We start from the raw sequence: 57,671 nt of genomic DNA on the forward strand, positions 1-57,671 counted from the left end.
CGAACCCGGAAGCTAAGCCTCTCAGCGCCGATGGTACTGCAGGGGGGACCCTGTGGGAGAGTAGGACACCGCCGGACTTCCATTACCGAAATGGCCACCCAACGACGGGTGGCCATTTCGCGTTAACACCCACACACGCGGGGGCGACGAGCCCTCGGCATCCCTCGGTAGACTCGAGGGATGCCGGCGCTCGACCTCACCGCGACATCCGCGGACCTGACTCGGACCATCTGCGACATCTCGAGCGTGTCCGACGACGAGACGCGGCTCGCCGACCTCATCCATGAAGCCGTGTCGGCGCTGCCGCATCTCGAGGTCTTCCGCGACGGTGACACGATCGTCGCCCGCACCAACGGCGGCCGCGCGCAACGCGTGGCGATCGCGGGTCACATCGACACCGTGCCGATCAACGGGAACGTGCCCACGCGCGACATCGAGATCGAGGGCGAGCCGTACATCTGGGGCCGCGGCACCGTCGACATGAAGGCGGGCGTCGCGGTGCAGCTGAAGCTGGCCGCCGAGCTCACCGACCCTCGCGTCGACATCACGTGGATGTGGTACGACCATGAAGAGGTCGACGCCGACCTCAACGGTCTGACACGTCTCACCGCCACGCGTCCCGATCTGTTCGCCGCGGACTTCGCCATCCTGGGGGAACCCTCCAACGGGGAGGTCGAAGGCGGGTGCAACGGAAACATGCGCGTGATCGTGCGAACGCACGGCGTGCGATCGCACTCCGCCCGTGCATGGATCGGCGAGAACGCGATCCACAAGGCCGCTCCCGTTCTGACCCGCCTCGCCGAGTACCGTCCGCGAGACATCGCCGTCGAAGGCCTCGTCTATCGCGAGGGCCTCAACGCCGTGCGTATCGGCGGCGGGGTCGCGGGCAACGTCATCCCGGATCTCTGCGAGGTCGAGGTCAACTACCGCTTCGCTCCGAGCAGGGACGCGGACGAAGCCGAGCGTCACGTGCGCGACGTGTTCTCGGGGTTCGAGGTCGACATCATCGACATCGCCGTCGGTGCGCGTCCCGGGCTCGATGCGCCACTCGCGCAGGAATTCGTCGCGGCCGTGGGAGCCGAGCCGCGACCCAAGTACGGGTGGACGGATGTCGCGCGCTTCAGCGCTCTCGGCGTTCCGGCCGTCAACTACGGGCCCGGCGATCCGCACCTCGCGCATCATGACGAGGAGCGTGTTCCCATCGCTCAGATCGATGCGGTCGAGCGGGGCCTGCGCGCGTGGCTCAGCAGCAGCCGCTGACGGACGCGCCCGCGCGGGAGCGCTTCGCCACCGTCGCTCTCCGCATCGCGCTGATCTACATCGCAGCCCGGGTCCTCACGACGATCTTCCTCGTCGTCGCTGCGGAACTCTCCGGCGTCGACTCCCGCTTCGGCCCGGACGCGAGCCTCGCTGATCTCGTTCTCGGCTGGGACTCGCGCTGGTACTGGATCGTGGCCGAGACGGGCTACCCGTCGGAGCTCCCTCGCACCGAATCCGGTGCTGTGGGGGAGAACCAGTGGGCGTTCATGCCGATCTACGCATACCTGGCGAAGCTCGTCGCGATCCCCTTCGGTCAATGGGTGGTCGGGGCCTTCATCGTCTCGATCGTCGCCGGGTACGGAGCATCCGTCGCCCTCTACTATCTGCTGCGTGAGCGGATCGATGCGGTCGCGGCGATGTGGGCGGTCGCGTTCTTCGCCGCCGGGCCGCTCGCCGCTCTGTTCCAGGTGGGGTACGCGGAGTCGCTGTTCCTGCTCTGGCTGTTCCTCGCGCTGTGGTGCGTCGTGCGCCGACGCTATCCGTGGCTGTACCTGCTCATCCCACTCATGGGCTTCACGCGCCCTGGGATCCTCGCGTTCGCCCTGTTCCTCGCGCTGTTCGGCGTGCGGCGATTCTTCACGAGGGCGCGTGAGCCGCTGCACGTGCGGGAAGTGGTGCACATCGTCGCGCTCGGAGTCCTCGCCGTGGTCGTCGGCTTCTCTTGGCAGCTTCTCGCGGGATGGGTGACGGGCGACAGCGGCGCGTACCTCGCCACGGAGCTCGCGTGGCGCCGCAACTGGATCCCCGGCGACGCGGTCTTCCTGCCGTTCGACGGGTTCCTCAGTGCGAGCGCGTTCTGGTTCGGATCGGTGTGGGGGCTGGGTGCAGAGCTCGGCTACGTCGTGCTCGCGGCATCCGTCTTCGCCGTCGCAGCGATCCTGCTCTTCGTTCCGCAGGTGAAGCGGCTGAGCGTCGAGGTGCGCCTGTGGAGCGCCAGCTATCTTGTCTACCTGCTCCTCGTGTTCTTCCCGCAGTCGAGCATCTTCCGTCTCCTCGTGCCCCTGTCGCCGCTGTGGGGCGCCGTCGCCGCACCACGTTCCGCCGTGTGGCGCGTCTCGGTTCTGGCTCTGTGTCTCGCGGGGCAGTGGTGGTGGATCTACAACATGTACGCGCTCGGGAATGCGATCTGGCAGATCCCGTGACGAATCGCCCGGATGACGTAATCCCCAGGATGGGACGCGGCGTCCCAGCCTCACGATAAACTTGTCTTCGCAGACCATCGATGAAAGGGAGCCGCAATGGCAGCCATGAAGCCGCGAACCGGAGACGGGCCGATGGAGGCCGTGAAGGAGGGTCGACTCATCATCGTGCGCGTGCCGCTCGAAGGTGGCGGTCGTCTCGTCGTCTCCGTCAACGACGCAGAGGCGAAGGAGCTGTACGACGTTCTGGGTGGGGTCGTCGCAGCCGCCTGAGGCACATTCGTTCCGCTGAACGGCCGGTCGCGAGACCGGCCGTTCGACGTTCTCCGCGTGGGTCCGCTAGTCCTGGTTGACGGTCGTGAGCTGCAGCAGCCCCTCGGCGACGATGGACAGCGCCCCGATGACGGCGGGCGATGCCTGCGTCTCCTGGATCAGTGAGCGGTAGGCCGAGGTGACGCTGTCGCGTCGCACCGGGTCGGCGACCGCGCCACCCGCCATCACCCGTGGCACGAGCACCGTGCCGCCCGCGCGCACGAGCCGCAGTCCGTGCTCGACGTACTCGATGACGCCCTCGGGATCGGCATCCACGAGCACGATGTCGTACGAGGCTTCGTTCATGCGCGGGAGCACCTCGGCCGCGCGTCCGGTGATGAAGCGCGCACGAGCGGGCGGGATCCGTGCGTCCGCGAAGGCCTGGCGTGCCGCCCCGAGGTGCTCGGGCTCTTTGTCGATCGTGGTGAGCGTCGCCCGAGGCGACCCGTGGAGGAGCCACAATCCGGAGACGCCGGCGCCGGTGCCGATCTCGACGATGTTGAGAGCCTGCGAGGCTGCGGCTATCACCGCGCACTGCGCTCCGACGGCGGCGCTGATCGGCGCCGCACCGAGCTCCAGGGCGTGTGCGCGCGCGCGACCGATGTGGTCCGGTTCGATCGTCACCTCAGCTGCGAACCGCTGATTCGCGCTCTGCTCACCCATGCCGTGCCTCCAGGCCAAAGCCTACGCGGGCGGCGTGCGCGCACTGCTCAGGCGCGGCGGTAATCTGATCTCATGTTCTTCGGCCTCACGATCGAGAAGCTGCTGCTGATCGGTGTGATCGCAGCGCTGATCGTCGGTCCCGAACGGCTCCCTCGATACGCGGAGGCGCTCGCGACCTTCACGCGTCGCGCCCGCGACTGGGTGTCGAACGCGCGAACCCGCGTGCGCGATGAGATGGGCGAGGATTTCGATGACGTCGACTGGCGCACCCTCGACCCGCGCCAGTACGACCCGCGGCGCATTATCCGCGAGGCGCTCCTCGACGACGCGCCGGTGCCGACCGTTCGCGCCGCGCAGGCCGGCGCGGCGGTCGCCTCTACCGGCGGACCGCCCGCGCCGCCGGTGAAGTCGCCGTTCCGCGGACCCGAGGACCTGCCGACTCCGTTCGACTCCGAGGCGACCTGATTCAGCGGGGTCGAAGGGGCAGCGAACGTCCCGAGAGCCCGCGTGGTTCAGAGGCGATCGCCGCCGCGACGCCGGTGATGGCGACGGATGCCGGATCGTCAGGATGTGCCACGACGGCCGGGATGCCGGCATCCGCATCGGCGCGCAGCGTGGGGCTGAGGGGCACGGAGGCCAGGAGCGGCACCGGAGCGTCCTCGCCCGTGAGCGCGGCCGCCACGGCCGCGCCTCCGCCCGAGCCGAACAGTTCGAACGAGGTGCCGTCGGGCAGGATCATCGCGCCCATGTTCTCGACGACGCCGATCACGCGCTGGCCGGTCTGGCGTGCGACGAGGCCGCTCCGCACGGCGACGTCCGACGCGGCGGACTGCGGTGTCGTGACCACGAGCACGTCGGAGTGGGGGAGCAGCTGCCCCACCGAGATCGCGACGTCTCCGGTGCCGGGAGGCATATCGAGCAGCAGGACGTCGAGGTCGCCGAAGTACACGTCGGTGAGGAACTGCTGCACGGTGCGATGGAGCATGGGACCGCGCCACGCCACGGCGCCGAGCGGTGCGTCGTCGGCACCGCGGCGCAGGAACATCCCGATCGAGATGACCTTCACGCCGTAGGCGACCGGCGGAAGCATGAGATCGTCGATCCGCGTCGGCTGAGGCACCGTGCCGTCCGGTCCGACCAGCCCGAGCAGAGGCGGGATCGAGAATCCGTGGACGTCGGCGTCGACGAGTCCGACCGCGAGTCCGCGAGCCGCGAGGGCGACCGCGAGATTGGCGGTGATGCTCGACTTCCCGACGCCGCCCTTCCCGCTCGTGACCGCGATCACGCGCGTGAGGGTCTCGGGACCGAACGGCATCTCGCGCGCGGCGCGGCCGCCGCGCAGGCGCTCGGTCAGCGCCTCGCGCTCGAGCGGCGACATGACGCCGACGTCGAGCGCGACATCCGTGATGCCCGCAACGGATGCCGCAGCAGACCGGACGTCGGAGGAGATGCGGTCGGCGGCGGGACATCCGACGATCGTCAGCGCGATGCCGACGTGGGCGACGCCGGCGTCGACGGTGATCTCCCGCACCATGTCGAGCTCACCGATCGGACGCCGCAGCTCGGGATCGACCACCGCGGAGACCGCACGCCGAACCGCCTCGGCGGTCGCGTCGCTCATCGAGACGCGCCCTCCTGCGGGTCGCGCGGTTCGAGCTTCTCGAGCAGCACGCGGAGCTCGGCGCGGAGAACCTCACGCGTCACGACCTCTTCGGAGAAGTCGTTGACCGCCATCCGCAGCGCCACGACCTCGCGCGCCAGGTACTCGGTGTCCGCCAGATTGCGCTCGGCGCGCTGGCGGTCCTGCTCGATCTGGACCCGGTCACGGTCATCCTGGCGATTCTGTGCGAGCAGGATCAGGGGGGCGGCGTAGGAGGCCTGCAGCGACAGGATCAGCGTCAACAGGGTGAAGTTCGTCGCTGCCGGATCGAACTGGAGCTGGGGCGGCGCCCAGATGTTCCAGCTGAGCCACACGAGCACGAAGATCGTCATGCCGACGAGGAAGGTCGAGGTGCCCATTCCGCGGGCGAAGGACTCCGAGAACCGGCCGAAGCGATCGCGCGAGGGCTGCGGGGTTCGCTGGAGCATCCCTCCGCGCCCGCGGGGCGCGTCGAGCGGCGTCGTGCGTGTCTGCCGGGCCATCAGCGCCTCCGCGGGATTCCGGCGGTGGCGGTGGAGACCGATGCCGCGCGCGCGGCATCCGATCCTTCATCGCTGTCGTGCGAGCGCCAGTCGTCGGGGAGCAGGTAGTCGAGGACGTCGTCGATGCTGACCGCGCCGACCAGTCGGTGGGCCTGGTCGACGACCGGGACCGACACCAGGTTGTAGCTGGCGAGTAGACGGGCGACCTCCGCGGCCGACGCCGATGCGGGCATGGGGTCGAGTGTGTCGTCGATGATGGCGCCGAGCCGTTCGTGCGGCGGATAGCGCAGCATCCGCTGGAAGTGCACGGTGCCGAGGAGCCGCCCCGTCGGGGTCTCGTACGGCGGGAGTGTGATGAACACCGCCGCGGCCAGTGCCGGATGCAGCTCGTGGCGCCGGATCAGCGCGAGCGCCTCGGCGACGGTCGCGTCGGCCGAGAGCACGATCGGCTCGCTCGTCATGAGCCCGCCGGCGGTGTCGGGACCGTACTGCAAGAGAGCGCGGACGTCCTCGGCCTCTTCGGGCTCCATGAGATCGAGCAGCTCCTCGGAGCGCTCTTCGGGCATCTGGCCCAGGAGGTCGGCCGCGTCGTCGGGCTCCATCGCGTCGAGGATGTCTGCCGCCCGCTCGTCGCCGAGCGCCTCGAGGATGTGCACCTGCTCCTCTTCCGGCATCTCTTCGAGCGCGTCGGCGAGTCGGTCGTCGGGGAGTTCCTCGGCGACTTCGATCAGGCGGTCCTCGGGTAGATCGAGGAGCGTGTTGGCGAGGTCTGCGGGCTTCAGGTCGGAGTACGTGGCGACGAGCTGCTCGGCGGACTGGGCCTCGCCGGGGTTCTGCTGCTCGCGCACCTCGGGCCAGCTCGCGAACGTCGTCGGCCCCTTCGCGAACGGCGAGGCGCTCGTGCGCGGACGACGAAGGAAGAGCTGCCCGACATCCCACTCGCCGAGACGGTTGCGCTCGATCGCGACGTCCTCGATGACCGCCGTGCCGGACCCGTCGTTGAGGTAGACCTTGCGGCCGAGCAGCTCGGCCATGACGCGCACCTCGCCGCCGCGCGGCTGGAAGCGGCGGACGTTGATGAGTCCGGTCGTGATGACCTGTCCGGTGGCGATCGAGGTGACTCGGCCGATCGACACGAACACATGCCGGCGTCCGGGGATCTCCACGACGAGTCCGATCACGCGCGGGGGATCATCTTTTCGGTAGATGACGACGACGTCTCGTACCTTGCCGAGACGGTCGCCGGCGGGGTCGAAGACGAAGCACCCGGACAGGCGCGCGACGAATACCCTCTGCGTGCTCACGCGTCCCAGCGTAGCCCGGACACCATGGGAGGATGGGGAGATGACCATGATGGGCGGACGCTTTCCGCAGGGTTCGGACGACGTCGGTCAGACGGTCGCGAGCTTCCCCACCTACGAGGCTGCCCAGAAGGCGGTCTCGTCGCTGATCGCCGGCGAGGTCCCAGCGCGCGACATCGCGATCGTGGGTCAGGGGCTCCGCTCCGTCGAGCGGATCACCGGCCGACTCGGGTATGCGTCTGCGGCCAGGTCGGGTGCCATCAACGGCGTGCTGCTGGGGCTGCTGTTCTCGGCGATCCTCGTGATCGGATCGCCCTCGGTGCCGATGCAGGCGTTCGTGGGCGTGCTGTTCGTGGGCATCGCGATCGGCATGCTGCTGAGCATCATCACGTACTCGTTCGTTCGTCGTCGCCGCGACTACGCGTCGGTCATGCAGGTCGTCGCCGATCACTACGAGGTGACCGTCACCGCCGCCGGCGTGCACCGCGCGCGACAGATCCTCGGACCGCAGGCAGCGCCGGAACCTCCGACCGCGGGTCCGGTCGCCGAGGAGCGGGTCGCGCCCGACGAGCCGCCGCGGTACGGCGAGCGCGTGTCCGCGGATCAGTCAGCGTCCGCTGCGCCCGCACCTGAGGCCTCCGCGGCCGCTGCGTCCGCGCCTGAGGCGTCCGCATCCGAGGCCGACGGCGATTCCGAGCCCGAGTCCGTCGAGCAGCCTCCCGCGGAACGCTGACCCGTGCGCGAGACCGACCTTCGCATCCCGGTGCACCTTCCGGCCGGCGAGGTCGAGGTGTCTGCGGCGTGTGCGATCCCCGACGGCGCGTGGGCGCTCGTCGCGGTGGCGCACGGCGCCGGGGCCGGCATGCGGCATCCGTTCCTCTCCGGATTCGTCGGCGCGCTTCACGAGGAGGGCGTCGCCGCCCTGCGGTTCACCTTCCCGTATCTCGAGGCAGGGCGACGGATGCCGGGGCCGGCGGCTCACGCGATCGCGACGTGGTCCGCGGTCGAGGCTGTGGCAGAGGCGCAGGCGGCAGCACTGCCCTTCTGGGCGGCGGGCAAGTCCTACGGCGGGCGCATGGCCTCGATGGCGGCAGCGGAGTCGGCGATCTCGCCTGCCGGCCTCGTCTACCTCGGCTATCCGCTGCATCCGCCCGGAAACCCGGACAAGGCCCGCACCGCCCACCTTCCCGACATCGCTCAGCCGCAGCTGTTCGTCGAGGGATCGAACGACCCGTTCATCGATCCGCACGATCAGTTCGCGCGCGCCGTCGCGTCGTGTCGAGATGCCGAGATCGCGTGGATCGAGGGCGGCGGCCACTCGTTCGAGGTGAAGGGCCGCAAACGCTCCGCCGACGAGGTCGGCGCGAGCATCGCCGCACCCGTCGTCGAATGGATCCGCCGCCGGAGTCAGCGCCCGGCCGCGTAGCCCTGCATTCCGCGCGGATTCGCCGCGGCCCACAGCGTGCCGTCGGACGTGCGTCGTCCGACCGCGGACACCCTCCCGAGCGACCAGTCGCCGGCACGGGTGACACGGTGGCCGCGTCGCTCGAGACCGCCGATGACGGCGTCGCCGAGGCGGTCCTCGACGACCGCGCCTGCGGGTGTCCACGTGCGCGGCCAGAACGACTCGGGCATAGCGGTCGTGTGCAGAGTGGGGGAGTCGATCGCCTCCTGCGCGCTGTAGCCGCCCACGATCATGCGCAGCAGGACGGGAAGCTGCCACTGGTCCTGCTGATCCCCGCCCGGCGTGCCGATCGCGAACTCGGGCTCGTCGCCGCGGAGCACCAGCGTCGGGGTGAGTGTCGTACGTGGACGCCTGCCCGGGGTGAGGGACGACGGCGTACCCGGCTCGAGCCATGTCATCTGCAGGCGCGTCCCCAGGCAGAAGCCCAGTGCGGGGATGGTCGGCGAGGACTGCAGCCAGCCGCCCGAGGGCGTCGCCGACACGATGTTGCCCCACCGATCGACCACATCCAGATGGCACGTGTCGCCGCGCGTCCGGCCGGAGGGTGAGACGGTGGGTTCGCCCGTGGATGCTTCGTCGGCTCCGGAATCCGTGCGCAGCGGGGGCACGAACGGCTCACGGCCGCGAAGCCGGCCCGGCCGGAAGTCGGCGGACGCGCTGTCGCCGATGAGCTCGCGGCGCTCAGCCAGGTAGTCGTCGGCGAGGAGCGCCTCGAGGTCGACGTCGTCGTCGCCGAACCACGCATCGCGATCGGCCAGCGCCAGCTTCTGGACCTCGAGGAGCGTGTGCGCGCCCGCCTCCGTCGACGGGTCGAGGAGGTCGTCGTCGAGCGGCTCGAGCAGCGCCAGCGCCTGCAGAAGCGCCGGGCCCTGTGTCCACGCGCCCGCCTTGGCGATCGTGCGCCCGCGGAACGTGCGCGTGGTCGCGGGCTCGTAGCCGGCTTCGAAGCCCGCGAAATCCTCGACCGTGATGACGCCCGCGTGGCGCCCGCCCGCGGAGTGCCGGTGCGGCTGCGCGGCGAAGGCCGCCGCCTCCTGCGCCACCTGGCCCATGCGCCACTCGCGGCGCGCGGCGTCGACGCGCGCGGCGCGCCCGACCGGTCCGTCGTCGCGGACGGTGCACGAGGCGTGGACCAGTCCGTCCAGCACGGCGGCGTAGGCGGGATTGCGTACGACGTCGCCCGCCGCGGGAGGCACGCCACCCGGCATCCACAGATCACCCGAGGTGGTCCACTCGTCGCGGAACAGGCCCGCCACACGGGCGATGGTGGCGGCGGCCTGCGGGATCAGCGGGTGCCCGTCGCGCGCGTACCCGATCGCGTACGCGAGGACGTCGGTCAACTCCCACGTCCCGTGGTCCCGCAGGAGCAGCAGCCAGGCGTCGACCGCGCCGGGCACGGCGGCCGCGAGGGCTCCCGAGCCCGGAACAAGATCGAGGCCCTCGGCGCGGTAGTGCGCGATCGTCGCCCCGTCCGGAGCCGGCCCCTGGCCCATGAGCACCGTCGGGGAGGAGGCATCCGCCGTTTGGAAGATGCCCACCAGATCGCCGCCCGGCCCGTTCAGGTGGGGCTCGACGACATGGAGCACGAACGCCGCCGCCACCGACGCGTCGAACGCGTTGCCGCCGCGCTCGAGCACCGACTGCGCCGTCGCGGTGGCGAGCCAGTGCGTCGACGCCGACATGCCGAACGTGCCCGACAGCGTCGGTCGGGTGGTGAAGTCCGGTGGCGGCGTGTAGGTCACGCGGAGTGCCGGGCGATCCAGGCCTCGACCTCGTCTGCCGTGCGCGGAATGCCGGCCGACAGGTTGACCGGGCCGTCAGCGGTCATGAGGATGTCGTCCTCGATGCGCACGCCGATGCCGCGGTATTCCTCGGGGACCGTCACGTCGTCGATCTGGAAGTACAGCCCCGGCTCGATCGTGAAGACCATGCCCGCCTCGAGCAGACCGTCGTAGTACATGTCGCGGCGCGCCTGCGCGCAGTCGTGCACGTCGATGCCGAGGTGGTGACTCGTGCCGTGGACCATGTACCGACGGTGGTGACCGCCCGTGTCGGCGTCGAGCGCCTCTTGCGCTGTGACCGGGAGGAGCCCCCACTCGGCGACGCGCGTCGCGATCACCTTCATGGCCGCTTCGTGGACCGATCGGAACTTCACGCCGGGCTTCGCGGCCTCGAACGCGGCGTCTGCCGCCTCGCGGACGGTCTCGTAGATGCGCCGCTGGATATCGGTGAAGCGGCCGCTCACGGGAAGGGTGCGTGTGATGTCTGCGGTGTACAGGCTGTCGACCTCGGCGCCCGCGTCGATGAGGATGAGGTCGCCGGGCACGACGGTGCCGTCGTTGCGCGTCCAGTGCAGGTAGCAGGCGTGAGGACCGGATGCCGCGATCGTGTCGTAGCCGACGGCGTTGCCGTCGCTGCGCGCCCGCTGGTGGAACACGCCTTCGACGATGCGCTCGCCTCGAGGGTGCGCCACGATCTCGGGAAGGTGCGCGACAATGTCGTCGAACCCGGCGGCCGTGACATCGACCGCCAGCTTCATCTGCCCGATCTCGTAGTCGTCCTTGATCAGACGGAGCTCCGACACGAAGCGCGTGAGTTCGTCGTCCTCGTCGAGCACCAGATCGTCGTCGTGACGCTCGAGGCCGTCGATGTGCGCAGTCGTCAGGCCCAGGTCGGCGGCGACGCCAGAAAGCGCCGGACGCGGGCCGATCCAGAACTCGCCGATCGAGGCGTCGGAGTAGAACTCCGCCGTCGTGCGGTCGGCGCGCTCACGGAAGTAGAGCAGCACATCGTGGCCCTCGTCGGCGCGAGGCTCGAACACGAGCACCGAGCCGGGCTCGGCATCCGACGCCCAGCCGGTCAGGTGCGAGAAGGCCGAGTGCGCGCGGAACGGATAGTCGGTGTCGTTGCTGCGCTGCTTGAGGTCACCGGCGGGGATCACCAGTCGCTTGCCCGGGAACGCCGCGGACACCGCGTCGCGGCGTGCGACCGCGTACGCGGACTGGGCCCGGGCGGGAGGAGACGTGTCAGGCCGCTCGGCCCAGCCCTGGGAGATGGTGTCGAGGAACCCCTGGCCGTACGGCTGACGACGGTTGGTGCTCGTGGTTGCGGGGGCCTCGGAGTCGGAGGTTGCGATCGTGTCGCTCTCGCCTGTGGTGCTCATGCATCCAGTCTGGCACGGGCCGCGGACGTACGCCCGGTCAGTCGACCGGCTCGAGCTGAACGATGAAAGGGCGGTGATCCGAGCCCGAGTCGTCCATCGATCGAAGCACGAGAGACCCCGTCGCCTCCCAGTGAGGGGAGGTCATCACGTGGTCGATCGGCGTGCCCAGCAGGGCCGGCATCGCGGCCGACCACGTGCCCACCGCGCCGTTGCCCGTCGCCACCGCGGTGTCGCGGCACAGGCCGAGATCTCCGCCGTCGATCCCGAGCTCGGCCATGTGGTCGACGGTCGCGTTGAAGTCGCCGGCCATGATCACGTTCGCGGTGCCGCACTGGTCGGCCAGCCACTGGAGATCGTCGCGCCATTCCTGCATGTAGCTCGGGCGGGGGGCGACGGCGTGAGCGGCGACGACGATCGGCCCGTCACCGCTGGTCGGCATGGCCACGGCGCTCGGCACGGTGGAGGTGTTGCTCGTCCCGTCGCGCGACGACTCGATGACGGCGTAGTCGCCGAGATCGGGGGAGATCAGCAGCGTGGTCGATCCGGCGTCCCACTCCGTCGACGGATCTTCGGCGTGGTGCGCCCACATGCGGTGTCCGAGCTCTCGCATCGCGATCGCGACCTGCTCGCCGGTCTCGATCGTCGTCTCGGGAAGCGCGACGATGTCGGCGTCCATCGCGACCGCGATCTTGGCGATGGTGGCGGGCGGCGTCGCGGGACCTGCGGTGTTCCACGTCATGACGCGGATCGCCGTCTCCGTCTTCGCGGGGAGGGCGTCCGTCCCGGTGCCGCCGCGACCCGCGAGGATCACGCCGCTCGCGATCGCCGCCGCCCCCGTGACGCACGCGAGTGCGAGCGCCAGCCCCCGGATGGGGCGTGCGATCGACAGGAGGAGGCACACGACGGCGGCCGCCGCGAAGGCGAGCGCGAGCAGTCCGCGGAAGGACACGATCTGCGCCACCGGGTAGAGGCGCTCGACATGGAAGAACGACGGCCACGTGAGGACCGCGGCCGCAATCGCGCAGAGCACGGTCACGAGAATCCCCAGAAGGCGCAGCACGACGGCGACTCTATGCGAGCAGTCTGGGAGATCCGTCAGCGCAGTCCCGCATGTCGCCGCGGTAATCTCGAAGGATGCCGGCTTCGCAACGCTTCGAGGGGCCGAGCGATCTGCACCTGCATTCGGTCCTCTCCGACGGCACGGAGTCGCCGGCGCAGGTGATGGCCGCCGCCCACCGTCACGGGCTGCGCACCGCCGCGCTCACCGACCACGACACGACCTCGGGGTGGGCGGAGGCCGCCGAGGCGACCGCCTCCCTGGGCATGACGTTCATCCCCGGAATGGAGCTGTCCGCCCGTCACGAATGGCGCAGCGTGCACGTGCTGGCATATCTCGTAGACCCGGACGACCCCGGCCTCCGTGCGATGACGGAGCGCATCCGCTCGTCGCGGCTGGACCGCGCCCGCCTGATGGCGGATCGCATCTCTCGCGACTACGACTTGGTGTGGGACGACATCGTCGCCCAGACGTCCGAGGGAGCGACGATCGGCCGCCCGCACATCGCCGACGCCCTCGTCGCGCGCGGACTCGTGCGCGACCGCACCGAGGCGTTCTCGAGCATCCTGAGCCCGGGAGGCGACTACTACGTCGCACTGTACGCACCCGATCCGGTGACGGCGGTCGAACTCGTCGTCGCGGCGGGGGGAGTCCCTGTGATCGCTCACCCCGCGGGACGTGCGGGGCTCCTGCCGATGCCGTTGATGGAGCGGATGCTGCGTGCCGGCCTCGCCGGGTTCGAGCTGGGTCACCGCGAGAACCTCGGGTCCGGCATCCGCACGCTTCGTACCCTGTGCGAGGAGCGCGACCTCATCGTGACCGGGTCGAGCGACTACCACGGACTGGGAAAGCCGAATCAGCCCGGCGAGAACACGACGTCGGACGCGATGCTCGCGCGCATCATCGAGCGCGCAACGGGAAGCGCCCCCGTCTACCCGTAGGCGGACGAGGGCGCTTCACGCGTGGAGCGGATGCCTCAGCTGAGAGCCTTCGCCTTAATGGCGTCGTACTCGGCCTGGCTGATGGTCCCGGCGTCCAGCAGCGTCTTGGCCTTGGCGATCTCGTCCGACGGGCTCGAGGCGCTGGCGACCTGCTTGATGTAGGCGTCCTGCGCCGACTGCAGCTGACGTGCCTCGGCCGCGCCGCGCTTGGCCATGCCGTTGCCCCGGGCGATCAGGTAGACCAGCAGCGTGAGGAAGGGGACGAAGATCAGGAAGATGATCCACACGGCCTTCCACCAGCCGCTGAGCTCGTGGTCGCGGAACAGGTCGCCGATCACGGCGAACAGCGCGAAGAGGTAGGCGACGAAGACGAAGGCCCACAGGAACCACCAGATGATGTCTCCGAGGGAACCCCAGAAGCCCTGGTACTCGTAACTCGTGGTGACGGCGTCGATGAATCGCACGATGCGTGCCTTTCTTATGCGAGGGGGCGACGCGACGTGCACCGCCTGCGATCAAGATAGCGCTCGCTCGGGCGGGAATCGCGGGATTTCGCCCGTATGTCGCCGTGCGACGCCTCGCGGGGTCAGGCCCCGATCGTCGGCGCGCCCGCGGAGCCGCCCGAGCCACCGCGACGGCGGCGCCGGCGACGAGGCGCGGGCTTGCCGTCGTGGTGCTCCTTGCCTCCGCCGTCGTGCGTGCCACCGCCGCCGGCCGTGCGCTCTGCGGATCCTGTCGCCGGACGCTCCACGGCACCGCTCTCGCCCGCGGCGCTGCCGCCCGAACGGCGCCGGCGCCGGCGCTGAGCATCGTCGGAGGAGCCGCCGTCGCGGGTGGCGGCATCCGTCGTCCGCACCGTCTGCGTCTTCGGCGCCGTCGCGATGCGGCCCTTGGTGCCGGCGGGGATGTCGAGGTCGGTGTAGAGGTGCGGGCTCGAGGAGTACGTCTCGACGGGCTCGGGCTGACCGAACTCGAGCGCCCGGTTGATGAGCGCCCACTTGTGCAGGTCGTCCCAGTCCACGAACGTCACGGCGATGCCGGTCTTGCCCGCGCGGCCGGTGCGGCCCGCGCGGTGCAGGTAGGTCTTCTCATCATCGGGGATGGTGTGATTGATGACGTGGGTGACGTCGTCGACGTCGATGCCGCGCGCCGCGACGTCGGTCGCGATCAGCACGTCGCGCTTGCCGGCCTTGAACGCGGCCATCGAACGCTCGCGGGCCTCCTGGCTCATGTCGCCGTGCACGGCGGCGGCGTTGAAACCGCGGTCGCCGAGCTCGTCCACGAGCTTCTGCGCGGCGCGCTTGGTGCGCGTGAAGATGACGCTCTTGCCACGACCCTCCGCCTGCAGGATGCGGGCGATGACCTCGTCCTTGTCGAGCGAGTGCGCGCGGTACACCAGGTGCTTGATGTTGGCCTGCGTGAGCCCCTCGTCCGGGTCGGTGGCGCGGATGTGGATGGGGTTGGTCATGAACCGACGCGCGAGCGCGACGATCGGGCCGGGCATCGTCGCCGAGAAGAGCTGAGTGTGCCGCACCGGGGGGACCTTGGAGAAGATCTTCTCGATGTCGGCGAGGAAGCCCAGGTCCAGCATCTTGTCGGCCTCGTCGAGCACGACCTGCGTCGCGTTAGACAGGTCGAGCAGACGCTGGTTGTTGAGGTCGATGAGGCGACCGGGGGTGCCCACGACGATCTGCGCGCCCGCCTTGAGCTGGTCGATCTGGCCCTCGTACGCCTTGCCGCCGTAGATGGCGACGACGCTGGTCGAGCGATTGGACGTCAGCATGTCCATGTCCTCGTAGACCTGAACGCAGAGTTCGCGCGTCGGCACGACGATGAGCGCTTTCACACCCGGTGCCGGGTCGAGCCCGAGCCGCTGAACGACGGGGATGCCGAAGCCGAAGGTCTTGCCGGTGCCCGTCTTGGCCTGTCCGATGATGTCCTGGCCGGGAAGGCCGAGGGGGATGGTCTGCTCCTGGATCGGGAAGGCGTCGACGATCCCCTTGGCGGAGAGCGCGTCGACGATGTCCTGGTCCACGCCGAGTTCGGCGAAGGTCGTCACGATGAGTGCCTGTCCGGCAGTGAGATGCTGCCTGGTCCGTGCCCTGGCGCGATGCCGACGATGTCGTTGCGCGGGCGGAAGTGCGATCCACGCCCTCTCTCAGCCACAGGCGCGGGAGCCCCGATCCGACGCCGGGGACGCGTCCACGATACCGGAGGGAGCGTCGCGCGCCGCATTTCGAGAGCGGATGCCGCGCCGCACCTCGCGCGACTCTAGGCTGTAGCCCGTGGTCAAGTGGTTCTGGCAGCGACGTGAACCCGGGCGGAAGCTGCAACTGCGCTCACGGGAAGACCTCGGCGACGCCACGCGCGTCGACTTCGAGGAGCTCGCGCCCGCGATCGACACGTATCTCGGCCAGGCTGCCTATCTGCAGCTCGGGTACTTCGAGACGCTCAGCGAACTCATCGCCCTCACTCCGGGGCTGTCCGACAAAGAGGCGCTCTCCCGCGCGGCGGGAGCCGCGCTCACCAAGCACGAGGCGCTGGTCGCGCTCATCCGCGAACGCGGGGACGACCCCACCGACCTGATGCTGCCCTTCCGCGAGCCCCTCGACTCGTTCCGAGCGGCGACGCACGGCGTGCGCCCGCAGGAGACGCTGCTCTCGGTGCACATCACCGCGGGGATGCTCGACGACTTCTACCTCGCGCTGTCGGCCAGCTACGGCGAGACCGGTCGGCGCGTCGCGCTGATCCTGCAGGCGGACGACGACCGCGCCGGGATCGTCGAGATCATCCTCCGCACGATCGACGGCGACCCCGAATGGGCCTCGCTGCTGGCGTTGTGGGGCCGAAGGCTCGTCGGCGACACGCTGCTCATCGCACGCGCGGCGCTGCGCCCCGCCACGCTCGGCGCCGTGGACGAGGCGAAGGTCGAGCCGGTGTTCACCGAGCTGATGTCCGCTCACTCGAAGCGGATGGACGCGATGGCCCTCGCGGCCTGAACCGTGCTGACGAACGCGGCGGCCGGTCAGCCGATCTTGAGGCGCGCGCGCTCGGCGGCGTCATGTGCGACGCGAGCGCGGGTCAGCAGGATCACGACCGGGTAGGTGACGACCAGCGGCGCCACGAACATCGAGAGCCACAGCCAGATGCTGTCGATCCCGACGCCCGCCCACGTGAGGATCATCCACGCCAGCCCGGCGGCGAACGCGCCGACGATCGGGGCGATCACGACGCCGCGCGTGCTGCGGTCGCCGATGTGGAAGTGCACCGCGACGCCGAGGACGGCGCCGACGATGAGCGCGATGAGGATCTGCATCGCTGTCAGGCGACGAAGCCGACGCGGCGGGACTCCTCGGTCCCGAGCTCGATGTAGGCCAGCCCCGACGTGGGAACGATGTAGTTGTTCCCCTTGACGTCGCTGAACGTGACGTGGGTCGCGCCGGCGTCGAGCGCGGTCGCGATCGACTTCTTGACGTCGGCCGCGGGCTCGTTGGTCTCGAAGCTGAGCTCGCGTCCGGTGTTCGCGATGCCGATGCGGATCTCCACGTGACTGCCTCTTTCCTGCTCTGCGCGCCGGTTGCCGGACGCATGGCAACTCTACGACACGGGCACCGGCGGCCAGGCCGCGCGGCGCACGCTCTCGGCGAACGGGATTGTCGGCCGCTCGCGCTACGGTCGAGGGCATGGTGTCGCGGGACGGATCCGAAGCAGCGGCCGCGCTCGACGACTCTCAGCGCGCCGTCGTCGACCTCGCGTCGACCGCCTCCGGAGTCGTGGTCGGTGCGCCGGGAACGGGCAAGACGACGGCCCTCGTGGCCCGCGTCGCGGCGCTGGTCGAGGGCGGAGTCGACCCCGACGGGGTGCTCGTGCTGACCCCCTCACGGCAGACCGCGACCGCTCTGCGCGATCGGCTCGCCATCGCGGTCGACCGCGCGACGTCCGGTCCGCTCGCACGTTCGGTCGCCTCGTTCGCGTTCCAGCTGGTGCGGGCGCACGCGGTCGCCATCGACGCCGAGCCGCCGCAGCTGCTCACCGGCGGCGACGAGGACCAGCTGATCCACGATCTGCTCGAAGGCGACGCCGAAGACGAGGCATCGGAGCCCTCTCGATGGCCGGAGTGGCTGGCGCCGGGGATCCGAGGGACGGCGGGGTTCCGCACGGAGGTGCGCACGTTCTTCGCCGAGTGCACCACGCTCGGCATCGGCCCCGACCGGCTGCGCGCGCTCGGGCAGCGTGACGAGCGGCCCGCCTGGACCTCGCTGGCCTCGTTCTTCGAGGAGTATCTCGATGTCCGGGCCGACATGCGCGGCGCTCACCGTGATGCGGCGGGGCTCGTGCGCGAGGCTGTCGGCCTCGTCCGCACGCTGGGCGACGGCATCGAGGCGCTCGATCGCGTCAGGGTGATCCTCGTCGACGACGCGCAGGAGCTCACACTCGGCGGCGTCGAGCTGCTCGAGGCCGCGCGGGGCCGTGCCATCCCGGTCCTGGCGTTCGGCGACCCCGACGTCGGCTCCGGAGCGTTCCGCGGCGCGACGCCCGAGAACTTCGCGCGCCTCGCGGCATCCCTCGGCCAGGTGCACGTCCTCGGCGAGCGGCATCGCGGAACGGCCTGGCAGGCCGAGCTGGTGCGGCGCGTCACCCAGCGGATAGGTGCGGTCGGGGTCGTCGCGCACCGCGGCTCGGGCTCGGGAGCAGAGCCCGACGACTCGGTGCGGGCGCTGCTGCTGCGCTCGGCCGCAGAGGAGTACGACGCGGTGGCGCGCATCCTGCGCGAGCGCCACGTGCACGACGGCGTGCCCTGGGGGCGCTGCGCCGTGATCGCGCATGACACGCGGCAGGTCGCGGCGCTCGAGACCGAGCTCGCCGCTCGAGAGGTGCCCGCGCGCTCCAGCGGTCCGGGACGCGCGCTCGGCGTGCTGCGACCGGTGGGCGATCTGCTGCGGCTCGTCGATCTCGCGGCGCGAGAGGAGTGGGAGTTCGACGACGTGTCGCGCGCGCTCCTGGGCACGTACGGGCGGTTGGATCCGATCGAGCTGCGCCGCCTTCGTTCCACGATGCGCCACACCGAGCTCGCGGCCGGGGGAGAACGCCCGGGCAAAGAGCTGCTGCTGTCCGCGATGCGTCAGCCGCTCGAGTTCGATCTCATCGATACCCGCGAGGCGCGCCGTGCCGCCCAACTCGCGCGCACACTCGCGTTCCTGGGCGACGAGCTCGCTCGCGGCGCGACCGCCCACGAACTGCTCTGGGCGGCGTGGGACCGGAGCGGACTCGAGCGCGTGTGGTCGGAGTCGGCGCGCGGTCACGGGCCGCTGGCGGAGCAGGCGAACCGCGACCTCGACGCCCTCGTCGCGCTCTTCCAGGCGGCGAAGCGATTCGTGGAGCGCTCGATCGACGCGGATCCGCGCGTGTTCGTGCGCGGCATCCTGGATTCCGACGTCGCCGAGGACCGCCTCACGGCGCCGGTGCGCAACGACACCGTGCAGATTCTCACCCCCGCCGGTGCGCTCGGCCTCGAGTTCGACACCGTCGTCATCGCGGGCGTGCAGGAGGGCGTGTGGCCGAACACGCGGCTGCGGGGGAGTCTCCTCGAGACCTGGCGGCTGGCGGATGCCGCGTCCCGCGTCGCCGGCGATGCGCCGGGGGTCTTCGACCGTCGCCGTTCCGCCATGCACGATGAGCTGCGACTCCTCGCCCGCGCCCTGTCACGCGGCGCCGAGCGCATCGTCGTGACCGCCGTCGATGACGACGACACCGGGCCGAGCGTCTTCTTCGAGTTCTTCCCCGACCCCGAGCGCTATACCGTCGACCACCCTCTCTCGCTGCGCGGCCTGGTGGCGCGCCACCGACGCAGGCTGACCGAGCGCGGCCGCGCCGGGTCGCCCGCGGCGGCGCACGCGGCCGCACAGCTCGCGCTGCTGGCCGACGCCGGTATCGCGGGAGCAGCGCCGTCGCAGTGGTACGGAGTGCCCGCACCGACCTCTGCAGGACCACTGCGCGACCTGGCGAAAGAAGACGTGCGCGTCTCGCCGTCGCGGCTCCACACACTGGAGGAGTGCGAGCTCAACTGGGTCATCGGCGACCTCGGCGGTGATCCGGGCGGAACGACGGCAGGGCTCGGCACGATCATCCACGCCGCGCTCGAGCACGCCGACGACCCCAGCGAGGAGTCGCTGTGGGCTCAGGTCGACGCCCGCTGGGGCGAGCTGACCTTCGAGGCCGATTGGCGAGAGCGCGCCGAGAAGACCCGGGCGCGCGACCTGGTCCGCCGCCTGCACCTGTATCTCAGACGCTTCGACGATGCGGGCGGGAAGCTCATCGGCGCCGAACCGCATTTCGAGGTCGCGATCCCGCTCGACGATGCTGAGGCCTTCGAGCACGGCGCGATCCTGTCGGGGTACATCGACCGCGTCGAGCTCACGCCCGAGGGCGCCGTCGTCATCATGGATCTCAAGACGGGCAAGCGTGAGCCGCAGACCGACGCGAAGGTGGTCGACAATCCTCAGCTCGGCGCCTACCAGCTCGCGTTCGAAGCCGGCGCGATCCCCGAAGCGGGCGGTCATCCGGCTGGCGGCGCGAAGCTCCTGGTGCTGCGGCCGACCGCGACGCGGTCCGACTACGTCACCCCGTGGCAGCCGCCGTTCGACGACGTGCGCCGAGACGCGTTCCTCGCGCGCATCCGCTCCGCCGTCACGATCATGCGCGGTGTCTCCTTCAGCGCCCCCTACGAGGAGCACTGCCGCGACGACCACTCGTACGGCCTGTGCCGAATCCATACGATCGGCGCGGTGAGCGCCTCATGACCGTGTCCGCTCCTCCCGTGCTGCTGTCGGCGCGGGTCATCGCCGCCGCGCTCGGACAGTTCCCGCCCACCGACGAGCAGGCTGCCGTGATCGAGGCCCCGCTCGCCCCCGCGCTCGTCGTGGCGGGAGCGGGGAGCGGCAAGACCGAGACGATGGCGTCGCGTGTGGTGTGGCTCGTCGCGAACGGGCTGGTGCGTCGCGACCAGGTGCTCGGACTCACCTTCACCCGCAAGGCCGCGGGAGAGCTGGCCGAGCGGATCCAGCGCCGCCTCGCGCGACTCGCCGAGTTCGAGCGACGAGGGCTCGTGCCCGCGCTGCCGGGCATGCACGAGAGCGGCCGGCTCGCCGTGTTCGGCGAGCTCGAGCGCGCGGGGGGCGACGGCACGCGCACCGCGGTCGCGCGCAGCGAGGCCTTGGATGCGCTGGCGCGGTCGGTCGGGGCCGCACCTCAGGACGCCGACGACGATGCGCTCCTGCACCGTCCGACCGTGTCGACCTACAACAGCTTCGCGGACCAGATCGTGCGCGAGCACGCTGTGCGCATCGGACGGGATGCCGAGGCCGCCGTGCTCTCGGAGTCCGCGGCGTGGCTGCTGATGCGCCGTGTCGTGTTCGCGTCCGACGATCCCCGCCTCGAGGGGCGCGTCGAGGCGGTGCGCACCATCATCGACGGGGCACTCCGGATCGCGCGCGACGGGGTCGACAATCTCGTCGACCTCGACGAGCTCGCGGCCTTCCCCGACGCGTTCGAGCGGGTGCTCGAGCTGCCGTCCACCAACGCGCGCACCGTCGTCTACGCCGACGTCGCGGAGGCGTCCGAGAAGGTGGGCGCCCTGTCGATGCTTGCCGACCTCGCGAGGGCATACGCCGCCGAGAAGCGCCGCATCGGCGTGATCGACTTCTCCGATCAGGTCGCCGGTGCGCTCGACGTCGTGCGAAGCCACGGGGTGGTCGCCGAAGACCTTCGCGACCGGTATCGCGTCGTGCTCCTGGACGAGTACCAGGACACGTCCGTCGTGCAGACCGATCTGCTGGCGATGCTGTTCGCCGGAACCGGGGTGATGGCCGTCGGCGACCCCCATCAGGCGATCTACGGCTGGCGCGGCGCGAGTGCCGGCAACCTCGGCGGATTCCCCCGTGCCTTCGCGGGGGAGCGGGACTGCGCCGAGTACACGCTCCTCACGAGCTGGCGCAACAGTGCCGGTGTGCTGACCGCCGCCAACGCCGTGCTCGCGCCGCTCGCGGCATCCGCTGCCGTCCCGGTGCAGGAGCTCCGGGCGCGCCCCGGTGCCCCCGCGGGGGTGATCGAGTGCGCCTTCGACGCCGACCTCGACATCGAGACCGATCGCGTCGCGGCGTGGTTCGAGACGGTGCGTGCCGAGCGTCGGCACGCGGGGCTCACCACCACCGGCGCGATCCTCTTCCGCAGCAAGAAGCACATGGTGCGCTTCGGCGACGCCCTCGGCCGACGCGGCATCCCTCATCGCATCCTCGGCCTGGGCGGTCTGCTGTCCACGCCCGAAGTGGTGGATGTCGTCAGCGCGCTGCGCGTGGTGAGCGACCCGAGCGCGGGCTCCGCCCTCATCCGGCTTCTGTCCGGGCCGCGCTGGGCCATCGGACTCCCCGACCTTCGCGAGCTGGCCGCGCTCGCGCGCCGTATCGCGCGACACGATGCTGCGCTCCAGCCGCTGGCGCCCGAGGTGGTCGAGCAGATCCGGTCGGGGGCCGGCGATGACGACGGCTCGCTGGTGGACGCGCTCGACTTCGTGCTGCGGCATCCGGTCGATCACGGCTGGCTCTCGGGCTTCACCGCGGGGGCGCGCGAGCGGCTGCGCGAGGCGGGCGCCGTGTTCGCGGGGCTCCGGCAGGCGGTCGGGATGCCCGTCCCCGAGCTGGTCCGGCTCATCGAGGGGGAGCTCCGTCTCGACGTCGAACTCGCGGCGAATGAGGCGCGCGGGCCATCGCGGATCGCGTCGGCGCAGCTCCGCGCATTCGTCGACGAGCTTCACGCGTTCCTCGCCGCCGATGAGACGGGGTCGCTGTCGAGCCTGCTGGCCTGGCTCGACCATGCGGAGCAGCTGGACGAGTTCGCTCCCCGCACCGAGCCCCCCGAGGACGACGTGGTGCAGCTCCTCACGATCCACGGCTCGAAGGGTCTCGAGTGGGATGCCGTCGCTGTCGTGCGGCTCGTGAAGGACGAGCTGCCCAGTGCGCCTCGCGACACCAAGGCGTGGCTGGGATTCGGTGTGCTTCCGTACGCGTTCCGGGGCGACGCCGCGTGGCTCCCCACGCTGGCGTGGCGTTCGGCGCAGACGCAGCAGGAACTCAAGGCGGCCCTCGACGACTTCATCGCCGCGAACCGCGCGCGACAGCTCGAGGAGGATCGCCGGCTCGCTTACGTGGCGGTGACTCGCGCGCGGGATCATCTGCTGCTGACCGGATCGAGCTGGTCGGGAACCAAGCGGCCTCGCGAGCGCAGCCCGTTCTACGGCGAGATCACCGACGCCCTCGGCGTCGTCGAACCGGAGCTCGACGCGGGGGAGAACCCGTACCTCGGCGAGCGTCGGGTACTGCAATGGCCGATCGACCCGCTCGGTTCGCGGCGCGACACGGTCGAGCGCGCGGCGTCGATCGCCGCCGAGGCGATCGATGCTCCGCGTGCAGAGCCCGAGCGGGACCTGGCGCTGCTGCTGGCGGAGCGTCAGGCGCGGCGAGCCGCGCCTGAGCATGCGGCGCCGACGCGCATCGCGGCGTCGCGCTACAAGGAGTTCGTCTCGGACTACGCCGGCACGGTGGCCGCGATCGCGCGTCCGCTGCCCGAGCGGCCGTTCCGTCAGACGCGCCTGGGCACGCTCTTCCACGCGTGGGTCGAGCAGCGTGCGGGGCGTCCGGGGCTGGGCGGATCGATCGACGATGCGCTGTGGGAGAGCGACGAGGACGCCCCCGGCTCGACGTCGTCTGCCGAAGACGCCGCGTCCTTGGATGCGCTGCGCGCCCGCTTCCTCGCCTCCGAGTGGGCGCCCCTGCGCCCCCTCGAGGTCGAGACCGAGATCGACTTCACCCTCACCGACCTCGACGGGCGTCCGCACGTCGTCATCTGCAAGCTCGATGCCGTCTACCGGCGCGACGACCGGGGCGGACGCATCGAGATCGTGGACTGGAAGACCGGCGCCGCACCTCGCACCGCGGCCGAACGCGAAGAGCGGATGCTGCAGCTCGAGCTCTACCGTCGCGCGTATCACGCCAAGCACGGCGTCGCTCTGGACGAGATCGACGTCGCGCTCTACTACGTCGCCGAGGACCTCATCCTCCGCGGCTGATCGGGTACGGACGGCGCCCGGCCGGCTGATCCTCGATCTACTCGGCGAGCCAGCGGCGCAGTGCCGCCTCGGATGCGCGCTCCGCATCAGCGACCGCGTCGCCGTCGTGCTCGTCCTCCGCCTCGCCGTCGCGCCGCGCGGGCACGGGCATCTGGTCGGAAGCGGAAGCGGAAACGGCGTCGGCCGTCGCGCGCGCGGCGGCGAAGTCGATCGGCGACGGGAGGTCGGCGAGATCGATCTCGGCGGTGTCCTGTGTCGTGGGGTCGACGGGGTCGTCTTCGTCCGCCGCCACCCACTGAGACAGTTCCTCGGGGTCGTAGGCGTCGGTCTGCATCGAGGTGTCGACGTCGACGGCAGAGGCCGCAGGCATGCGGTCGAGGAGCGCGATCGCATCCGAGACGTCGAGCGGGGCATCCATGACGATGTCGTCGTCTGCGACCCCGGCGGCGAGCGTCTCGAGCAGACCCACGGCGTCGTCGACCACATCGGCGCGACCGGTCTCGTGACCGTGGACGAGCCACGAGGCGAATTCGAGCTCGGCGTACAGGCGCGCGCGCTCGCGGGCGCGCGCGTCGGGGGCGCGGCCGCTCCCGGCGACGTACGCGGCGTACACGTCGTCGGCGGCGGCCGGAGCGGACGCGAGCCACTGCAGGTCCGTCGCGGGATCGCCGACCGAGAGCCCGTGCCAGTCGAGCAGGCCGGTCACGGCGGGGGCGCCGTCGACGTCTTCGAAGAGGAAGGATGCCGCACCGGCCCCGCCGAGCACGACGGCCGATTCGAAGCGCCACAGTTCGTCGGTGTCGAGAGCGCGACGCCACCGCGACAGGAGTGCGACCGGGACCCGCTTCGTGGCGGTCGCGCGCTCCAGCAGGCGTGCCGCGTCGGTGCGCACCTGCTGCGGCGTGCGAACGGGGAGTCCCTCGGTGCGCACGATCGAGAGGGGCAACGCGTGCAGGGCTGCGAGAGCCGCGCCCACCGAGGTTGCTGCGCCGCGACCGGGTGGGAGGTGGGCAGGGTCGACCCGGTAGCCGGGGAGGAAGTCGAGCACCACAGCGCGGGTGTCGCCGAGGCCGGCCTCGCCGAGCAGTTCGGGCGCACGGAAGGGGAGGAGGCCGCGGACACCCGGGGTCAGGGCGCGCAGCGCCCGCACCTCGGCGGCGAGCTCGGGAAGCACGGCGGAGTCTGCGGGGACGCGCACGACCACACGACGGCCGTCGTCGAGCTCGGCGACGGCCGAGTCGTAGCGACCGGCGATGCCTTCGGTGAGCGCGCCGACTCCGACGACGCCGACCCGGGGGAGAGCCGACGTGACCGACGCGGCTAGAGTGAAGGGTGAGCGTGCCATGTGCCCAGGGTAGGTCGGCGTCGCTCGTCCACCCCCGCGCCACGCCCTGGCTCGCCCTCTCGGAGAAAGCGGAGATCCTCGATGACGGCGCCCGACAGCACGCGGTTCCCCCCGCTTGCCGGAGTGGGTGTCGATCGTGCGGCCGAGGAGCGAGCACATCCGGGGATCCTCGACACGGCGCGCGCCGATCCTTCGGCCCGCGTGCTCCTCGTCGCCGGTGACCGTGCACCGCTGGCCACCGCTTCTGCCCTGCACTGGGTGGCTCCCGACGCCGTACCCGCCGACGCGGAGTGGGCGTTCCTCGGACGCCACGCGTCCGGTCACGCCCTCCTCGCCGCCGTGTTCGAGGCTGCCGAGCCCGATCTGTTCGAGGCGCCGGGAGGCTGGGGAGGACTGCGTTCGGTCGGAGGCGGGCTCTCCGAGACGGATGCCGCCGCCTTCGTCGAGGCGCTGAGCCTCGCCGGGTGGCTGCTCGACGCGCCGTACTGCCCGGCGTGCGGAGCGCTCACGACGCTCGGCGATGCGGGCTGGTCACGGCGCTGCCCATCGTGCGGGCGCCAGCACTTCCCGCGCACCGATCCCGCGGTGATCGTCGCGATCACGAGCGCCGTGGATCCCGACAGACTGCTCCTGGGCTCGAACGCGCTGTGGGGCGCGCACCGATTCTCGTGCTTCGCGGGTTTCGTGGAGGCCGGCGAGTCACTCGAGGCGACGGTGGTCCGCGAGGTCGCCGAGGAGGCCGGCATCCAGGTCGCCGACGTACGCTATCGCGGCTCGCAGGCGTGGCCGTACCCGCGATCGCTGATGCTGGGATTCCTCGCGACGGCGGTCGACGACGCGGCCGCGCGACCCGACGGCGACGAGATCGTGGCCGTGCGGTGGTTCACGCGCGACGAGATCGGTGCGGGACTGGCGGGCGAGGGCGATCTGCGTCTTCCGGGTGCGGCGTCGATCGCGCACCGGCTCATCAGCGACTGGTACGAGGGGCGCGCGTGAGCGGGCGTGCACTCGACGGCCTCGACGAGCGGCAGCTCGAGGCGGTGCAGGCCCTGCGCGGACCCGTGGCCGTGCTCGCGGGTGCCGGGACGGGCAAGACCCGCGTGATCACGCACCGCATCGCCCACGGCGTCGACACCGGCGCGTATTCTCCGGGGCGCGTCATGGCGGTGACCTTCACCGCGAAGGCGGCGGGCGAGATGCGAGGGCGGCTGCGCGCGCTGGGCGTGGACGGGGTGTCCGCGCGCACCTTCCACGCGGCGGCGCTGGCTCAGCTCAACTACTTCTGGCCGACACTGGCCGGTGACACCGCGCCCGGCATCGTCGACAACAAGGTGCGGCTGCTCGCGCATGCCGCCGACGGGATCGGGCTCGATCCGGATGTCGCGACCCTGCGCGACGTCGCGAGCGGGATCGAGTGGCGCAAGGTCTCGATGCTCAGCGTCGACGCGTACGCCGCGGCGCGGCCCGGCGGGATCGGCCGCCTCTCGATCGAGCGGGTCGTGGATCTGCAGCGGGCCTACGAGAAGCTCAAGGACGAGCGCCGCCAGCTCGATTTCGAGGACGTCCTGCTCGCGTGCGCGGGCATGCTCGAGGCGGAGGCGCACGTCGCGCGCGCCGTGCACGAGCAGTACCGGCACTTCACGGTGGACGAGTTCCAGGACGTCTCGCCGCTCCAGCACCGCCTTCTGGAGCTGTGGCTCGGCGATCGTCGTGATCTGTGCGTGGTGGGCGATGCGAGCCAGACGATCTACTCGTTCGCCGGCGCCGACGCCCGCTACCTGCTGGAGTTCGAGGGACGCCATGATGACGCGAAGGTCGTGCGTCTCGAGACGAACTACCGATCGGATGCCGCGATCCTCGACGTCGCGAACCAGCTGATGCGCAATCGGCCGGGCGCGCTCCACCTCCTCGCCGAGCCACGGCGTCGCGCGGCAGACGAGACCCCCACCGTCACGGCCTATGAGGACGACCAGGCGGAGGCGCGCGGCGTCGCGGCCCGCATCTCGGCGCAGATCGCCGGGGGCGTCGACCCTCGGCGCATCGCCGTCCTGTATCGCGCTCACGCTCAATCGGCCGAGTTCGTCCGCGCGCTCGCGGACGCGGGAATCGCGTCGACCGTGCTCGGCGGGAAGCGCTTCTTCGATCTACCCGAGGTGCGCCAGGGGATCATGGCGTTGCGCGCGGCATCGGTGGCCCCCATCGACAGCGGTTTCGTCGACACCGTCCGCGACGTGCTGCGCTCGCTCGGACTGACCGATGAGCCGCCCCAGGCCGGGGGAGCCCTCCGCGACGCGTGGGAGCTGCGCGCCGCGCTCCTGCGCCTCGCCGAAGAGGCGCCCCCCGGAACCACGCTTCGCACGTTCGCCGACGAGCTCACCGCGCGGGCGAAATCGCACCACGAGCCGGCTCTGCGCACCGTGACGCTCGCGACGATCCACGCGGCGAAGGGACTGGAGTGGGACCACGTGCACCTCGTCGGCGTCGCCGAGGGGCTGCTCCCGATCGCGTATGCGACGACGTTCGAGCAAGTGGACGAGGAGCGCCGACTGGCTTACGTCGGCATCACGCGGGCCGCGCGTACTCTCTCGGCATCGTGGGCTCGAGGTGTGCGGGAGCGTCAGCCGTCGCGATTCCTTCGAGAGATCGGCAACGGCAGTCTGCGTGCGGTCGGTGCGTCCGCAGCGCCCGGTGGAGCGAGCCGGCGCGCAGGGTCAGCGAGTGGCCGTGCACCGCAGGATGGCGCGCGTTCGCGGTGAGCATGCGGCCGGCGACGATGCCCGCCTCCCACAGCACCGACGGATCCACCTCGTCGACGACGCGCCCGACCAGCTGCGCGGCCAGGGCCGGCCACGCGGGGTCGGCGTCGCGCTGGGTCGCGGCCAGACACGACAGGCAGGCGGTCTCTCCGGGCGTGATGAGGGGTCCGACCTCGGCGGTGCCGGGCCCGAGCGCGAGGGGCAGGTGGGGTCGGTCGCTCGCCATCAGCGCGCGCGCGAAGGCCGGCGGCACGACGCGGTGCGCGACGACGACGACGGGAGCGGCATCCGGCATCGCTCCGCCGGGCGCGTCGAACGGATGCGCGTGCGCGACCGCACACCCCGCCGAGGCCAGCGCACTCGCGACGACGTCGAGCTGCTGCGCCGGGACCTCGCCGGCGGCCTGAAGCACCACTTCCAGCTCGGATGAGCCGGGGTGGGCGAGCGCCGGGTCGATGAGCTGCAGGAAGGCCTCGGCGGCACGAGCGGACGCGCCGACCGCGACCGCGAAGGGAACGGCGGCCGCTTCGGGAAGGCCGTGCTCGAGTTCGCGAACGAGTCGCTGCTGCCACCGGGTCGGGTCGGGGACCACGGCGACGGCATCGATGCCGAACTGGAGGGACGTCGCCGTGCGCCACAGCGGCGGGTGAGCGGGATCGATGCGCAGCATGGCCCGAGTCTCACCGGATTCCGGCGGCGCGCGCGGTTCTCCACAGCCCGAGGGCCGTCGACGGGACGGCGTCGCGCGCTGGGGAGGAGGCTAGACCGGTCGGTGGTCGTCGGGGGTGCTGCCGTCGTCCGGATCGCCGGGCGCTTCGGTCCCGCCCTCCCCGGGCTCGTCGCCGGCGAGCAGCTTCGCGAGGGCGTCGTCGAACTCGTCGCGCGCCGGCTCCTCGCCGCGCGCGCGTGCCTCGAGCCGGGCGACGAGCGCCGCGGGGTCGTCGATGTCGTCGGCGCCGGGCATGAGATCGGGGTAGTCCCACAGCGCGTCGCGCGCTGCCGGGCCGACGGCATCCGTCACCGCCCGCCACATGGCGGCCGCCTCGCGCATGCGTCGCGGCCGAATCTCGAGGCCCACGAGCGATCCGAGCGCGCGCTCGGCGGGACCGCCGACCGCGCGGCGACGGCGGACCGCCTCGGCGATGCGATCGGCGGAGGGCAGCCGCGAGGTGGCGTCAGCCGTGACGACATCGACCCACCCCTCGATCGTCGCGAGCAGGTTCTCGAGGCGGGCGAGCGCGGCGTTCTGCGCCTCGGATCGTGCCGGCAGCAGCGCCCCGGACTCGAGAGCCGTTCGCAGCTCTTCCGGCTCTGACGGATCGAAGCGCGACGCGAGCTCCTCGAGCGCGTCGGTGTCGACGTGCACCCCGCGCGCGAAGTCGGTGACCTGCGAGATCACGTGCAGGCGCAGCCACCGTGCGTGACGGAACAGTCGTGCGTGGGCGAGCTCGCGCGTGGCGACGTAGAGCGCGAGCTGGTCCTCGGGCACCTCGAGGTCGCGCCCGAAATCAGCGAAGTTCTGCGGCAGGATCGCCGCCTCGCCATCGGGCATCAGCGGGATGCCGACATCGCCGCCGCTGACGACCTCCTTCGACAGGTTCCCGACGACCTGACCCAGCTGCGACGCGAAGAGCGAGCCGCCGACGGTGCGCATCAGTCGGCCGGCGCCCTGCACGAGTCCCTGCATGTCTTCGGGCGCCTGCTCGCTGAGTGCGGACGTGAGCGCGTCGGCGATGCTGGTGGCGACGGGCTCGGCGAGCTGCTGCCACACCGGCAGCGTCGCCTCCACCCAGCCGCCGCGCGTCAGCGTCTTCGGTGGGCTCGGCAGCTCGGAGATCGTGGTCGCCTCGCTCAGCCACAGCGTCGCCAGTCCGAACGCCTGGTCGAGGTCGGTGCGCTGGCCGGTGGTGACGCCCAGGCCGTCCTGGTTGGCGATGTGCAGCGCCTGACGCTGCGCGAGCTCCCACGAGATCCCGCCGTCCGACCCGCCCGCGAATGCTCCCTGCAGATGCTGCATCACGGTCCGCATCATGGCCGGGTCGATGTTCATGCCCGACAGGCGTGAGAGCTGCTCCGGGTCGATGTCGCCCGCGCTGCCGCCGAAGAGCTGGCGGATCAGCTCCTGGAACTCGTCTTCGGGACTGCGGTCGTCGTCTGCCACTTCTGCCGCCTTTCAGCCGGTTCATGGGAGTGCGTTCTACGCTAGTCCCAGCATCCATCGCACTTCCCGGCAGAGCCCCCGAACTCCTTACGCCGGTCGCGAACGACCAGGCAGAGAGAGGTCCCGCGTGGCCCTGTTCGACGAGAACGTCACCATCACGCCCGCGCCTCGGCGACGCATGTCGCGAGGAGCGCTGATCGGCGTGTGGGCGCTCGCCGTCGCGCTGGTCGTGCTGCTGATCATCACCTTCCTGCCGACCTCGTATGTGATCCAGCGCCCGGGGCCGGTGTACAACACCCTCGGCACGGCGACGTCCGCCGAGGGGGAGCAGGTGCCGCTCATCTCGGTCGAGGGAGCGGAGACCTACCCGACCGACGGAGCGCTCGACCTGCTGACCGTGCAGGTGGTCGGCAACCGCGAGCGCACGCCGTCGTGGTTCGAACTCGCGATGGCCTGGTTCGACCCCACCAAGGCCGTCCTGCCCATCGACGTCATCTTCCCCGAGGGGACGACCACCGAGGAGCGAAACGCCGACAGTGCGGCCATGATGGTCGACTCCCAGCAGGAGGCCACCGCGGCGGCGCTCACCGAGCTCGGCTACGACGTCGGGGCGACGCTCACCGTGCACTCGCTCGTCGACGACTCCGCCGCCGAAGGCGTGCTCGTCGAAGGGGACGCCATCCTCGCCGCGAACGGCACGCCCGTGACCGATGCCGCCACCCTCCGCGAGATCGTCAACGAGGGCGGCGGCGATCCCATCGAGCTGCTCATCGAGCGCGAGGGGGAGCAGGCGACCGTGTCGGTCACCCCGAAGGAGGTCGAGGTCGACGGCGAGCCGACGCTTCTGCTCGGCGTGACGCTCATGACGGCGTACGACTTCCCGATCGACGTCACCATCCAGCTGAACAACGTCGGCGGTCCGAGTGCGGGCATGATGTTCGCGCTCGGGATCATCGACACCCTCACGCCGGAGGAGCTCAACGGCGGCGAGAACGTGGCCGGCACCGGCACGATCACGGCCGACGGCACGGTGGGGCCGATCGGCGGCATCCGTCAGAAGCTGTGGGGCGCGAAGGATGCCGGCGCCGACTGGTTCCTCGCGCCCGAGGCCAACTGCGACGAGGTCGTCGACCATGTGCCCGACGGCCTCCAGGTGTTCTCGGTCGAGACGCTCGACGACGCGCTCGCCGCTCTCGCGGTCGTGCGCGAGGGCGGCGATGTCGATGCGCTCCCCACGTGCACGGCGGCGAGCTGAGTCCGAGCCCGGATTTCTCTTGGATTTCGCCCAGCGCGGACTCGGCGGGCGCTCAGAACCGCGCACCTAGGATGGAACGGTGACCACGACCTCCGCGCCGACCCCGGCCACACCCTCCCGCTCTCGACGCGTCATAGCGATCTCGCTCGCGATCATCGCAGCCCTGGTGGCTGCGTTCTTCGTGTTCGCGAACCTGTACGCGGACTTCCTCTGGTACGACCAGCTGGGCTTCGACTCCGTGCTGCTCACGCAGTGGATCGCCCGTGTGGTGATGTTCGTGGTCGGCTTCCTCGGCATGGCCGTGCCGGTGTGGCTCGCGATCCAGCTCGCCTACCGGCTCCGCCCGGTCTATGCGCGACTGAGCTCGCAGCTCGACCGCTACCAGGAGGTCGTCGAGCCGCTCCGCCGCCTCGCGATGTGGGGCATCCCCATCTTCTTCGGCTTCTTCGCCGGGTTCGCCGCGTCGGCGCAGTGGGAGACCACGTGGCTGTGGTTCAACGGCGTCGCCACCTCGACCGTCGATCCCGAGTTCGGTCTCGACACCGGCTTCTACCTCTTCGCGATGCCGTTCTACAGCGCACTGGTCGGCTTCCTGTCGGCGGTGCTGCTGGTGTGCCTGCTGGTCACGGCGCTGGTGTCCTACCTCTACGGCTCGGTGCGCATCGGGCAGCGCGAGCTGCGCATCTCGAAGTCGGCGCGCATCCAGCTCGCCGTGATCGCGGCCCTCTACCTGCTGGTGCAGGGCGCGAGCCTGTGGCTGGACCGCTACAAGACGCTCGTCGAGCCGGGTGACCGCATCACGGGTCCCGGCTACACCGGCGTGAACGCGATCATCCCCGGGCAGACGATCCTCGCGCTCGCCGCCGTCGTGGTGGCCATCCTGTTCTTCGTCACCGCGGTGATCGGCCGCTGGCGCTTCCCGCTCATCGGAACGGCGCTCCTCGTCGTCTCGGCGATCGTGCTCGGGATCGGCTACCCGTGGGTCGTCAACACGTTCCAGGTGCAGCCGAACCGCTTCGCGCTCGAGCAGCCGTATTACCAGCGCAACGTCGACATGACCCACGAGGCCTACGGCGTCGACGGCCTGGAGAAGCAGGACTTCCAGGCGGTGACGGATGCCGAGGCCGGCCAGCTGCGCGAGGACGCGGCCACGACCGCGCAGGTGCGCATCATGGACCCCGCGATCATCTCGCCCAACGTGCGGCAGCTGGAGCAGTTCCGCGGGTACTACCAGTTCGCCGATCCGCTGGACGTGGATCGCTACGACATCGACGGCATCTCACAGGACACCGTCGTGTCGGTGCGCGAGCTCGACCTCGACGAGCTCGGTGCCGCGGCCGACTGGCAGAACACCGCCGTCGTCTACACCCACGGCTACGGCCTCGTCGTCGCCAAGGGCAACGACCGCACCGGCGACGGCGACCCGGTCTTCCTCGAGCGCGGCATCCCGGCATCGGGCTTCCTGTCGGACTCCGAGGACTTCCAGCCGCGCGTCTACTTCGGTGAGTACTCGCCGACGTACTCCATCGTCGGCGCCCCCGAGGGCACCGACCCGGTCGAGCTCGATTACCCGGTCGGCGGCGACGGCGGCAGCGAGACGAAGACGACGTTCGAGGGCGACGGCGGGCCGAGCCTCGGCAGCGTTTTCAACCGCCTGATCTACGCGCTGAAGTTCCAGGCCGAGCAGATCCTGTTCTCGGACTACGTCAACGAGGACTCGCAGATCCTCTACGACCGCGACCCGAGTGCCCGCGTGCAGAAGGTGGCGCCGTACCTCACGCTCGACAGCGACCCGTACCCGAGCGTCGTCGATGGACGCGTCGTGTGGATCATCGACGGCTACACCCTCAGTGCGAACTACCCGTACTCGTCGACCGTGAGCCTCGCGTCGGCGATCTCGGACTCGAGCAACCCCGCGCCGCGTTTCGCGCTCGACGACATCAACTACATCCGCAACTCGGTGAAGGCCACGGTCGACGCGTACGACGGATCGGTGAAGCTGTACGCCTGGGACGAGGAGGACCCGCTGCTGCAGGCGTGGCAGAACGTCTACCCCTCCACCGTCCTGCCGATCAGCGAGATGTCGGGCGAGCTCATGAGCCACGTGCGCTACCCGACCGACCTGTTCAAGGTGCAGCGCACGGTGCTCGGTATCTACCACGTCGACGACGCCAATTCGTTCTACCAGAGCGACAACCGCTGGCAGACGCCGAACGACCCGCAGGCCGACACGCAGCTTCAGCCGCCGTACTACCTCACGATGCAGATGCCGGGTCAGGACTCACCGTCCTACTCGATGTTCACGTCGTTCATCCCGTCCTCGACGACGGGCAACGCGCGCAACGTGCTCATGGGCTACCTCGCGGTCGACTCCAACGCGGGCAGCGAGGCGGGCGAGAAACGCAAGGACTACGGCAAGCTCCGGATGCTGGTGATCGACGCCGATACGACGGTGCCCGGTCCCGGTCAGGTGCAGAACACCTTCAACTCCGATCAGCAGGTCTCCTCGCAGATCAACCTGCTCAAACAGGGGCAGTCCGAGGTGCAGAACGGCAACCTGCTGACGCTCCCGGTCGGCGGCGGGCTGCTCTACGTGCAGCCGGTGTTCGTGCAGTCGTCGGGCGCGACCAAGCTGCCGAAGCTGCAGAAGGTGCTGGTCGCCTTCGGCGACGACATCGCCTTCGAGGACACGCTGAACGAAGCCCTCGACACGCTGTTCGGCGGCGACTCCGGTGCGAGCGCCGGCGACGACGACGTGGAGCCGACGCCGGGCGCGACGCCCACGCCGACGCCCACGGAGCCCGACGAGCCGACGGTGCCGTCCGATGAGTACCAGGCGGCGCTGCAGGAGGCTCAGGAGGCCATGATCGCGCGCGATGCCGCTCTCAAGGCCGGCGACCTCACCGCGTTCGCCGAGGCGGATGACGCTCTGACGGCCGCCGTCGAGAAGCTGATCGAGCTCGGCGCGCAGCCGTAAGCCCCGCGGAGTCTGATCCCGGTCCCTCTCGAGGGGCCGGGATCAGCTCGTGAGGAACCAGTACCAGATCAGCAGCAGGGTGACCATGAACCCGGCGAGCTGGTTGAGCCACAGGAACCGATCCCACCCGCGGGTCGCGTCGGTGGCCGTCTCATCGGTGATGCCGCGGTACGGCCACACGGTCAGCAGGTACGGCACGGCGACGAGCGCGGCGAGCGGCCCGGGCCACGCGGTCGCCAGCATCACCAGACCGGCCGCGGCGTAGCAGGCGAGCGCGAACCGCACGGTCCAGCGGGCTCCGCGCGCGGTGGCGATCGAGGCGATGCCCGCCTCGCGGTCGGCCGCGACATCCTGCACGGCACCGAAGGCATGCGAGGCGACGCCCCACAGCGCGAACGCCGCGATGACGGCGGCGAGCTGCCACGTCCACACCGCGCCCGCCAGCACGAGTCCGTACACGGCGGGGGAGAAGAAGTGGATGCTGCTGGTCGCCGAGTCCGCGAACGGGACCTCCTTCAGGCGCAGCGGGGGCGCGCTGTAGAAGACGACGAAGAACAGGCTCGCAGCGAGCACGACCAACGACACCGGCGAGCCGGCCAGCACGAGGTACACGACGAACGGCGCGCACGAGATCGCCGCGGCCCACAGCGTGGCCGTGTGCAGGCGGCGGTCGAGGATCGCACCGTGCGCGCCGCCTTTTCGCGGATTGCGCAGGTCGGATTCGTAGTCGAACACGTCGTTGATGCCGTACATGGCGAGGTTGTAGGGGATGAGGAAGAACAGGGTGCCGACGATCAGCGTCGCGTCGACCTCGCGGACGGTCAGCAGATACGCCGCCGCGAACGGGTAAGCGGTGTTGATCCAGCTCACCGGTCGCGACGACAGCACGAGCTGTCGCACCACCGTGCCCGCGCGGAGCGGGGCGGCGTCGCTCATGCGGCGGCCTCGATCGGGTGGCGCGGCGTCAGCAGCACGTAGACCGCGGGAATCAGGAACGCGGCGCACACCGCGTAGGAGAAGTCCTCGATGGGCGCGAGTCCGATCCGCACGCCGCTGAGGTGCTCCTCGGGGTAGGTGAACAAGCCGGCGGCGATCATCAGGTTGTCGAACACCGCGGTGAGGCCGACGAGGACGGCCGTGGCGATGCCCGATGCGGCCATGCGGCGCCCGAACTCGGGCCGGGGCAGCGTCGCAAGCACCACGATCAGGGTCAGCAGGGCGAACGGCACCACGATGAGAGCGTAGGTCACGGAGCATGCACCTCTGTCCGCGGCGTCAGGAGGCGCCGTGCCCCACCCCAGGTCACGAGTGCGAGATAGCTGAGGAACGCGAGGAAGAACGGCTCCTCGATCGGGAGATGCGGCGCGAGGTCGACGCCGATCAGGAGCACGCTCTCTCCCTTGACGAACACACCGGTCGCGATGCCGACGGCGTCCCACGCGAGGAAGACCGCCGTGCCGATCGCGACGGCGGCGGCGGTTCGGCCGGGGGCTCCCCAGGCCGCCAGGTGCCACCGGCGGTCGAGAAGCGTGATTCCGGCCGCCGAGACGAGGATCGCGGCGAGGTAGAGGCCGGGCACGTCACACCCTCGCCGGCTCGGCGAGCGGGCCGGGTGAGCGATCGCCGCGGAGCCGCTTGAGGACGAGCTCGGCCGAGATGAGGCACATGGGCAGGCCGATGCCGGGCAGGGTGGATCCGCCGGCGTAGGAGAGGCCGTCGACCTTGCGTGACGCGTTCCGTGGCCGGAACATCGCGCTCTGACGGAGGGTGTGAGCGAGTCCCAGAGCGTTCCCCCGCCACGCGCCGAGGTCCGCGGCGAAGTCGCCGGGGGCGATCGTGCGGCGCACGACGATCCGCTCCGCGAGGTCGGGCACGTCGCACCACGCGGAGATCTGCGCGATCACACGATCGGCCGCCGCCTCGATCGCGGCGTCGCCGCCCCCGTCGACCCCGCCCCGGCCGAGCCCCGGGTCGGCGGGGACCGGCACCAGGACGAACACGTTCTCGTGCCCGGCGGGGGCGACGCCGGTGTCGGTGGCGCTGGGCCGGCACACGTACAGCGAGGCCGGGTCGGAGATGCGGGGGCTCGGGCCGAAGATCTCGTCGAAGTTGGATCGCCAGTCCTCGGTGAACAGGAGCGTGTGGTGCGCGAGCTGCGGCAGCTCTCCCTCGACGCCGAGCAGGAGGAGGAGCGCGCCCGGGCTCGGGGACCGCTTCGCCCACCACTCCTCGGGGTAGGTCTGCTGCTCGCGGGGGAGCAGCGTCGTCTCGGTGTGGTGAAGGTCGGCCGTGGACACGACGAGGTCGGCTTCGACATGGCGGCCGTCGACCAGGGTCACACCCGTCGCGACGCGCCCGGCGGTCGAGATCGACGCGACGCGCGCCCCGGTCTCGATGCGGGCGCCGGATGCCTCGGCCAGGCGCGCGATCGCGCGGATGATCTCGGTGAACCCGCCGCGGGGGTAGAGAACGCCGTCGTCGAGATCGAGGTGGCTCATGAGGTGGTACAGGCTCGGCACGCCGTACGGCGATCCGCCGAGGAAGACCGCCGGGTACCCCAGGATCTGCCGCAGCCGCGGGTCGTCGAAGCGGCGGTCGACGTGCGAGGCGAGACTGCGGGTCAGCAGCGGCGCGAGCTGCGGCACGCGGCGCAGGAGCGCGGGATCGCGCAGCCCCGCGGTCGACTCGTACGTGTCGTAGAGGAACCGTGTCACGGCGAGGTCGTAGGCGTCGCCCGCCGAGTCCAGGTACGCCGACAGCCGTGCGCCCGCTCCGGGCTCGACCGACTCGAACAGCGCGGTCGCGGCATCCCGTCCCGATCTCACATCGAGCGGCGCACGCTTCGTCGCCGGGTCCGAGTAGACGCGGTACGCCGGATCGAGACGCACGAGGTCGAGCTGCTCCGCGGAGGTGGTGCCGAGGAGGCGGAAGAAGTGGTCGAACACCTCCGGCATGAGGTACCAGCTCGGGCCGGTGTCGAAGCGGAAGCCTTCGCGTTCCCACGATCCGGCGCGGCCGCCGATCTCCTCGCGAGCCTCGAGCACCGTGACCGACCAGCCGTCGTGGCCGAGGAGCGCGGCGGTGGCGAGCCCGGCGATTCCTCCGCCGACGATCACCGCGCGCCCGGCGGCGCGTGGAGGTGCGGCGGTCATGCCCGCGCGTCCTTGGGGGCCAGTCCGAGCAGCGCGCGGGCGGCGAGCACGGCCTTCACGCGATCGGGCACCCGCACGCGCTGCGCCGGCTCCGGCGTCGCGCGCAGCCGTGCAGCGAGCTCGCCGAAGAGGTCGTGGGCGGCGGTCACCGCGCGCCGGCAGTCCGCAGGCAACCGGGGAATGACGGCCGCCGCCGCCGCGAGATCGGCGTCGATGCGATCGAGCACGCCTTCCCGGGTCGTGGCGCCCGAGGTGAGCCCGAGGTAGTCGCGGCCGAGTGCGGTGTCGTCGTGGTCGAGATCGCGGAGGAAGTTGACGTCCTGGAAGGCGGCGCCGAGGCGGCGGGCGCCGTCGATGAGATCCGGAGCGGGCGCCTGCGGATGCTGCGCACCGGCGTTGACGAAGACCTGCAGGCACATCAGTCCGACCACTTCCGCCGACCCGTACACGTAGGCGTCGTGCGAGGCGTCGTCATGCCGCTGGGTCGAGAGATCGGTGCGCATGGAGGCGAAGAACGGCCGGATGAGGTCCTCGCCGATCCCGCACTCGCGCGCGGTCCGCGCGAAGGCATGGACGATGAGGTTGGCGCTGAAGCCGCGGTCCACGGCGACGAGCGTCTCGGTCTCGAGGCCGTCCAGCACGTCGCGGGCGTCGTCTGCGGAGAGGCCGGCGGCGGCACCCGGACCGTCCACGATCTCGTCGGCGACCCGCACGAGCGCGTAGATCACCCTCACGTGGGGCCGGGGGCGGGATCCGAGCAGGCGGCAGGCCAGTCCGAACGACGTCGAGTACCGTGCGATGACGGTGGCGGCGGCATCCTGGGCCGTCTGATCGTAGAGCGCGAGCCCTGTCGCCACGCGGTCGCGCGGACCGTCCTTCACGGGATCCGCCTCTCCATGCCGTCCGCGAGGTCGCGCAGCAGGGCGCCGGCGGCGGGTGTCAACGACGGCTCCTGAGCGGCCGTGCGCACATCGTCGAGAGTGTCCTCGATGAAGGCGCGCAGGCGCACCGGGGCGCCGCTCTCCTCGAGGGCGACCTGGGCCTCGCGCACGGCGATGGGGCCGGTGTGCGCGGCCGCGAGCGCGTCGCTCACGCGACTCCACGACGGCGTCTGGCTTGCGAGGGCGACCAACGGCGTGCGCTTGGCCTCGCGCAGGTCGCCGCCGCTCTCGCGCCCCGCCTGGGCGGCGGTGCCGAAGGTGCCGATGAGATCGTCCACGAGCTGGAAGGCGAGGCCGAGGCGTCCGCCCGCCGTGGCGAGGATCTCGATCGCCGCGTCGGATGCGCCGGCGAGCACCGCGCCGGCCTGGAGCGGCGCGCCGAACGAGTACACGGCCGTCTTGTTGTGCGCGGTGTCGAACACGTCCTCGGCCGAGGTCTCGGGCGCCCCGATGCTGTTCTCGACATCGGCGAGCTCTCCGGCGGCGGACACGTACACGGCATCGTCGACGAGCGCGTAGAGGCGCTCGCGAGCGACCGGGTCGACCTCGGCGAACGCGACGAGGCGCAGGGCCTCGTGCAGCAGCAGGTCGCCGGCGAGGATGCCGGCCGCATCTCCGAGGAGGGCCGCGCCCGCGGCATCCGCACCCCGGGCTGTGGCGCGCTGTCGGAACTCGCCCGCGACATTGGGTACGCCGCGCCGTTCGGTGTCGTGGTCGATCACGTCGTCGTGCACGACGAACGCGGTGTGCAGCAGTTCGAACGCGGCAGCGACGGGGTAGAGGCCGGGGGTGGCGCGTGCGTCGCCTCCGAACGCGCGGAAGGATGCCTCCACCAGCGCCGGCCGGAACCGCTTGCCCCCGCGCGTGGCGCGGGCGAGAGCCTGGCCGAGAGCGCCGAAGCCCGGCCCGAGCCGGGCCGCGCGCGCGACGACGCGCGAGACCGCATCGTCGATGGCCGCATCGACGCCGGGAGAGGCGGGGAGGGCGATCACGACGCCCGCCGTCGCTGTGCGACCGTGTCGAACAGGTGCAGCTGCTCGGCCTGGAGCACGAGCCACGGACTGAACGCCCACGGCGTGGTCTGGAGCGAGGCGGCGAGTTCGGCGGGGTCCACCCAGCGGGCGTCGACGACCTCGAGCGGGTTGAGCACCGGCTCGTCGCGGGTGAGGGCGGTGTACACGGGGCAGACCTCGTGCTCCACGATGCCATTGGCGTCGGTCGCGCGGTAGCGGAAGAGAGGGAGCGCCAGCTCGATGTCCTCCAACGTGAGGCCGAGCTCGAACTCGGCACGGCGGTGCACGGCGGTGAGTACCGGCTCAGCGGGCTTGGGATGACCGCAGAACGAGTTGCTCCAGACGCCCGGCCAGGTCTTCTTGTCGAGGGCGCGGCGGGTGACGAGCACCTGGCCGTCCTCGTTCACGACGTGGCAGGAGAAGGCGAGATGCAGCGCGGTGTCGGTGCCGTGGACGCTGCTCTTCGGGGCCGTGCCGATCGCCCGTCCCTCGTCATCGAGGAGGACCACGTGGTCGGCATCAGTCATCGGCTTCCTCCCGGCTAATCGCTAGTTTAGCTAGCGATATGGTGCGTCCGATGATACAAGGGTAGGGAGGGAGTGTCCACAATGGTCAGGCCTTGGTCGCCCGCCACACCTCACGACCACGCGGTCATGCAGGTGCTGCTGGCCGTGCGCGCGTTCAGCGACTCGATGGACCGCATGCACGGGGACATGAAGGGCGACATGGACATGAACGCCTCCGACCTCTCGGCTCTGCGCATGCTCATCATGCGCGAACAGCGCGGTGAAGTGGTCAGCCCGCACGACCTCGCGCACCACCTGCGGATCTCCACGGCATCGACGACGAAGCTGCTCGACCGTCTGGCCGCCGCCGGGCACGTCGAGCGGCGCCCGCATCCCACGGATCGCCGCGCACGCGTCATCGCGCTCACGCCGCGATCCCGGCAGACCTTCTTCCAGCACTTCGGCGAGCGCCTCCAGGCCATGCGCGGCGTGGCGGACCGGTACAGCGACGACGAACTGGCCGCGATCGCACGGTTCCTGAGCGAGCTGGGAGACGTGCTCGGGTAATGAGAAGAGGGCCCCCGCGATGCGGGGACCCTCTTCTTTTTGTTGCGGGGACAGGATTTGAACCTGCGACCTCTGGGTTATGAGCCCAGCGAGCTACCGAGCTGCTCCACCCCGCGGCACAAGAAGTTAGCCTAGCACGCTTTCGACGGGGGTCGCGCCGAGGTGCGCCTTCGCTTGCTCCCGGGTCCGGGCCCGCGCGAGGATGAACGTATGCCGGAAGAGCGCGATCGCGACCCTCTCGACGACCGCGTGGACGGGCGCGACGAGACGCCGACCGAGCGCGCCGACCGCAACTGGAACGAAGTCCTGCAGGAGCTGCGCGTCCTGCAGACCGGCACGCAGATCCTCACCGGATTCCTCCTCGCGCTCGCGTTCCAGCCGGCGTTCGCCGACCTCACCGCAGGGCAGCGCTCGATCTACCTCCTCCTCGTCGTGGTGTCGGCACTGAGCGCGATCATCGCGCTCGCTCCCGTCGCCCTTCACCGCGTGCTCTTCCAGCAGCGCGCCAAGGCCGAGGTCGTCTCGTACGGGCACGCGGCCCTCATCACCGCGCTCTTCACCGTCTCGGTGCTCATCGTGGGCGTCGTCGCCTTCGTCTTCGACGTCGTCGTGGGGGATGCCGCGGCATGGTGGGCGCTCGCCATCCTGGCGGTGGTCATCGTCGTGCTGTGGTTGGTGGTCCCCGCGATTCTCCGGGCACGCGTGCGGATGGGAGGAGCACGATGACGGCATCGGATGCGATCGGGATCGGGGTCGCGCAGTTCGCGCCGACGGCCGATACGGCCGCCAACCTCCACACGATCCGGCAGCTGACGGCCGCGGCATCCGCCCGCGGGGCGCGTCTGGTGGTGTTCCCGGAGTACTCGAGCTATTTCGTGGACCCGTTCGACGCATCGCTCGTCGAGAACGCGCAGGAGATCGACGGCGCCTTCACGCGAGCCCTCAGGCAGATCGCCGCCGAGTTCGACGTGCATGTCGTCGCCGGGCTGCTCGAACAGGCGGCGGACGAGCGCCGGGTGCGCAACACGGTCGTCGCGGTGGACGCCTCGGGGCTGCTGGCGCGCTACCGCAAGCTCCATCTGTACGACGCATTCGGTCAGCGCGAGTCCGACTGGGTCGAGCCCGGCACGATCTCACCGCCCGAGACCTTCACGATCGAGGGCGTCGCGTTCGGGCTCATGACCTGCTACGACCTGAGATTCCCCGAGGTGGGCAGAACCCTCGTGGATGCCGGCGCCGACGTGTTCGTGGTCCCGGCGGAGTGGGTGCGCGGCCCCCTCAAGGAGCACCACTGGCGCACTCTCCTGCACGCCCGTGCGATCGAGAACACGGTGTTCGTGGCGGCAGCCGACCATCCGCCGCCCCTCGGAGTGGGCTGCTCGATGGTGGTCGACCCGCAGGGAGTCGAACTGGCGGCTGTCGGCACCGCGACCGATGTCGCCGTCGCGTTCCTCGACCCGTCGGTCGTCGGGCGCGTGCGCCGGGTGAACCCTGCGCTGCGCTTGCGTCGATTCGGCGTCACGCCCCTCGAGGGCTGATTCAGCCCTGGTGCGCTGCGGCGAGTCGGGCCGCCGCGTCCTCCAGCACCTCGACCCGCTTGCACGCGGCGAACCGGACCAGCGTGGCGTAATCCTGCCGTCGATCGGGCGTTGCGAACGCGGTGAGCGGTATGGCCACCACGCCCGCGCGCCGGGGGAGTTCGCGGCAGAAGGATGCGGCATCCGTCGCCCCGAGTGCCCGCGCGTCGGCGACGGTGAAGTACGACCCGGCCGGGATCGACACGTCGAAGCCGGCGGCCCGCAGTCCGTCACCGAGGAGGTCGCGCTTGACGCGCAGCGTGTGGGCGATGCCGTGGAAGTACGAGTCGCCGAGGCGCAGGCCGGCCGCGATCGCAGGCTGGAACGCACTCCCGTTGACATAGGTCAGGAACTGCTTGACCGCGAGAACAGCGCTCACGAGGTCGGCGGGTCCCGACACCCATCCGATCTTCCAGCCCGTGGCGGAGAACGTCTTGCCGCCCGACGAGATCGTGAGGGTGCGCTCGGCGGCTCCGGGCAGCGTCGCGATGGGCACGTGCGGGGCGTCGAAGACGAGGTGCTCGTACACCTCGTCGGTGACGATCAGCGCGTCGTGCCGTTCGGCGAGACGCACCACCTCGTCGCGTACCTCTGCCGAGAAGACCGCGCCGGTCGGATTGTGCGGATCATTGACCAGGATCGCCCGCGTGCGGTCGCCGACCGCACGGCGCAGATCGTCGAGATCGGGCTGGAAACCGGGCCAGCGCAGCGGCACGGTGACCAGGCGGGCACCTGCGAGGGCGACGACGGCCGCGTACGAGTCGTAGTACGGCTCGAAGACGACGACCTCGTCGTCGGGATCGTCGATGAGTGCGAGGAGGGTCGCCGCGAGGGCCTCCGTGGCGCCGGCGGTGACGAGGACTTCGCGCGCGGGGTCGAGCCGCAGCCCGTAGAACCGCTCCTGGTGCTCGGCGATCGCCGAGAGGAGATCCGGGATGCCGCGCCCCGGCGGGTACTGGTTCATCCCGTGCGAGATCGCCCAGCGCGCGGCATCGAGGATCTCGGCCGGTGCGTCCTCGTCCGGAAAGCCCTGCCCGAGGTTGATCGCTCCGGTTTCGGCCGCCAGGGCCGACATCTCGGCGAAGATGGTGGGGTGGATGGACCCGTCCGCGCTGACGAGTCCTGCTCCCGCCGCCGTACGGTGCCACGCTCCGGGGATGTCTCGCATCGGATCACGGTACTCGACCTGCTCAGGCGGATTGCATAGTCGAGTCCCATTCACGGCATAAGAAACGCACAGCATCGGTGGGCAATGTGGTGAGTGCTTGGCAGAAGGAGCAATCATGAGCGACAACCAGGGCAACGGCCCCGCAGACCACATTCCCGCGGACGCGACCGCGAGCACGCCCGACGTCGCGCCCCGGACCGAGAACACCGCCCCGCCCGTGCACGAGCCGACCGCCCCCGCGGCGACCGCGCCGACCGTGCCCGTCGCGCCGGCCCCGCCCACGACGGCGGCCTGGCAGGCGGCGCAGCAGGCGCCCCAGCAGCGGGCGCCCCAGGGCACCCAGCCGGTTCCGCCGGCGGGCTACCCGACCCACGCGCAGGCTTACGCACGCCCCCAGGGCTACGCCGGCCAGACGGCGCCGTACCCGCAGGCCTACGCCGGCCAGCCGAAGAACCAGGGCGCCGCCTTCGGCCCCGCGGCGACCGGCACCACCCCGACCGTCGCCGCGCCGCGCAAGCCGAAGAAGGCATCCGGCGCGGGCAAGGTCGTCGGTCTCATCGTGGCCGCCGCCATCGTGGGCGGCGCGGCCGGCCTCGGCGGCGCATACGCCGGCGTCAACCTCTTCTCGCCGACCGGCACGGTGCCCGCGGCGGGCCCCTCGACGGTCACGGTCAACGACACCGACTCCGTCAACCAGACCACCGCCATCGCGGCCAAGGTCGTGCCGAGCGTCGTGACGATCGCGGCGACGAGCGACGCCGGCAGCGGCACCGGTTCAGGCGTCGTCCTCTCGGAGGACGGCTACGTGGTCACCAACACGCACGTGGTCACCCTCGACGGTGCCACGGGTGACGCGACCATCCGCGTGACCACGTCGGACGGCCGCGTCTACGACGCCGAGGTCGTCGGCACCGACCCCACGTACGATCTCGCCGTCATCAAGCTGCAGGATGCCGAGGACCTCACGCCCATCGAGTTCGCCTCGTCGTCCGACCTCAACGTCGGCGACGCCACCATCGCCGTCGGCGCCCCCCTCGGCCTGGCGAACACCGTCACCACGGGCATCGTGAGCGCACTCAACCGCTCCATCGAGATCGCCTCGTCTGCCGCACCCGAGTCCGGCGACGCCGACGAGCAGCAGCCGGAGGAGCAGGACCCGCAGCAGCAGCAGGAGCAGGGCAGCCCGTTCCAGTTCGACTTCGGCCAGGGCCAGTCCCAGCAGACGCCGAGCGAGTCGATCAAGATCGCCGTCATCCAGACCGACGCGGCGATCAACCCCGGCAACTCGGGCGGCGCGCTCGTCGACTCCGAGGGAAAGCTCATCGGCATCAACGTCGCCATCGCGACCGCCGGCGGCTCGTCGGGCGGAGCAGGCTCGATCGGCGTCGGCTTCGCGATCCCGTCCGACATCGCCCAGCGCGTCACCGGCGAGATCATCGAGAACGGCGAGGCGACCCACGGTCTGCTCGGCGCCAACGTGATCTCTGCCGCGCAGGTCGAGGGCTCGACCATCACGGGCGCCTACATCGACGCGACCACGGACGGCGGCGCCGCCGCAGCCGCGGGCCTGCGCAAGGGCGACATCGTCACCGCCTTCAACGGCGTGCCGGTCACCGACTCGGTCGACCTCACCGCACAGGTGCGCGCCGCAGCCGCGGGGAGCGACGCCACCGTCACCTTCGTCCGCGACGGTGAGACGAAGACGGTCGATGTGACCCTGGGCACGCTCGAGCCGTAACCCGCGAACGGCGACCGCCGGTCCGAACGCGAGGACGCCATCCCACCAGCCTGATCCGCAGACGCGGGCGATAGGCTCGCGGGATGGCGTCCTTCTCGTTCGGTGCGGGGAACGCGCGAAAACTCGCCGCCCTCCCGCTCTATGCCGTGGGACGCATGATCACCCTCCTGGTGCCGAGATCGCACGACGAGTGGGTCTTCGGCTGCGGCGCCGGCATCGGCGACGGCGCGCTCGCGCTGTGGGAGGTCGCGGCCGCCGACGGCCGGGAGGCGGTGTGGCTGACCGGCTCGAGACGTGAGGCGACGGATGCCGCCGCTCGCGGCATCCGGACCCTTCGGAAGTCTTCGCTGCGCGGCCTGTGGCGCACGGCCCGCGCCAGGGTGATCGTCGTCACCCACGGGTTCGGCGACGTCAATCGCTACGCCGTCTCCGGTGCCTTCGTCGTTCAGCTGTGGCACGGAATCCCCCTCAAGCGCATCGGACTGGACTCGCCCGAGACGCTGCGGCTCCCGGGGCCTCTCGCGGGAACGCGCGGCGCACGCGCGCTGCGGACGCTGCTCGGCCGGATGTTCCGCGGGGCCGCGCACCGCATCAGGATCCTCCCGGCCGCGTCGCACGCCGTGCGCGGCCGCCTCGAGTCGGCGTTCGCGCTGCCCGACGATCGCGTTCCCGTCACCGGGGAGCCGCGCGTGGACGTGCTCTCGCGCGGTTCCGCCGCGGATCGCCGCACGCTGGCGCGCGCCGCGATCGAGCGCGCCGCCGGGAGCATCGGGCCTGCGGCGAGGCTGGTGCTCTATGCGCCGACGTGGCGGGACGGCGCGCCGGACCCCGCAGTCCCGTCTCCGGCCGAGTGGACCGCGCTGGTCTCGATGCTCGAGCGTCTGGACGCCGTGCTGCTGGTCCGATCGCATCCCCTCGGCGCGGGCGAGTACCGGCCGCCGCTCCCGAGCGATCGCGTGAGGGAGCTCGGGAGCGATCTCGCGCAGGACGTGACGCCGCTGCTGCCCGGCATCGACGTGCTCGTGACCGACTACTCCTCGCTGGCCTACGACTCCGCCCTCGTGCCGCTGCCGGTCGTGTTCCTCGCGCCCGACGTGGCGGACTATGCTCGGCGCCGCGGCTTCTACGGCCGGTACGCCGACGTCGCGGGCGAGGACTGGGCGACGGACTGGACGCAGGCGCTCGCGCAGCTCGCGGCGGTTCTCGACGACGCCGCGGAGCGGGAACGGCGCGTGTCGCGCGCGCGAGCCCTCAGCGCGCGCGTGCACGCGTTCCGGGACGGCGCGAGCTCTGAGCGGGTGTACCGTGCGATCCTGGCCGGATCGACCAGCGCGGCCGGCGCCGCCAAGAAAGGACGACGATGACCGACGCCCGCTTCACCGCCGATGGCGGTGCGGCCCTCGTGCTCTCCGGGGACGGCCCTCGCCCGGCATCCGTCGAGCTCGTCGGCCGTCGAGCACGGGTCACCGCCGCACTCACCGGGCGTGGCAAGACGTGGAAGGCGGTGCTGCCGCTGCGCGCGAGTCGCTGGGACGGGCCGGTGCTGCCGCTTCCCAGCGGCGAGTACGACGTACGGGTCGCGGAAGCCGACGGCGTCCGCATCGACGAACCGCCGGCGCTCGGGCTCGCACAGCTCGGCACGCTGCGCGCCGAGCTGTCGGGATGGACGCTGCGGATCGGTCCGCCGATCGACCCCGCGTACGACTCCGGCGAAGGACAGGACGCTCTCGAACGCCGCTACGCGCACCGCTCGGCGCGCCCCGAGAACGCCGTCTTCTTCGAGAGCTTCTACGGGCGCAACGCGAGCTGCAATCCGCTCGCGATCGACCGGGAGATCGCTCGCAGGGCACCGGGCGTGACCCGCTACTGGAGCGTCGTCGATCTCTCCGTGGCCGTCCCGGAGGGAGCGATCGCGATCGTCGAGGGCAGCCCGGAGTGGTGGCGTGCCCGGGGCTCCGCGCGGCTGCTCGTCGTGAACGACTGGCTTCGCCGGCGCTTCTCCCGCCGTGGCGGGCAGGTGGTGCTGCAGACATGGCACGGCACGCCTCTCAAGCGTCTCGCCCTGCACCGTCCGGGCTTCGACCCGCGCCGGATGGCCGCCGTCGTACGCGAGTCGCGTCGCTGGAACGTGCTTCTCGCGCAGAATCCCTATGCGGCGCGCATCCTCGGCAAGGCGTACGCGTTCCTCTCGCGCCCCGTCTGGGTGGAGGGATATCCGCGAAACGACGTGCTCGTGACCGGGGACGGAGCCGCGACGAGGGCGTCGCTCGGCATCCGCCCCGACGAGCGTGTGCTGCTGTACGCGCCCACGTGGCGCGACGACCGCTCCGAGATGGTCGACTTCGTCGATCCGGTGACGCTCGCCGCGGCGGCGGATGCCGTGGTGCTGGTGCGGGGGCACTCCCGCACGCTGCAGCCGGGCAAGGATGCCGAAGGGCCGCGAGTCGTCGATGTGACGGGCTTCCCCGACACGTCGCTGCTGCTCCTCGCCGCGGATGCTCTCATCACGGACTACTCGTCGGTGATGTTCGACTTCTCGGTGACCGGCAAGCCGATGTACTTCCTCGTCCCCGACATGGAGCACTACCGCGGCGAGCTGCGGGGCTTCTACTTCGATCTCGCGGCGCACGCGCCAGGCCCTGTCGTGCGGACGCAGGACGAGCTCGTCGCCGCGCTCGGCGATGACCCGGGCGTGCACGCCGGGCGCTACGCCGAGTGGCGGCAGAAGTTCAACGCGCGCGATGACGGCCGGGCCGCGGAGCGGGTCGTGGCGCGCATCTTCGACCAGGGCTTCATCGACCGGGAATGACGCTCGCCGCCGGGCTAGGGCAGCGGCGTGTTGCGCGAGCCGAGCCGCGAGGTGTCGACCGTGTCGTGCGCACCGCGAACGAGACCGACGACGAAACCCCAGCCCCATGACAGGTGCATCGTGGGGAGCACGGCCGCGGTCCACAGCTTGTCGCGCCACCCGTGGCCGCCGCCTGGACCGATCGCGACGACGAGGATGAGGAGTGCGTACGCGACGATCGGCAGGTAGACGACGGATGCCGCGACCGACCACCATCCCGTGAGGACGCCGGTCGCCTGCAGCAGTCCGACGACGACCGCGAGCACGAGGTCCACGACGAGCAGCGGCGGGGCGAAGAAGCGGAGGGAGTTGCCGCGGCCGAAGCGCCGCACGAGCTCTCCCCGCCAGCGCCCCGTCGCGGAGAACTGCCGGACGAGGCGCGTCCAGCTCTCGCGCGGCCAGTAGGTCACCGACAACGCGGGGTCGAACCACACGCGATATCCGGCGCGGCGGATGCGGAGGTTGAGCTCCCAGTCCTCGCCCCGCCTGATCGACTCGTCGAAGAGCCCGACCTCGTCGAGCACGGACCGGCGCATGACACCGAGGTACGCGGACTCCGCTTCACCCTCCTGCGTGCCACCGTGGTACGCGCCGCCGCCGAGGCCGATGGGGGAGTTGTACGCGCGGGCGACGGCGCGCTGGAAGGGCGATCGTCCGTCGGCGCGCATCACCCCGCCGAGATTGGCCGCTCGCACGCGATCGAGTGTGGCGAGGGCGCGGCGCGTGTAGTCGGGCTCCAGCTCGGAGTGGGCATCGACGCGGACGATCGTCGGATACCGTCCGGCGCGGATCGCGAGGTTGAGCCCGACGGGGATGTCGGCGTCGGGGTTGGCGATCAGGACGATGCGGTCGTCAGCGGCTGCGAGTCGCGACGCGAGCTCGTCGGTGCCATCGGTCGAGGGTGCGAGGGCCAGGATGAGCTCGGTCGGGCCCCCCACGTCCTGGGCGAGCACCGTCTCGACGGCCCGCTGCAGATAGTCGACCTCGTTCAGCACGGGCATGACGAAGGTGACCCCGGCGCCGGGAGGGACCTCCGGCGCGTCCCTGCGCCCGCGCTGCTCGACCTGCACGGGTCGATCATGTCACGTGTCGCCTGGGTAGTCTGGACGAGTGGCTCTGGTCTCCGATGGGAAGAAAGCGGTCGCGCTGGTCCGCAAGGCGGTCAGGAACCGCCGTGCGGTGATCGACGTCCGGCGCACGCTCGCGACGCTGCCGCAGCATCCGCGTTTCCACTATCGCGTCGCGGTGTACTTCGCCGACGGTGCCGTGAACATGTATCAGATGCGGCAGTGGTACAAGCCGCTGGCCGAGCTGTCCAAGATCTGGCCCGTCGTCGTGCTCAGTCGCGCCGCGACAGGAGCCCGCGCGCTGCTGGCCGAGGACTCCCCGCCGGTCGCGTTCGTGCCGACGGTGCGGGATCTCGAGCGGTTCATCGCCTCGCAGGACATCCGCATCGTCCTGTACGTCAACCAGAACACCCGCAACTTCCAGATGTTCCGGTACGGGCGCCGCTGGCACGTGTTCATCAACCACGGCGAGTCCGACAAGATGTACATGACCACCAACCAGTACAAGGCGTACGACTACGCCCTGATCGCGGGGGATGCCGCGCGCGAGCGCCTCTCGCGGGTGCTGTGGGATTATGACATCGACCGGCGCACGATCCCGATCGGCCGTCCGCAGGCGGACCACTACTCCGGCACGCTCCCGTACACGCCCGACGACCGGACCGTGGTGCTGTACGCGCCGACGTGGGAGGGCGACCGTCCGTCGGCGCACTACGGATCCGTCGCCTCGCACGGCGAGGCGCTGGCCGCCGCGCTCCTCGCGTCCGGGCGTCACCGCCTCATCTACCGGCCGCATCCGCGTTCGGGTGTGGTGAACCCCGAGTACGGCGCCGCCAACCGTCGCATCATCGCCGCGATCGCCGCAGCCAACGCCGCCGACCCGGCAGCCCGCCATGTGTACGACGACCAGCCCGACCTGGGATGGCAGCTCTCCGCTGCAGACATGGCCGTCGTCGACATCTCGGCGATGGTCTACGACCGGCTGGCGGCGGACAAGCCGCTCATGATCACCCGTCCCGCCGATCCGGCGGCGGCGATCGACACCCACGGCTATCTGTCGGCATGCGAGTGGCTGGATGCCTCGGCCGCCGGCGCGATCGTCGCGGAGACCGAGCGCGTGCTCGGCGACCCGGATGCGGTCGCGCGGCTGGAGACGTGGGTGCAGCACTACTTCGGCGACGCCGCGCCCGGTGCGGCGACCTCCCGATTCCACGCGGCGATCCGTCACCTCATGGACGAGTGGGACGGCTGGTACTCCCGTTCGGTCGAGGACGAAGACGAGCCCGACGAGGCCGAGCTGGACGACGGCGAGGACGCCTGACCGCGGCTCAGCCGACGGTTGCGGGCTTCTCGACCAGACGCGCGATCGCCCGCAGCGGGATGGTGACCCACGTCGGGCGGTTGCGGGCCTCGTAGATCGCCTCGTACACGGCCTTGTCGAGTTCCAGAGCGGCCAGGACCGCCCCGTCGGCATCGAGATCCGCGCCGGAGGCCATGGCGTAGCCGTCGAGGAAGGCCGCGCGGGCCGCGCGCGCCCAATCCCGAACGGCTTCGGGGGATCGGTCGGGGTCGTCGAGACGGATCGAGCCGGCGACGTAGTCGAAGGAACGCAGCATGCCCGCGACGTCGCGCAGGGCCAGGTCTGCCTGCGTCCGCTCGACCATGGGTCTCAGCGGTTCCCCCTCGAAGTCCAGCAGCACCCAGCCGCGACCGGGGACGTGCATCACCTGGCCGAGGTGATAGTCGCCGTGAATGCGCTGCTGATCCGGCCACGGCGCCGCCGCGGCGCGCTCGTAGACGCTCTCGATGGCGTCTCGGCGTTCGGCGATCTCGGGAACCTCAGCGATCGCGATGGTCAGGCGGCGGCGCCAGGAGGCGACGGTGGCGGCGCGGTCGTCCGCCGAGGTCTCGCGAGTGGGGAACAGGTCGGCGAGTGAGACGTGGACCTCGGCGGTCGCCGCGCCGAGCGCGCGGGCGGAGGAGCGGAAGTCGTCGCCGCGGGCCGCGGCTCGCAGCGCCACGCGCCAGGCGTCCTCCACCTCGGGCAGGAACTCCTGCGCGGACGCGAGCGAGCCGGTCACGGTGCCCCGGGCGGTCGCGAGATCCGGCCAGGTCCCCTCGACCCATCCGATCGCGCGCGGAACGTGCACCGATCCCGATGCGGCCAGAGCGGTGGGGAGTTCGATATCGGGATTGAGTCCGGCATGCAGCTGGCGGTAGACCTTGCAGATCACGGGCATACCGCTGGAGCGGTAGATGAGCGAGGTGTTGGACTGCTCGCCGCTCATGACGGTGGCGCTCGGGGCGTCCGGAGTGCGCACACGAGGTCCGGGGTGCCCCGTCGCGACCGTCTGCGGTCCCACGCCGCGACCACCGCTCGTCACCAGGTCGAACAGCGCCCGCGTGTACGCCGGGTCGTGAGGGCCGTCGATGAAGGTCGTGCCCGGCTCTGGACTGCCGATGATGTGATCGGGCGAGGCATCCACGTCCTCCGTCGCGCGGGACACCACGGGAAGCTGGTAGAGCACGGCGGGGAGGGCACCTTCGTCGGCGACGAGGTAGGTGCGGATGCGGGCGCCGGCGTCCGCCTCGGTGGCCGGGGGCAGATCCCACCAGGAGACCAGTCGCAGGCTCGGTGGTCGCCCCTTCGCGGCGTACCACCGCTGCCGGGGCATCCACGCCGCCAGGCACGCCAGGGTGCTGTCCATGGGACTGAGCGTATGCCTGCGCGCGCCGACGTGTCGATCAGGCGTCGTGGTCGGTTTCCGGGTCGGTGGCGGATGACGCGGAGCGCGCCACCTCCACGACGGGAGCGATCGGGATCACGATCGACTCGACGGATCCGAGTCCGACGGCATCGACGGCGGCGGCCGCGTCGGCCAGGCGCTCCGCCTCGGAGTCCGGTCGCGCCGGCTCCGAGGGCAGTCCCGCCCATTCCTCGTTGTGCTCGGGTCGTTGCGTGAACAGTCCCATCCGACCATTGTGCCGCCGACGAGAGCAGATCAGGTGCTCATCACGGCAGAGAGCACGGCGTAGGCGACCTGCTTCCCGGTCACATCGCCGTGGCCGGAGACGAAGGTGTCCGCATTGAGGGACCAAACGTCGTGGTCGGCGAAGTCGTAGGTGCCCCCGACATCGAGGAGCGTGCCGCTGACGCCGCCCGGGGTCTTGAGCGCACCGTTGCGTCCGATGCCGCCGTAGGGATCGTTCGCGTCGCCCAGACCGACGCCGATCTGGCGCGCGAGACGCGAGGCGATCGGATAGGCGAGCCCCACCGCCTTGTCGTTGCGGGTGTGGGTGATGATGATCGGGCCGCGCACGGTGGCCGGCGCTTTCGCGAACAGGCCGTTCCTGTCCGCGCCGTCCCAGCCCTTCGCCATGCCGAAGTGGCTGTACGCCGCCTGCAGGAGCGACAGCGACGAGATGGGGGCGGATGTCGCGACCGTGGCCGCCGTCACCGCGCGACCGCCGAACGAGTGCCCGACCAGGTGCAGCCGGGCGTCGGCGGCTTCGGCGTGGATCCGTTCGAGGAGGTCCGCGATGCCCTTGCGTCCGACCACTCCCGACCGCTCCTTCATCGTGTAGTAGGTCGTGACGTTCACGAGATTGCGTGCGGCTCCGACGATGCTGTCGAGGAAGCCAGCGCCGCCGCCGGCGCCGAGCGGCGCGAGCCCTGCCGGATCGATCGAGGCCGCACCGCCGGCGGCGGCGGGCGCGGCATCCAGCGCTCCTCCGCCGCGTGCGGCATCCAGCACTTCGGCGGCCGGTGCCTCCTTCAGCGCGTCGAATCCCGCGGAATCCTCGCCCTTCGACGCGGCGGGCAGCGCCTCGCGGAGCACCTCGACGAACTCCTCCTGCGCTGCCGAGGATCCTTCGAGGCGCGGCGCGAGCGCGAGCAGGCGGCTCCGGATGCCGGGATCCTCGATGCGCAGCGCGATGTCCGCCTCGAGCACCGCGAGATCGTCAGCGACTCCGGCGCCGGCGCCGGAGCTCTCAGCCTCCGCCCACTGGATCGAGGGCCAGAGGACTCCGACGACGGCGAATCGGCGATCGCGGGCGCCGTCGACCCGCGGACGCACCGCGACGATCGATTCGGTCAGACGCTCGTACAGTGCGCGCGCCTGGCCCTCGGTGTTGTTCCAGCCGTGCGTCATGACGATGACGTCGGTGGGCCGCTTGTCGGCGAGCATCTGGTCGAGTTCGCCGAGCTGCTCGCGCGCCACGTACGCGCCCTTCTCGTCGAATGCCACTTCGGTGTAGGGCAGCTTCATGACCCCGTCTCCTTCCGCCCGCAGGGGGCGCTCACACGCTCTGGATGGCCCGCATCGCGTCGACGAGTCCACGGCCCTGGAACGTCGGGTCGCGAGCGAGGTCGCTCGCGGTGTCCATGAGCACGCGCTTGACCTCGTCGGGTTTGCCGATGAACTCCCGGTGCACCGAGAGGAAGGCCGCCGCGACCCCCGACACGTGCGGTGCCGACATCGACGTGCCCGAGTCCTCGACGTAGGTGATGTCCGATGCCTTCTCGCCGGCCTTGAGCTGCACGGTGTCACGCGCCTTGGCGAGCAGCTCGCCGGCGCCGGCACTGACCACGCGCTCACCGGGCGCGACCAGATCGGGCTTGAGTCGTCCGTCGCCGGTCGGCCCCTTCGACGAGAAGTACGACACGCCCGTCGAGTACGGCTTCAGGGACGTCGAACCGACGGTGATCGCGCGTGCGGCGTTGCCCGGGTCGTTGATGGTCATCCCGAAGCCCAGGCGCATCTCGCGCCCGACGGTGTCCAGCGCGGCGCCGTAGCCGGTGTTTCCCGCCGACACGACGACGCACACGCCGTTCGCGACGAGCCGGTCGACCTCGCGGCAGACGGGGGACAGGCCCGTGGCGAACCACGACGGGTCGAACGCGTACCCGAGCGAGAGGTTCACGCCGTGCACGTTGAGCTCGCGTCCCCAGCGGTTGAGCTCCTGGATGTGCTCCAGCGCGGCCAGCAGCGTCTCGAGGTCTCCGGTGCGGTCATCGGCCAGGACCTTGATCGGAAGAATCTTCGTCTCGGGCGCCATGCCGCTGATGCGGTCCAGCTGGACCCGCTCGACGCCGGTCGCGCCCTCCGCCGTGCGGTACCACGTCGCTGCGGAGATGCGTTTCCGCGGCGTCGCCGTCTGACCGCCGGCGATGATTCCCGCCACGTGCGTGCCGTGGCCGTTGGGATCGCGCAGGGCGTCGGCGTCTTCGGTGCCGCGGACGAACGACTTCGGCATCAGATTGCTCGGCAGCGCGAGGGTGCCGTAGGTCGCGAAGTGCTTGTGCTCGGCGTCGATGCCGGTGTCGAGCACGGCCCACACGATCCCCTCGCCGGTGGCATCGAACGCCCGTACGGCGGCGTCGGCCTTCGTCGTGATGACGGAGCGATGGATCGTCGCGGTGACCTCGAAGTTCGGCCACACGCGGTTGATGAGGCTGCGGGGGGCGGACTTGGCCTCCTGGCGCCCGCCGGTGGGGCGTGCGCCCTTGTCGCTGTCCCAGCTCACGAGGCGGAGGATCTCGGCGGCCGTGAGCGACGCGAAGACGTAGCTGCCCGTGCTGCGGACCAGCTGGGGATCTTCAGCTCGGGATGCCCCGTCCTCGGAGTCCGACACGGCGAAGATCACACCCAGCGTGAGCTCCGCCACAGCGGTCGACAGCGGTACGCCGCTGTCGGTGCGCAGTTCGATCACGATCCCGATGAGCGTGTCCGGCTCTGCCGAGGCCATGCGCTCGGCGAGGGGGCGCGTGATCACCGAATCGGTGACCAGTGAGACGGTCCGGGGCATGCCCGGGAGGGAGAAGGCGGGAGAGCCGCCGTAGCCCCCCGGCGCAGGCTTCTCGCCCTGCGGCATGGGCTTCGGTGCGTCGGGGTCCAGTGCGGCCTCGGGCTCGACGGCGGGGAACTCCCGCGGAACCTTGTCGTCACGCTCGTCGTCGGACGCCATGACACCCTCGACTCTCTCCTGGCCGCGAGGGTACTCCCGTGCCTCGTCGGTGCACTAGAGAGAGCGATGACGGCGGTGCGCTGATACGCGCCGAGGGATGACGCCGGCGTTCAGTCGTCGCCGAGGTCGTCCGGATCGCTGGGCGGCGCGGGGTCGAGGGCCTTTCGCCGACCGCCGACGCGGCGGGCGGCGCCGCCGACGGCGGAGGACCCGCGTGCGACGCCGCCGGCGATGGCGTTGCCGGCGCGTCGGATGGTGCGGGTCGCGGCCCGCTCGAGCGGGGTGGCGCCCGGTCGGGGCTCGAGTTCGGGGGGAAGTGCGGTCGGCGGGGGACCGAACGCACGACGGGAGTTCACGAGCACGCGGCGTCCGAGGATGTTGTTGCCGGCGCCGCCGATGGCCGCTCCGATGCCGAAGGGGAGGGCTTTGCCGATCCACGATGCGCCGCCGCGCGCCGCGAACTGGTGGATGAACGTCGTCTTGAGCCGGTCGACGATCGGCCCCATCGCGGCGCGGGGGATCGTCTTGGTCACGAGCTCGCCCCAGTAGCGGTCCCGGGTCGGCCCGCGCCCCACCGCCTGCCCCGCGAGCTGCGAGACCAGGTCGACGCCCTCCTTGCCGAGCATGAGCGTGAGCACGAGTGCGCGGGCGCGGTCGGGGTCGGCCACCGGGATGCCGTGGACCTCGGTCACGGACTGGGCGAAGAGCGTGGTCGCCTCGAGGAATGCCACGGTCTCGACTCCGCTGAGCGCGAGGGTGATGCCGGTGCCGATTCCCGGCACGACGGCCGTCGCGCCGACCGCGGCGCCGCCCGTGGTGACCGCGGCGAGGTAGCGGCGCTCGAGGATCCGCACGATGTCGGCGGACGAGGCATCCGGGTGCCGTAGGCGGATGCTGCGCAGATGCGCGAGCACGACAGGACGCTGGATCGCGAGGACGCGGTCGAGCGTCCGGACGGAACGGGGGTGCTCGTCGGAGCCTGCGGGCGGCAGGCCGCCCTGCCACGGGGAGTCCCCGGGCAGCGAGTGGATGCGGTGAACCTTCTCGACCATCGGGCCGATCCTATTCGGGTGACCCTGAACGAGCGCTCCGGGTTGACAGAGCGCTCGGCGAGAGTCAGACGAAGAGGTTGGCCCGCTCGAGGTCTTCGGCGAAGTCGACCTCGACCGCGTACAGGTCGGAGATGTCGAGCGGCTCGATCAGCACGCCGTCTTCGGCGATCGCGAGTTCGAGACCTCGCTCGAAGTAGTCCTGGTCGTCCACGCGCGTGAGGTGGCGCATGAACGCCTTCTTGTCGCGGCTCGAGATGTAGTTGATGCCGACGGCTTCGCCGATGCCGCGCTTGACCGTCTTGGAGAGTTCCTTGATGAAGCCCTCAGCGGTGACGGTGTACTTGACCTCTTCGTCACTCACCTTCGACGTATTGACGGCCACGAACGACTGATCGCGCTCGATGGCCTCGATCGCACGGCCGAGCACCCGCGGGTCGAAGACGACGTCGCCGTTCATCCAGAGGACACCGGCCTTGCCGGTCTTGGCCAGAGCGCGCAGCAGGCTCTTGGACGTGTTCGTCTGGTCGTACCGGTCGTTGTAGACGTAGTCGACAGCGGGGAAGGCCTCGACGATCGTCTCGGCGCGGTAGCCGACGACCGTCGTGATCTTCGCCTCGGCGCCGAAGGCCGCGCGAATGTTGTCGTGCTGCTGCTGCATGATGCTGCGGCCGTCGCTGAGTTCAGTCAACGGCTTGGGAAGGCTGCGGCCGAGCCGCGAGCCCATTCCTGCTGCGAGAATGACGGTTTGAAGGGTCAAAGGTCTGCTCCTGAAGTGCGTGATTCACTGTCGGTTCACCGACTCGACACCCCTTCGTGCCGGGACCATGGTAGCGATGGCACCTGGGAACGTGCCTGGGGCGGCGCCGACGTTGTCGATTCGTGACAAACCGCTCGCATCGTCGCTCCGCAGAGGAGGGTGCGGAATCGGCGCCCGGATGTCGAGACTCGGCGTCTCCTGAGTGCCACGCTTCGGCGGGCGCTTGATACCTTGGATCAGTGACAGCCTCCCTCCCGGTGCCGAACGACATCGATCCGGAAGAGCCGGACCGTCACGAGGGTGCGTCCGTCGTGGCGTTGCCGTCGAGCCCTGATGCCCCGGTTGCCGCCAAGACTCCCGCGCGCAAGCCCGCCGCCCGCAAGCCCCCGGCCCGCAAGGCGCCGGCGCGCAAGAAGCCGGAGCCGAAAACCGCGCCCACGGCCGCGACGGCACCCGAGAAGACGGCCGATCCGGAGCCCCCCGCACCGGAGTCCGGCGACCCGACGGAGGCCGAGACCGCAGCGCGGTCCGATCTCGAGACCGCGGAGCGCGCCGCCGCCGACCTGGTCATCCCGCCGAAGCCTCCGCTTCCCGACGACGCCCTGCCGGCGCTTCCCGAGGAGGCTCCGCCCGCGCCCCCGCTTCCCGACGGGGTCGCTCCCACCCCGCCAGTCGAGGACGCGCCCGCGCCGGCCGAGGAGTCCGCGCCCGAGGACACCGCGGACGCTCAGACCGCGCCCGCGAGCCCCGACATCGACACCGCCGTCGCCGTCGCAGAGACGGAGGCCGCCCTCGAGCCCGAACAGGAGCACCCGATCGAGGTGCCCGCGGTCCTGGCCGCGCCGGCCGGCTCGGGCAACGTGCTCGTGCTTCGCGGGGTGTCCAAGCGCTTCGGTGACACCCATGCCGTGGACGGCATCGACCTCACCGTCCCCGCAGGCACCTTCTACGGCCTGGTCGGACCCAATGGCGCCGGCAAGACGACGACGCTCTCGATGATCGCGGGTCTCCTCGAGCCCGACCGCGGGTCGATCAGCGTGGGCGGGGTGGATGCGGCATCCGATCCCGTCGGCGCGAAGCGCCTCATGGGAGTGCTGCCGGATCGGCTCCGCACGTTCGATCGACTGACCGGCCGCCAGCTGCTCTACTACTACGGCGTGCTGCGCGGCCTCGCGCCCGCCGTCGTCGAGAGCCGCAC

The 57,671-nt window shown here is 71.0% G+C and carries 50 protein-coding genes, 1 tRNA gene and 1 rRNA gene (1 of these 52 running past the window's edge); 23 read left to right on the top strand and 29 right to left on the bottom strand.

Translation table 11 applies throughout. The features are described 5' to 3' along the window. From rrf to OL358_RS11975, 4 genes are all read left to right on the top strand, one after another. Positions 1-77 (top strand): 5S ribosomal RNA (rrf, locus tag OL358_RS11960); the annotation flags it as partial. Positions 78-180: 103 nt separating this feature from the next. Further along, positions 181-1,260, top strand: a complete 1,080-nt coding sequence (gene dapE / locus OL358_RS11965; protein ID WP_264710295.1) for a succinyl-diaminopimelate desuccinylase — start codon at positions 181-183, stop codon at positions 1,258-1,260. Then, positions 1,239-2,462, top strand: coding sequence for a hypothetical protein (locus tag OL358_RS11970; protein ID WP_264710296.1), 1,224 nt, complete (start codon positions 1,239-1,241; stop codon positions 2,460-2,462). Before dapE ends, OL358_RS11970 begins: the two co-directional genes overlap by 22 nt. A gap of 96 nt (positions 2,463-2,558) precedes the next feature. Then, entirely contained in the window at positions 2,559-2,732 is a 174-nt protein-coding gene (locus tag OL358_RS11975; RefSeq protein ID WP_082569411.1) for a DUF3117 domain-containing protein, read from the top strand. A gap of 66 nt (positions 2,733-2,798) precedes the next feature. On the opposite strand, the gene OL358_RS11980 is transcribed toward OL358_RS11975, so the two are convergent. Then, positions 2,799-3,434: an O-methyltransferase gene (locus tag OL358_RS11980; protein WP_264710297.1), complete on the bottom strand. Its 636-nt coding sequence runs from the start codon at positions 3,432-3,434 to the stop codon at positions 2,799-2,801. 72 nt (positions 3,435-3,506) lie between these two features. Between OL358_RS11980 and OL358_RS11985 the strand changes: the two genes are divergently transcribed. Then, positions 3,507-3,899 carry a Sec-independent protein translocase TatB gene (locus OL358_RS11985; RefSeq protein WP_264710298.1) on the top strand — a complete coding sequence of 131 codons (393 nt, stop codon included), beginning with the start codon at positions 3,507-3,509 and terminating at the stop codon, positions 3,897-3,899. A gap of 1 nt (position 3,900) precedes the next feature. Here the strand turns inward: OL358_RS11985 and OL358_RS11990 are convergent, their stop codons facing one another. From OL358_RS11990 to OL358_RS12000, 3 genes are read right to left on the bottom strand one after another with little or no spacing between them, the layout of a single operon-like run. Next, positions 3,901-5,055, bottom strand: a complete 1,155-nt coding sequence (locus OL358_RS11990) for an Mrp/NBP35 family ATP-binding protein (protein WP_264710299.1) — start codon at positions 5,053-5,055, stop codon at positions 3,901-3,903. Beyond that, complete coding sequence (locus tag OL358_RS11995) at positions 5,052-5,576, bottom strand: DUF1003 domain-containing protein (protein ID WP_264710300.1); 525 nt, start codon at positions 5,574-5,576, stop codon at positions 5,052-5,054. Before OL358_RS11995 ends, OL358_RS11990 begins: the two co-directional genes overlap by 4 nt. Then, positions 5,576-6,880, bottom strand: coding sequence for a magnesium transporter MgtE N-terminal domain-containing protein (locus OL358_RS12000; protein ID WP_264710301.1), 1,305 nt, complete (start codon positions 6,878-6,880; stop codon positions 5,576-5,578). The genes OL358_RS11995 and OL358_RS12000 overlap by 1 nt, the downstream gene beginning before the upstream one ends. 40 nt (positions 6,881-6,920) lie before the next feature. On the opposite strand from OL358_RS12000, the gene OL358_RS12005 reads away from it, so the two are divergent. After that, on the top strand, positions 6,921-7,610 hold the full coding sequence (locus tag OL358_RS12005; RefSeq protein WP_264710302.1) for a general stress protein: 690 nt from the start codon (positions 6,921-6,923) through the stop codon (positions 7,608-7,610). Positions 7,611-7,613: 3 nt separating this feature from the next. After that, positions 7,614-8,303: an alpha/beta family hydrolase gene (locus tag OL358_RS12010; protein ID WP_264710303.1), complete on the top strand. Its 690-nt coding sequence runs from the start codon at positions 7,614-7,616 to the stop codon at positions 8,301-8,303. Here the strand turns inward: OL358_RS12010 and OL358_RS12015 are convergent. From OL358_RS12015 to OL358_RS12025, 3 genes are read right to left on the bottom strand one after another with little or no spacing between them, the layout of a single operon-like run. Next, on the bottom strand, positions 8,285-10,084 hold the full coding sequence (locus OL358_RS12015; protein WP_264710304.1) for a gamma-glutamyltransferase family protein: 1,800 nt from the start codon (positions 10,082-10,084) through the stop codon (positions 8,285-8,287). The genes OL358_RS12010 and OL358_RS12015 overlap by 19 nt on opposite strands. Beyond that, positions 10,081-11,505, bottom strand: a complete 1,425-nt coding sequence (locus OL358_RS12020) for an aminopeptidase P family protein (RefSeq protein WP_264710305.1) — start codon at positions 11,503-11,505, stop codon at positions 10,081-10,083. The genes OL358_RS12015 and OL358_RS12020 overlap by 4 nt, the downstream gene beginning before the upstream one ends. A 37-nt stretch (positions 11,506-11,542) precedes the next feature. Continuing rightward, positions 11,543-12,565: an endonuclease/exonuclease/phosphatase family protein gene (locus OL358_RS12025; RefSeq protein ID WP_264710306.1), complete on the bottom strand. Its 1,023-nt coding sequence runs from the start codon at positions 12,563-12,565 to the stop codon at positions 11,543-11,545. A gap of 74 nt (positions 12,566-12,639) precedes the next feature. Here OL358_RS12025 and OL358_RS12030 point away from each other — a divergent pair, with 74 nt between their 5' ends. Then, a complete protein-coding gene (locus OL358_RS12030) occupies positions 12,640-13,503 on the top strand; it encodes a PHP domain-containing protein (RefSeq protein ID WP_264710307.1) in 864 nt (287 codons plus the stop codon). A gap of 35 nt (positions 13,504-13,538) precedes the next feature. On the opposite strand, the gene OL358_RS12035 is transcribed toward OL358_RS12030, so the two are convergent. Together OL358_RS12035 and OL358_RS12040 are read right to left on the bottom strand one after the other, a co-directional pair. Continuing rightward, complete coding sequence (locus OL358_RS12035) at positions 13,539-13,967, bottom strand: SHOCT domain-containing protein (protein WP_264710308.1); 429 nt, start codon at positions 13,965-13,967, stop codon at positions 13,539-13,541. 122 nt (positions 13,968-14,089) lie between these two features. Next, positions 14,090-15,562, bottom strand: a complete 1,473-nt coding sequence (locus OL358_RS12040) for a DEAD/DEAH box helicase (RefSeq protein WP_264710309.1) — start codon at positions 15,560-15,562, stop codon at positions 14,090-14,092. Positions 15,563-15,788: 226 nt separating this feature from the next. Here OL358_RS12040 and OL358_RS12045 point away from each other — a divergent pair, with 226 nt between their 5' ends. Continuing rightward, positions 15,789-16,502, top strand: coding sequence for a ferritin-like domain-containing protein (locus tag OL358_RS12045; protein WP_264710310.1), 714 nt, complete (start codon positions 15,789-15,791; stop codon positions 16,500-16,502). A 26-nt stretch (positions 16,503-16,528) separates the two neighbouring features. Here OL358_RS12045 and OL358_RS12050 read toward each other — a convergent pair whose 3' ends face one another. Continuing rightward, a complete protein-coding gene (locus OL358_RS12050) occupies positions 16,529-16,819 on the bottom strand; it encodes a hypothetical protein (protein WP_264710311.1) in 291 nt (96 codons plus the stop codon). 5 nt (positions 16,820-16,824) lie between these two features. Next, complete coding sequence (locus OL358_RS12055) at positions 16,825-17,049, bottom strand: DUF3107 domain-containing protein (RefSeq protein ID WP_264710312.1); 225 nt, start codon at positions 17,047-17,049, stop codon at positions 16,825-16,827. A 137-nt stretch (positions 17,050-17,186) separates the two neighbouring features. Here OL358_RS12055 and OL358_RS12060 point away from each other — a divergent pair, with 137 nt between their 5' ends. Together OL358_RS12060 and OL358_RS12065 are read left to right on the top strand one after the other, a co-directional pair. Beyond that, on the top strand, positions 17,187-20,303 hold the full coding sequence (locus OL358_RS12060; RefSeq protein WP_264710313.1) for an ATP-dependent helicase: 3,117 nt from the start codon (positions 17,187-17,189) through the stop codon (positions 20,301-20,303). Beyond that, positions 20,300-23,623, top strand: a complete 3,324-nt coding sequence (locus OL358_RS12065) for an ATP-dependent DNA helicase (protein ID WP_264710314.1) — start codon at positions 20,300-20,302, stop codon at positions 23,621-23,623. Before OL358_RS12060 ends, OL358_RS12065 begins: the two co-directional genes overlap by 4 nt. A gap of 37 nt (positions 23,624-23,660) precedes the next feature. Here OL358_RS12065 and OL358_RS12070 read toward each other — a convergent pair whose 3' ends face one another. Beyond that, positions 23,661-24,968, bottom strand: a complete 1,308-nt coding sequence (locus tag OL358_RS12070; protein ID WP_264710315.1) for a phosphotransferase — start codon at positions 24,966-24,968, stop codon at positions 23,661-23,663. A gap of 81 nt (positions 24,969-25,049) precedes the next feature. Between OL358_RS12070 and nudC the strand changes: the two genes are divergently transcribed. Beyond that, positions 25,050-25,964, top strand: coding sequence for an NAD(+) diphosphatase (gene nudC, locus OL358_RS12075; RefSeq protein ID WP_264710316.1), 915 nt, complete (start codon positions 25,050-25,052; stop codon positions 25,962-25,964). Then, positions 25,961-27,724, top strand: a complete 1,764-nt coding sequence (locus tag OL358_RS12080; RefSeq protein WP_264710317.1) for an ATP-dependent helicase — start codon at positions 25,961-25,963, stop codon at positions 27,722-27,724. Before nudC ends, OL358_RS12080 begins: the two co-directional genes overlap by 4 nt. Positions 27,725-28,484: 760 nt before the next feature. On the opposite strand, the gene OL358_RS12085 is transcribed toward OL358_RS12080, so the two are convergent. After that, positions 28,485-29,885, bottom strand: coding sequence for a zinc-dependent metalloprotease (locus OL358_RS12085; protein WP_264710318.1), 1,401 nt, complete (start codon positions 29,883-29,885; stop codon positions 28,485-28,487). Between the two features lie 127 nt (positions 29,886-30,012). Between OL358_RS12085 and OL358_RS12090 the strand changes: the two genes are divergently transcribed. Beyond that, positions 30,013-31,140, top strand: coding sequence for a PDZ domain-containing protein (locus tag OL358_RS12090; protein ID WP_264710319.1), 1,128 nt, complete (start codon positions 30,013-30,015; stop codon positions 31,138-31,140). 79 nt (positions 31,141-31,219) lie between these two features. Next, positions 31,220-34,117, top strand: a complete 2,898-nt coding sequence (locus OL358_RS12095) for a UPF0182 family protein (protein ID WP_264710320.1) — start codon at positions 31,220-31,222, stop codon at positions 34,115-34,117. Between the two features lie 42 nt (positions 34,118-34,159). On the opposite strand, the gene OL358_RS12100 is transcribed toward OL358_RS12095, so the two are convergent. From OL358_RS12100 to idi, 7 genes are read right to left on the bottom strand one after another with little or no spacing between them, the layout of a single operon-like run. Continuing rightward, on the bottom strand, positions 34,160-35,053 hold the full coding sequence (locus tag OL358_RS12100; RefSeq protein WP_264710321.1) for a prenyltransferase: 894 nt from the start codon (positions 35,051-35,053) through the stop codon (positions 34,160-34,162). After that, positions 35,050-35,367 carry a lycopene cyclase domain-containing protein gene (locus tag OL358_RS12105; protein ID WP_264710322.1) on the bottom strand — a complete coding sequence of 106 codons (318 nt, stop codon included), beginning with the start codon at positions 35,365-35,367 and terminating at the stop codon, positions 35,050-35,052. Before OL358_RS12105 ends, OL358_RS12100 begins: the two co-directional genes overlap by 4 nt. Then, the gene (locus tag OL358_RS12110; RefSeq protein ID WP_264710323.1) at positions 35,364-35,696 is read right to left on the bottom strand and encodes a lycopene cyclase domain-containing protein; all 333 of its coding nucleotides are present in this window, start codon (positions 35,694-35,696) and stop codon (positions 35,364-35,366) included. The genes OL358_RS12105 and OL358_RS12110 overlap by 4 nt, the downstream gene beginning before the upstream one ends. A gap of 1 nt (position 35,697) precedes the next feature. After that, complete coding sequence (gene crtI / locus OL358_RS12115; RefSeq protein ID WP_264710324.1) at positions 35,698-37,269, bottom strand: phytoene desaturase family protein; 1,572 nt, start codon at positions 37,267-37,269, stop codon at positions 35,698-35,700. Next, entirely contained in the window at positions 37,266-38,150 is an 885-nt protein-coding gene (locus OL358_RS12120) for a phytoene/squalene synthase family protein (RefSeq protein ID WP_264710325.1), read from the bottom strand. The genes crtI and OL358_RS12120 overlap by 4 nt, the downstream gene beginning before the upstream one ends. Then, entirely contained in the window at positions 38,147-39,202 is a 1,056-nt protein-coding gene (locus OL358_RS12125; protein WP_264710326.1) for a polyprenyl synthetase family protein, read from the bottom strand. The genes OL358_RS12120 and OL358_RS12125 overlap by 4 nt, the downstream gene beginning before the upstream one ends. Then, the gene (gene idi, locus OL358_RS12130) at positions 39,199-39,750 is read right to left on the bottom strand and encodes an isopentenyl-diphosphate Delta-isomerase (RefSeq protein ID WP_264710327.1); all 552 of its coding nucleotides are present in this window, start codon (positions 39,748-39,750) and stop codon (positions 39,199-39,201) included. Before idi ends, OL358_RS12125 begins: the two co-directional genes overlap by 4 nt. 81 nt (positions 39,751-39,831) lie before the next feature. Here idi and OL358_RS12135 point away from each other — a divergent pair, with 81 nt between their 5' ends. After that, the gene (locus tag OL358_RS12135; RefSeq protein WP_264710328.1) at positions 39,832-40,296 is read left to right on the top strand and encodes a MarR family winged helix-turn-helix transcriptional regulator; all 465 of its coding nucleotides are present in this window, start codon (positions 39,832-39,834) and stop codon (positions 40,294-40,296) included. A gap of 42 nt (positions 40,297-40,338) precedes the next feature. On the opposite strand, the gene OL358_RS12140 is transcribed toward OL358_RS12135, so the two are convergent. Continuing rightward, positions 40,339-40,412, bottom strand: a tRNA-Met gene (locus OL358_RS12140). Positions 40,413-40,506: 94 nt separating this feature from the next. Between OL358_RS12140 and OL358_RS12145 the strand changes: the two genes are divergently transcribed. After that, positions 40,507-41,022: a DUF6328 family protein gene (locus tag OL358_RS12145; RefSeq protein ID WP_264710329.1), complete on the top strand. Its 516-nt coding sequence runs from the start codon at positions 40,507-40,509 to the stop codon at positions 41,020-41,022. Further along, positions 41,019-41,834 carry a carbon-nitrogen hydrolase family protein gene (locus OL358_RS12150; protein WP_264710330.1) on the top strand — a complete coding sequence of 272 codons (816 nt, stop codon included), beginning with the start codon at positions 41,019-41,021 and terminating at the stop codon, positions 41,832-41,834. The genes OL358_RS12145 and OL358_RS12150 overlap by 4 nt, the downstream gene beginning before the upstream one ends. A gap of 1 nt (position 41,835) precedes the next feature. Here the strand turns inward: OL358_RS12150 and OL358_RS12155 are convergent, their stop codons facing one another. Further along, positions 41,836-43,041, bottom strand: coding sequence for an aminotransferase class I/II-fold pyridoxal phosphate-dependent enzyme (locus OL358_RS12155; protein WP_264710331.1), 1,206 nt, complete (start codon positions 43,039-43,041; stop codon positions 41,836-41,838). Between the two features lie 115 nt (positions 43,042-43,156). Here OL358_RS12155 and OL358_RS12160 point away from each other — a divergent pair, with 115 nt between their 5' ends. The 3 genes from OL358_RS12160 (at position 43,157) to OL358_RS12170 (ending at position 47,588) form a co-directional block, all read left to right on the top strand. Continuing rightward, positions 43,157-44,779, top strand: a complete 1,623-nt coding sequence (locus OL358_RS12160) for a S1C family serine protease (RefSeq protein WP_264710332.1) — start codon at positions 43,157-43,159, stop codon at positions 44,777-44,779. An 83-nt stretch (positions 44,780-44,862) separates the two neighbouring features. After that, the gene (locus tag OL358_RS12165; RefSeq protein WP_264710333.1) at positions 44,863-46,143 is read left to right on the top strand and encodes a CDP-glycerol glycerophosphotransferase family protein; all 1,281 of its coding nucleotides are present in this window, start codon (positions 44,863-44,865) and stop codon (positions 46,141-46,143) included. Beyond that, entirely contained in the window at positions 46,140-47,588 is a 1,449-nt protein-coding gene (locus tag OL358_RS12170) for a CDP-glycerol glycerophosphotransferase family protein (protein ID WP_264710334.1), read from the top strand. The genes OL358_RS12165 and OL358_RS12170 overlap by 4 nt, the downstream gene beginning before the upstream one ends. Positions 47,589-47,602: 14 nt before the next feature. Here OL358_RS12170 and OL358_RS12175 read toward each other — a convergent pair whose 3' ends face one another. Next, entirely contained in the window at positions 47,603-48,628 is a 1,026-nt protein-coding gene (locus tag OL358_RS12175; RefSeq protein ID WP_264711011.1) for a glycosyltransferase, read from the bottom strand. Between the two features lie 109 nt (positions 48,629-48,737). On the opposite strand from OL358_RS12175, the gene OL358_RS12180 reads away from it, so the two are divergent. Then, the gene (locus tag OL358_RS12180; protein WP_264710335.1) at positions 48,738-50,015 is read left to right on the top strand and encodes a CDP-glycerol glycerophosphotransferase family protein; all 1,278 of its coding nucleotides are present in this window, start codon (positions 48,738-48,740) and stop codon (positions 50,013-50,015) included. A 7-nt stretch (positions 50,016-50,022) separates the two neighbouring features. On the opposite strand, the gene OL358_RS12185 is transcribed toward OL358_RS12180, so the two are convergent. The 6 genes from OL358_RS12185 to OL358_RS12210 all read right to left on the bottom strand — a co-directional run bounded on the left by OL358_RS12185 (position 50,023) and on the right by OL358_RS12210 (position 56,473). Then, positions 50,023-51,402 carry a maltokinase N-terminal cap-like domain-containing protein gene (locus tag OL358_RS12185; RefSeq protein ID WP_264710336.1) on the bottom strand — a complete coding sequence of 460 codons (1,380 nt, stop codon included), beginning with the start codon at positions 51,400-51,402 and terminating at the stop codon, positions 50,023-50,025. Positions 51,403-51,439: 37 nt separating this feature from the next. Further along, complete coding sequence (locus OL358_RS12190) at positions 51,440-51,667, bottom strand: hypothetical protein (protein ID WP_264710337.1); 228 nt, start codon at positions 51,665-51,667, stop codon at positions 51,440-51,442. 29 nt (positions 51,668-51,696) lie between these two features. Continuing rightward, complete coding sequence (locus OL358_RS12195) at positions 51,697-52,965, bottom strand: alpha/beta fold hydrolase (RefSeq protein WP_264710338.1); 1,269 nt, start codon at positions 52,963-52,965, stop codon at positions 51,697-51,699. Positions 52,966-52,996: 31 nt separating this feature from the next. Continuing rightward, a complete protein-coding gene (locus OL358_RS12200) occupies positions 52,997-54,664 on the bottom strand; it encodes a S8 family peptidase (RefSeq protein ID WP_264710339.1) in 1,668 nt (555 codons plus the stop codon). Positions 54,665-54,774: 110 nt separating this feature from the next. Further along, positions 54,775-55,716, bottom strand: coding sequence for a hypothetical protein (locus OL358_RS12205; RefSeq protein WP_264710340.1), 942 nt, complete (start codon positions 55,714-55,716; stop codon positions 54,775-54,777). A 64-nt stretch (positions 55,717-55,780) separates the two neighbouring features. Further along, positions 55,781-56,473 carry a phosphocholine cytidylyltransferase family protein gene (locus tag OL358_RS12210; RefSeq protein WP_264710341.1) on the bottom strand — a complete coding sequence of 231 codons (693 nt, stop codon included), beginning with the start codon at positions 56,471-56,473 and terminating at the stop codon, positions 55,781-55,783. 239 nt (positions 56,474-56,712) lie between these two features. Here OL358_RS12210 and OL358_RS12215 point away from each other — a divergent pair, with 239 nt between their 5' ends. Beyond that, positions 56,713-57,671 carry the 5' portion of an ATP-binding cassette domain-containing protein gene (locus OL358_RS12215; RefSeq protein ID WP_264710342.1) on the top strand. It continues 415 nt past the right edge of the window, so only the first 959 of its 1,374 coding nucleotides appear in the window; its start codon is at positions 56,713-56,715; its stop codon lies beyond the right edge, outside the window.

It is taken from the genome of Microbacterium sp. SSM24, from assembly GCF_025989145.1.
GTDB lineage: Bacteria > Actinomycetota > Actinomycetes > Actinomycetales > Microbacteriaceae > Microbacterium.

Excerpts from the sequence above, each read along its gene's own strand:
- dapE (WP_264710295.1), top strand. The coding sequence starts at position 181 with ATGCCGGCGCTCGACCTCACCGCGACATCCGCGGACCTGACTCGGACC.
- OL358_RS11975 (WP_082569411.1), top strand. The coding sequence starts at position 2,559 with ATGGCAGCCATGAAGCCGCGAACCGGAGACGGGCCGATGGAGGCCGTG.
- OL358_RS11980 (WP_264710297.1), bottom strand. The coding sequence starts at position 3,434 with ATGGGTGAGCAGAGCGCGAATCAGCGGTTCGCAGCTGAGGTGACGATC.
- OL358_RS11985 (WP_264710298.1), top strand. The coding sequence starts at position 3,507 with ATGTTCTTCGGCCTCACGATCGAGAAGCTGCTGCTGATCGGTGTGATC.
- OL358_RS11990 (WP_264710299.1), bottom strand. The coding sequence starts at position 5,055 with ATGAGCGACGCGACCGCCGAGGCGGTTCGGCGTGCGGTCTCCGCGGTG.
- OL358_RS11995 (WP_264710300.1), bottom strand. The coding sequence starts at position 5,576 with ATGGCCCGGCAGACACGCACGACGCCGCTCGACGCGCCCCGCGGGCGC.
- OL358_RS12005 (WP_264710302.1), top strand. The coding sequence starts at position 6,921 with ATGACCATGATGGGCGGACGCTTTCCGCAGGGTTCGGACGACGTCGGT.
- OL358_RS12020 (WP_264710305.1), bottom strand. The coding sequence starts at position 11,505 with ATGAGCACCACAGGCGAGAGCGACACGATCGCAACCTCCGACTCCGAG.
- OL358_RS12030 (WP_264710307.1), top strand. The coding sequence starts at position 12,640 with ATGCCGGCTTCGCAACGCTTCGAGGGGCCGAGCGATCTGCACCTGCAT.
- OL358_RS12050 (WP_264710311.1), bottom strand. The coding sequence starts at position 16,819 with ATGCAGATCCTCATCGCGCTCATCGTCGGCGCCGTCCTCGGCGTCGCG.
- OL358_RS12060 (WP_264710313.1), top strand. The coding sequence starts at position 17,187 with ATGGTGTCGCGGGACGGATCCGAAGCAGCGGCCGCGCTCGACGACTCT.
- OL358_RS12065 (WP_264710314.1), top strand. The coding sequence starts at position 20,300 with ATGACCGTGTCCGCTCCTCCCGTGCTGCTGTCGGCGCGGGTCATCGCC.
- OL358_RS12070 (WP_264710315.1), bottom strand. The coding sequence starts at position 24,968 with ATGGCACGCTCACCCTTCACTCTAGCCGCGTCGGTCACGTCGGCTCTC.
- nudC (WP_264710316.1), top strand. The coding sequence starts at position 25,050 with ATGACGGCGCCCGACAGCACGCGGTTCCCCCCGCTTGCCGGAGTGGGT.
- OL358_RS12100 (WP_264710321.1), bottom strand. The coding sequence starts at position 35,053 with ATGAGCGACGCCGCCCCGCTCCGCGCGGGCACGGTGGTGCGACAGCTC.
- crtI (WP_264710324.1), bottom strand. The coding sequence starts at position 37,269 with ATGACCGCCGCACCTCCACGCGCCGCCGGGCGCGCGGTGATCGTCGGC.
- idi (WP_264710327.1), bottom strand. The coding sequence starts at position 39,750 with ATGACTGATGCCGACCACGTGGTCCTCCTCGATGACGAGGGACGGGCG.
- OL358_RS12135 (WP_264710328.1), top strand. The coding sequence starts at position 39,832 with ATGGTCAGGCCTTGGTCGCCCGCCACACCTCACGACCACGCGGTCATG.
- OL358_RS12145 (WP_264710329.1), top strand. The coding sequence starts at position 40,507 with ATGCCGGAAGAGCGCGATCGCGACCCTCTCGACGACCGCGTGGACGGG.
- OL358_RS12150 (WP_264710330.1), top strand. The coding sequence starts at position 41,019 with ATGACGGCATCGGATGCGATCGGGATCGGGGTCGCGCAGTTCGCGCCG.
- OL358_RS12155 (WP_264710331.1), bottom strand. The coding sequence starts at position 43,041 with ATGCGAGACATCCCCGGAGCGTGGCACCGTACGGCGGCGGGAGCAGGA.
- OL358_RS12160 (WP_264710332.1), top strand. The coding sequence starts at position 43,157 with ATGAGCGACAACCAGGGCAACGGCCCCGCAGACCACATTCCCGCGGAC.
- OL358_RS12165 (WP_264710333.1), top strand. The coding sequence starts at position 44,863 with ATGGCGTCCTTCTCGTTCGGTGCGGGGAACGCGCGAAAACTCGCCGCC.
- OL358_RS12170 (WP_264710334.1), top strand. The coding sequence starts at position 46,140 with ATGACCGACGCCCGCTTCACCGCCGATGGCGGTGCGGCCCTCGTGCTC.
- OL358_RS12175 (WP_264711011.1), bottom strand. The coding sequence starts at position 48,628 with ATGCCCGTGCTGAACGAGGTCGACTATCTGCAGCGGGCCGTCGAGACG.
- OL358_RS12185 (WP_264710336.1), bottom strand. The coding sequence starts at position 51,402 with ATGGACAGCACCCTGGCGTGCCTGGCGGCGTGGATGCCCCGGCAGCGG.
- OL358_RS12190 (WP_264710337.1), bottom strand. The coding sequence starts at position 51,667 with ATGGGACTGTTCACGCAACGACCCGAGCACAACGAGGAATGGGCGGGA.
- OL358_RS12195 (WP_264710338.1), bottom strand. The coding sequence starts at position 52,965 with ATGAAGCTGCCCTACACCGAAGTGGCATTCGACGAGAAGGGCGCGTAC.
- OL358_RS12200 (WP_264710339.1), bottom strand. The coding sequence starts at position 54,664 with ATGGCGTCCGACGACGAGCGTGACGACAAGGTTCCGCGGGAGTTCCCC.
- OL358_RS12205 (WP_264710340.1), bottom strand. The coding sequence starts at position 55,716 with ATGGTCGAGAAGGTTCACCGCATCCACTCGCTGCCCGGGGACTCCCCG.